We start from the raw sequence: 56412 nt of genomic DNA on the forward strand, positions 1-56412 counted from the left end.
GTTTGCGCCCTCGCGCGGGCTGGATCATGTGGTGGTGCAGGGTGCTGCGGTGGAGGGTCAGTCCTTGAACGTCTCGCTCTTGACGTCCACGAACTCGCCGTTCTTGACGACGTAGACGGTGAGCTGCTTGTTCGTGGTGTCGCCGAACTCGTCGAAGGCGACCGCGCCGGTCACACCCTCGAAGGAGACCTTGCCCATCGCCTCGGTGACCTTGGCGCGGGCGTCCTCCGGGACCTTGTTGCCGTTCGCCGCGACGACCGCCTTGACCGCCTGGATGATGGACCAGGCAGCGTCGTAGGAGTAGCCGCCGTAGGCCGCGTACGGGTCCTTGTAGCCCTCGGCCTTGTAGTCCGCGATGAACTTCTTGGCGGTCTCCAGCTTCTCCACCGGGTATCCGATGGAGGTGGCGAGGTCACCCTCGTTGGCCACACCGGAGGCCTTGATGAACTGCGGGTCCAGGAGACCGTCGCCACCCATCACGGGGACCTTGGCGCCGGCCTTCTTGATCTGGTCGGCGAGCAGACCGCCCTCGGGGTACTGGCCGCCGAAGTAGACCGAGTCCGCGCCGGAGGACTTGACCTTGTCAGCGGTGCTGGAGAAGTCGGTCTCCTTCACCGTGATGTGGTCGCTCTCGACGACCTTGCCGCCGAGACGCTCGAACTCCGCGGAGAAGATCGCGGCCAGACCGGCGCCGTAGGTCTGCTTGTCGTCGACGACGAAGACCTTCTTCTTCTTGGCGTCGTTGTACAGGTACTGGGCGGCGAACTTGCCCTGGATGGCGTCGGTGGTGGCGGTGCGGAAGTAGGTCTTGAACGGACGCTTCTTCTCGCCCTTGCCCCAGTTGTCGCCCTGGGTCAGCGCGGGACCGGTGTTGGCGGGGGAGACCTGGGTGAGGTTCGCCGAGTTGAACACGCCCTGCATGGACTGGGCCACGCCGGAGTTCAGCGGGCCGACGACGCCGAGGACTTCCTTCATGCCGACCAGCTTGGTGGCGTTGGCCTGGCCGGACGACGGCTGGGCCTGGTCGTCGAGCGACTCGATCTTGAACTCGACACCGGGGACCTCGTTGTTCTTGTTGGCGGTCTTGACCGCCAGGTCCACGGAGTTCTTGATGCCCATGCCCAGGGCGGAGAGCGAGCCGGTCAGCGGGGCGTCGACGCCGATGACCACGGTGGTCTTGTCGCCGCTGTCCTTGGAGCCGCCGTTGGCGTCGTCGCGCGAACCGCAGGCGGTGAGGCTGAGTGCTCCCGTGGTGACCACGGCGGTGAGAATGAGCAAGGAACGGTGTCGCACGCTGTGTCCTTTCCTGGCGGCCTCCTCATGGTTGAGGTGCCGTTTCCGTTGCCGGGCGTGCTGAAGGGTGTGGCGATGCCATTCCCGTGGAAGCTCCCGGCGGCGCGGTGACTGGGCGTGACTCTAAGCGCAGCCGGCGGACTCTGGGAGCGGGGTAGGTCAGGATGTGACTGTCTTGTTATGCCACGAGGGAGAGGGCGTGGGCACTGTGTAGGCAGATAGGGCGTTTCCGGCCGTCGGCCGGTTTCTCACATAGTGAGAACTCCCAGTTCTGCTAAGGGGCATCGGTATATCTTGGTACTGACGGGATGGGGCCGTCTCCGCTGCCCGCCGAGGTGTCCAGCGGCCGTCCCGCGCCGCGCGCCGCCCGGTTCCCCAGGCCGGCGATCGCTACTCAGCGTTAACTTCGGGAAAAGTTGTTCGGCGGCCCCGCGAGCACCTGTGGCCTTCCCCCGAGGTTCCGCCTCAGCTCTTCGGTAGATCGTTCCCGCCTGGAGACCGGCGGAGGAGCCGGCCGCCTCCCGGACCCCTCACTGGGTAAGGCGCCAGTTCTCGGAGCTGCCGGTGGCTCCGTTCCGCGCCGTGCATCGCGCGCTGACCTCGCGCCTGAGCCATGTCACGGCCGCGGTCCGGCCATTCCGCTTCTCCTCGGCGCGCGCTTCCGCCAACACTGCGTCGTGGATTACGAGTTGCTCATTGGACAGGCCCTTCTGCTCCCAGTCGAGCCCCGCCCACTTGTTTCCCTTGAGTGCCTCCTCGACCCAGTAGGTGACCAGCCCGGTGCAGATCTCCGCGGGGGTGTCCGGGGTCGGGGCGGTGGGGGAGCCGGAGGTGCCACCGGTTCCGGTGGCGGTCTGGCCCGTGGACGAGCAGGCGACCGCGGCCATGAGGGCGCCGGTCACCAGGAGCGCGCCGACGGCGGTCCGGGCCGGTGAGTGCGCCGAGAACCCCATGGCTCCACGCTACGGACTGACGCGTTCGGGGCAAGGGGACTTAGCCAAAAGGGGTGTTGGCGCCTGTGTGGTCTGGTGCGGTTGGTGGGGGAGCGGTGGAATATGTCCGCGCGTCCCGCGCAATCGTCACCAACCCAGGCCCTGGAGGCAGGCACGATGGCGAGAGCCACCCGAACAGGCAAGGCCAAGGGACACCGTTTCAGCGGTTTCGGCGGATTCGCACGCCGCGTAAGTCCCATGACTCCCGTGACTCCCACGGGTTTCGCGTTTTTCGCGAGGAGGGCCCGCAGTTGGGGCACGGCGGCTCTCGCCGCCTCCCTGCTGACGGCGTTCTCCGCGCCCGTTGCGCGCGCGGAGACCACCCCCGCGCTCGGTATCGCCGATGGCGCGACGCAGCCGGTGTTCTCCCGCGCCGACGCCGTCCACCAGCAGGTGGACATCGAGACGGAGGTGGACAGCGACGGCGACGGGCGCCGCGACACCGTACGCATGCGGATCCTGCGGCCCAGGGAGACGGACCAGGGGCTCAGGGTCGCCACGATCATCGAGGCCAGCCCCTACTGGGCGGGCGGGAACAAGGTCCAGTACCACAACGTCGACGTGGACGCTGACGGACTCCCGGTCGGCGGGCAGCCGGGACCGGGGGAGCGGGTTCCCGGCCTCGCGAGCACTTCCGGGGGCTCCGCCGCCCTCGCCGCGCGCGGATCGTCCGTCGTCTGGTCCGGCTACACCGACAACTACTTCCTGCCGCGCGGCTACGCCGTCGCCCAGGTCGACAGCCTCGGCACCGGTGGCTCCACCGGTTGCCCTGCCTCGGGCGGACGCGAAGAGACCCTAGGCGCCAAGGCCGCCGTCGACTGGCTGAACGGCCGCGCCAAGGGCTGGGACCCGGATGGCAGGCCCGTCGGCGCCGACTGGTCCACGGGGAACGCGGCGATGATGGGCATCTCGTACAACGGCACCCTGCCGACCGCCGTCGCGACCACCGGGGTCGAAGGGCTCAAGGCGATCGTGCCGATCTCCGGGATCTCCTCCTGGTATGACTACTACCGCTCGGGCGGCGGAGTCGTGGCGCCCGGCGGCTATCAGGGTGAGGACGCCGATGTGCTCGCCAAGTACGTCTACACCCGCGCCGACCGCGAGGTCTGCAAGCCTGCGATCGACCGGCTGACCGCCGAACAGGACCGGGTCAGTGGCGACTTCGGCCGCTTCTGGCAGGAGCGGGACTATCTGAAGGACGTACGCAAGATCAAGGCCGGGGTCTTCGTCGTACACGGCGGCAACGACTGGAACGTGAAGACCCAGCACTTCGGGCAGCTCTGGGAGGCCCTCGGGAAGCACCATGTGCCCCGCAAGCTCTGGGTACACCAGGCGGGTCATGTCAACCCGATGCCGCTGCGAATGGAGGAGTGGCTGAACCAACTGCACCAGTGGTTCGACCACTTCCTGTACGGACTCGGCAACGGCGTCCTCAGCGCACCCCGCGTCGATGTCGAGCAGGCGGACTTCAGCTGGAGGCAGCAGGAGGAGTGGCCCGAGCGCTCCACCCGCGACCTCACCCTGCGGCTGAACGCCGACGGACTCTCGACGCTCCCCGGAGGGCCCGTACGGCAGACCATGACCGACGCGGGCCGTACCGTCCCCGCCGAGCAACTGGCCGCCGCCCCCGACACGGCCCGTCCCGACCGGCTCGCGTACACCACCGGCCCGCTGCGGGCCGATCTGCGGCTCAACGGCACCCCGGAGCTGTCGGTACGCGCCTCGCTCACCGGCACGTCCCCGTATCTCACGGCGCTGCTGGTCGACTACGGCACCGACACCCGTGCCGTCGCGGCCACCGTCCCGGACACCTCACGGCAGGTCTGCTACGGCGAAGGCATCCCCGGCGACACCGGCTGCGCATACCGGACCGTCCACCGCACCGAGACCGCTGACTTCAAGATTGTCTCGCGTGGTTGGCTCGACGTCCGCAACCGCTACTCCCGGACCCACCAGAGCAAGGTCGTCGAAGGGCGTGAGTACCGGCTTCAGTGGGCCATGCAGCCGCAGGACTACGTCTTCAAGAAGGGGCATCGGCTGGGAGTGGTGCTGATCTCGACCGACCACCACTACACCCTGCGCTACCCGGCCGGGACGCAACTGTCCGTCCGGGCCGGACTCAGCGGCATCAGCCTCCCAGTGGCCCGCTGACCAGCCCGGTGTCCGGGCGGGCGGGTACGACTCCACTGCCCGCCCGCCTCCCCGGCGCACCGGCCCGGCATCGGTGCCGATCCCGGCGGCCGAGCCGGGCGGCACCGCCGCTGTACGGATCCCGCACCACACCCCTGGTGCGCGGCCGCCCGGGCGGATACCGGCTCGTGTGCCTCGCCGTCGGGCGCGCGCGGCGAACACCGGTCCTCGCTTGTGCGTGCCAGGGCGCGGGACGCGGCCGGGCGGATCAGGCGCCGGCTCCCCGGACGTTCTCCGCGTCCTGGGGGCGGACGTCGCGGAGCAGGCAGGTCAGCCGCGCCGTGCAGACCCGCTTGTCCTGCTCGTCGGTGATCACGATCTCGTAGGTGGCGGTGGAGCGGCCCCGGTGCACCGGGGTGGCCACCCCGGTGACCATCCCGGAGCGCACCCCCCGGTGGTGGGTGCAGTTCAGGTCCACACCGACGGCGATCTTGGAGATGCCGCCGTGCAGCATGGTGCCCACCGAACCGAGGGTCTCGGCCAGCACGGCGGAAGCGCCGCCGTGCAGCAGCCCGTACGGCTGGGTGTTGCCCTCCACCGGCATGGTGCCCACCACGCGCTCCGCCGAGGCCTCGACGATCCGGACGCCCATGCGGTTGCCGAGATGCCCCGCCGAGAAGAGGGCGGGCAGGTCGACGCCGAGCGCCGCGTACTCGTCGATGACTTCCTGCGGGAACTTCACGGTGGTCTGCTCGCCCATGGGCCCGGCTCCGTTCGTCTGCGTACGGCGTCGGTGTCGTCCGACGTCCGTCACTTCGTCCACTCACACGTCTGCCTTCGGCTGTCCCCAGCCGCCTGAGCAAACGCTTAGGTGGTCGGTGATTGTTCCAGACGGACCACCACGGACTTGCTCGCGGGGGTGTTACTGGTGTCGGCGGTGGAGTCCAGCGGCACCAGGACGTTGGTCTCCGGGTAGTACGCGGCGGCGCAGCCCCGCGCGGTGGGGTAGTGCACCACCCGGAATCCGGGCGCCCTGCGCTCGACGCCGTCCTTCCACTCGCTCACCAGATCGGCATACGCACCGTCCTCGAAGCCCAGCGCGCGGGCGTCGTCCGGATGCACGAGCACGACGCGGCGACCGCCCTTGATGCCGCGGTAGCGGTCGTCGAGACCGTAGATCGTGGTGTTGTACTGATCGTGCGAGCGCAGGGTCTGGAGCAGCAGCCGGCCTTCGGGGAGCCTGGGGTACTCGACGGGCACCGCAGTGAAATTGGCCTTGCCCGTGGTGGTGGGGAAGCGGCGCTCGTCCCTTGGCAGGTGCGGCAGTGTGAAACCGCCCGGCCGGGCGATCCGCCGGTTGAAGTCCTCGAAACCCGGGACCACCCGGGCGATCCGGTCGCGGATTGCCGCGTAGTCCTGCTCGAAGCCCTCCCACGGGGTCCGCGATCCCCGACCGAGCACGGCCCGCGCCAGCCGCGCCACGATCGCCGGCTCCGACAGCAGGTGCTCGCTCGCCGGCGGCAGATTGCCCCGGGAGGCGTGCACCATGCCCATGGAGTCCTCGACGGTGACGAACTGCTTCCCGCTCCGCTGCACGTCCTTGTCGGTGCGGCCGAGGGTCGGCAGGATCAGCGCCCGCCTACCGGTGACCACATGCGAGCGGTTGAGCTTCGTCGACACGTGCACCGTCAGCCGGGCGCGCCGCATCGCGGCCTCCGTGACCTCCGTGTCCGGAGTGGCTCCGACGAAGTTGCCGCCCATCGCGAAGAACACCTTCGCCTCTCCGTCGCGCAGGGCCCGGATGGAACGCACCACGTCCATACCGTGGTGGCGCGGCGGTGCGAAGCCGAACTCCTTCTCCAAGGCGTCGAGGAACGCGTTCGACGGCCGCTCGAAGATCCCCATCGTGCGATCGCCCTGCACATTGGAGTGCCCGCGCACCGGGCAGACCCCCGCGCCCGGCCTGCCGACGTTCCCGCGCAGCAGCAGGAAGTTGACCACCTCGCGGATGGTGGCCACGGAGTGCTTGTGCTGGGTCAGCCCCATCGCCCAGCAGACGATCGTCCGCTCGGACTCCAGCACCATGCGCAGCGCTTGCTCGATCCCGGAGCGCTCCAGACCGGTCGCGGCGAGCGTCTCGTCCCAGTCCGCGGCCCGGGCCGCGGCGGCGAACTCCTCGAAACCGTGCGTGTGCTCCCGTACGAAATCCTCGTCGACCGCGCCGTCGGTCTCCAGGATCAGCCGGTTGAGGAGACGGAAGAGCGCCTGGTCCCCGCCGATCCGTATCTGGAGGAACAGATCGTTCAGCGCGGCGCCCTTCAGCAGACCCTTCGCGGTCTGCGGGTTCTTGAACCGCTCCATACCGGCTTCCGGCAGCGGGTTCACCGAGATGATCCGCGCTCCGGACTCCTTGGCCTTCTCCAGCGCGGACAGCATCCGCGGATGGTTCGTGCCAGGGTTCTGGCCCGCGACGATGATCAGATCGGCCTGGTGCAGATCCTCCAGCGAGACGCTTCCCTTACCCACGCCCAGGGTCTCGGTCAGCGCCGAGCCCGACGACTCATGGCACATGTTGGAGCAGTCGGGCAGATTGTTCGTGCCGAACTCGCGGGCGAACAGCTGGAGCAGGAAAGCCGCCTCGTTGCTGGTGCGGCCCGAGGTGTAGAACAGCGCCTCGTCCGGGGACGCGAGGGCCGTCAGCTCCTCGGCGATGATCGCGAACGCCCGCTCCCAGGTCACCGGCTCGTAGTGGTCGGCTCCCTCGGGCAGATACACGGGCTCGGTGATACGGCCCTGCTGACCCAGCCAGTACCCGCTGCGCCGCTCCAGCACGGACACCGGATGCGCGGTGAAGAATCCGGGCGTCACCCGGCGCAGCGTCGCCTCCTCGGCGACCGCCTTCGCGCCGTTCTCGCAGAACTCCGCCACATGCCGCTTGTCGGCTTCGGGCCAGGCGCAGCCGGGGCAGTCGAAGCCGTCCTTCTGGTTCACCTTGAGCAGGGTCCTGGCCGTGCGTGCCATCCCCATCTGCCGCTGCGCCATCCTCAGCGTGTGCCCCACGGCGGGCAGCCCGGCAGCGGCATGCTGGGGCGCTGCCACTTCGGGCGCGTCCTGAACCGGGTCGCCGGAGGGCGGCTTGCTGGCCATCGTGCTCCTCCTCGAGCGCGGAATGAGTCTACTTCGCTATAGATCCTGTCACGCGACGGCGGCTGTGACCCGGTCGGCTTCGGTCGGCCGCAGGCGCGGCCCCGGCCGGTCCCGGCTGGTCTCGGGACGGGCCTGGGCCGGTCTTCGCCGGCACGGCCCGGCCCCGTGGCCCCGCCGACCGTCGCGGGAAGCGTTGTCAGTGCTCCGTGGGAGGATCGTGTTCGTGGCAGAGACAGCATCGAAGAAGACCCCAGACGAAACCCGCCCGCGCCTGCTCCTCATGGACGGGCACTCCCTGGCGTACCGGGCGTTCTTCGCGCTGCCCGCGGAGAACTTCACCACGGCGAGCGGCCAGACGACCAACGCCATCTACGGCTTCGCGTCCATGCTGGCGAACACCCTGCGCGACGAGGCGCCTACGCATTTCGCCGTCGCCTTCGACGTGTCCCGGAAGACCTGGCGCTCCGAGGACTTCCCCGAGTACAAGGCGAACCGCTCCAAGACCCCGGACGAGTTCAAGGGGCAGGTCGAGCTGATCGGCGAACTGCTCGACACCATGAACGCGGTGCGCTTCGCGGTGGACGGCTTCGAAGCCGACGACATCATCGCGACCCTCGCCACCCAGGCGGAGGCCGCGGGCTTCGAGGTGCTGATCGTCACCGGTGACCGGGACTCGTTCCAGTTGGTCACCGACCATGTCACGGTGCTCTACCCGACCAAGGGCGTCTCCGAGCTCACCCGCTTCACCCCGGAGAAGGTCGAGGAGAAGTACGGGCTCTCGCCGCGCCAGTACCCGGACTTCGCCGCTCTGCGCGGCGACCCGTCGGACAACCTGCCGGGCATCCCCGGCGTCGGTGAAAAGACCGCCACGAAGTGGATCAACCAGTTCGGTTCGTTCGCGGAGCTGGTGGAGCGCGCCGACGAGGTCAGGGGCAAGGTGGGCCAGGCACTCCGCGACCATCTGGAAGCCGTCAAGCTCAACCGCCGACTGACCGAGATGGTCCGCGACGTCGAGCTGCCCAGGACCGTCGCCGACCTGGAGCGCGCTCCGTACGACAGGACGGCGCTGAAGGGATTCCTGGAGGTCCTGGAGATCCGCAACCCCAGCCTGCGGGAGCGGCTGCTCGCGGTCGACCCGGGCGCCGAGGAGGAAGAGGCCCCCGCCCCGGCCGCCGGGGTGGAGCTCGACGGCAGCGTGCTGGGCACCGGTGAGCTGGCCCCATGGCTGGAGACCCACGGCGGGCAGCCGCTCGGGGTGGCCACGGTCGCGAGCTGGGCCCTGGGGGTCGGCAGCGTCAGCGAGATCGCCCTGGCCGCCGCGACCGGCAGTGCCGCCTGGTTCGACACCACCAAGCTGGACGAGGCCGACGAGCGCGCCTTCGCCGCCTGGATCGCCGACCCGGCCCGCCCGAAGGTGATGCACAGCGCCAAGGAGGCGCTGCGGGTCTTCCCCGAGCACGGCTGGGACCTCCAGGGCGTGACGATGGACACCGCGCTCGCCGCCTATCTCGTCAAGCCGGGCCGCCGCTCCTTCGCGCTGGACACCCTGTCCGTGGAGTATTTGCACCGCGAGCTCGCCCCGGCCGCCGCGGACGGCCAGCTCGCCTTCGGCACCGACGAGCAGGCCGAGGCGGACGCCCTGATGGCGCAGGCCCGGGCCGTCCTCGACCTCGGCGAGGCATTCGGCGAGAAGCTGGCCGAGGTGGGCGCGGCGGACCTGCTCCACGATGTGGAGCTGCCGACGTCCCTGCTGCTGGCCCGGATGGAGCGGCATGGCATCGCCGCCGACCGGGCCCACCTGGAGGCGATGGAGCAGCAGTTCGCAGGAGCCGTGCAGCAGGCCGTCAAGGAGGCCCACGCGGCGGTCGGCCATGAGTTCAACCTCGGCTCCCCCAAGCAGCTCCAGGAAGTGCTGTTCGGTGAGCTGAACCTGCCCAAGACGAAGAAGACCAAGACCGGCTACACCACGGACGCGGACGCGCTGGCCTGGCTGGCCTCCCAGACCGAGCACGAGCTGCCGGTGATCATGCTGCGCCACCGTGAGCAGGCGCGGCTGCGTTCGACCGTCGAGGGCCTGATCAAGACCATCGCCGCGGACGACCGGATCCACACCACCTTCAGCCAGACCGTGGCTGCCACCGGACGGCTCTCGTCAACCGACCCCAACCTCCAGAACGTGCCGGTGCGCACCGACGAGGGCCGGGCGATCCGGCGCGGATTCGTGGTCGGTGAGGGCTTCGAGGCCCTGATGACCGCCGACTACAGCCAGATCGAGCTGCGCGTGATGGCCCATCTGTCGGAGGACGAGGACCTGATCGAGGCGTTCACCTCGGGCGAGGACCTGCACACCACGGTCGCCTCCCAGGTGTTCGGGGTCGAGCGGTCGGCTGTCGACGCCGAGATGCGCCGCAAGATCAAGGCGATGTCCTACGGACTGGCGTACGGTCTCTCGGCGTTCGGCCTGTCCCAGCAGCTGAACATCGAGGCGGCCGAAGCGCGGGTGCTGATGGACACGTACTTCGAGCGCTTCGGCGGGGTCCGCGACTATCTGCGCCGGGTCGTGGACGAGGCCCGGGCCACCGGCTACACGGCCACGATGCTGGGCCGCCGCCGCTATCTGCCCGACCTCAACAGCGACAACCGCCAGCGCCGCGAAGCCGCCGAGCGGATGGCGCTGAACGCGCCGATCCAGGGCACAGCGGCGGACATCGTCAAGCTGGCCATGGTGCGCGTCGACACGGCCCTGCGAGCGGCGGGCCTCGACTCGCGCATGCTGCTCCAGGTCCACGATGAAATCGTCCTGGAACTCGCCCCTGGCGAGCGTGAGCGGGTCGAGGAGATCGTGCGCCACGAGATGTCGACCGCGGTCGAACTGAGGGCACCGCTGGACGTCTCGGTGGGCGTCGGCCCGGACTGGGAGTCGGCGGCGCACTGAGGCCCACGAGGCCGGGCGGGCTGGTGGCCTGCCCGGCCCGGGTCCTCCCCGCTCTCGACGTGCCGCTCAGCTCACGCTCGCGCCGTCCGCGGGAACGTTCTCGCGGGGGTCGGCCGCGGCTGTCCGGCGTGGGCGGAGCCGTACCGCCAGGGCGTAGAGCACGACCCCCGCCACCAGCCCCGTGCCCGCCCCGAAGCAGGCGGTCGGGATGATGTCCATAGGTGTGTCGATCCGGCCCCAGTACCAGTAGAAGCGCAGACAGCGGTGCGCCATCCCGGCCAGCACGCACACCGCGATCAGCACCCCGGCGGTCAACCGTTCCCCGCCGCTGAGCAGCGGCAGCCCCGCCGGCACCGGAAGCTGTCCGGGCACCCCGCGCAGCGCCGAGACGGTGAACCAGGCGACGACGACCAGCGCCACCGCCGAACTGCCGTACTGCGTGTACGTATAGAGGGGGAATCCGGCGACCGGCTCGCTCAGTGCCGGTACCGCCCGCACCCCCCAGCGGTCGAAGTGGGTGAAGGAGTCCCACACCACATGGGTGGCCGCGCCGAGCACGGCCGAGACATAGAAGAGGGACATCCTCGCTGCGGGCGACCGCCGCGCCCGGGCGGGCCCGCACAGCAGCGCATTCACCTGTCCCTGCCGGCCGCGCGGCAGCAACGCCACCAGGGGATCGCGGACCAGCAGCCACAGCCCCACCAGCGCCGCGGTGATCACCACATCGACCGTCAGCACGCCCTTGACGCTGTGTGTCACGTCCCCGAAGAACATCGCGTCGGGGTGCAGACTCGCCGCGAAATACGTCATGTCGGGCGCGAACGAACCCGCGATCAGCGCCGATGCGGTCAATGGGCCACGCGTCGAGCCGTCTCTCCTGATGCCCGGCAGCACCGCCGCCGCATGGCTGAGTGTGAACGGCATTGAAGTACCCCAGTCAGGCAGGTCGCGGGCCACGTGACCCGGAAGTGTCACCCGGTAAATATCACCAGTATGCGTGACCCTGATCGTCCGACCTGCGGACGGGCGCATCCCGCATGCCGAGTTCTTCCTCATCTCCGCCTGATCTCTTCAGGTTTCCTCACCCCGGATGACCGAGGGGTGAACAACCCGCGAGAGCGGCCGGGTATCCGGTGTCTGGGGGTTCCGCATTGCCGTAGGGTCTTGGCGTGGCGCGCGGGGAGCGCGGAAGTCCGCCGAGGGGGAGGAAACACACGTATGGCAGCGCAATTCGGCCGTCGGCTGCGCAGGGGAGCGACCAGCACGGCCGTGGCGGCGGCCGCGGTCGCCGCACTCTCCGCGTCGCAGGCGCCGGGTGTCACGTCGGCCGCGGCGGGCACTGACGGCAACTCGGCGGGGACCAACGACACCCCGCCCGCGAGCACGGCCACGGGCGACTCCCCTTACTACACGGACCTGCCACCGCTCAACACCCCGAACAAGCCAGGCGTGACTCCGCAGACCCCGGTGGTGACCGGCCCGGCCGAAGCCGGTATTCCGGCCACCGTGCTCGACGCCTACAAGCGGGCCGAAGCCTCCCTGAAGTCCGCCGACCCTGCCTGCCGTCTGCCCTGGCAGTTGCTCGCCGCGATCGGCAAGGTGGAGTCCGGACACGCGAGCGGCGGCCGGGTGGGCGCCGACGGCACGACGACCTCGCCGATACTCGGTCCGGTGCTCAACGGGGTGGGCTTCGCCAACATCTCCGACACCGACGACGGCGCGTACGACGGTGACCGCACCCACGACCGGGCGGTCGGACCGATGCAGTTCATCCCGTCCACCTGGGCCGGCTGGGGCCAGGACGGCAACGGGGACGGCGCCAAGGACCCGAACAACATCTACGACGCCGCACTCGCCGCGGGGAAGTACCTGTGCGCCGACGGCCGGGACCTGTCGCAGTCGGCCGGTCTGGAACGGGCGATCCTCAGTTACAACCACTCGCGGGAGTACCTGCGCACGGTTCTCTCCTGGTTCGACTTCTACAACCGCGGCACCCACGAGGTCCCGGACGGCACGGGCGTGCTGCCGGTCGACCGCAGCGACGACACCGATGTCACTCCGGGCCCCGCCCGGCCCGCCCCCGTGGCCCCGGCGCCCGCGAAGCCCGCGCCCGTCAAGCCCGCCGCCCCCAAGCCGCCGGCCGCGCCCGCCACCCCGGCCGAGCCCACCACCCCGACCGCACCCAGCACCCCGTCGAAGCCCGAACCCGGCGACGACACGACTGCTCCGACGCCCACCGAGACCGTCGCCCGTATCGAGGACGCGGTCAGCGGTACGCTCGCGGCCACGGCGGGCGAGGAGTTCGGCGAGCGCGTCAAGGCGCGTGCGAAGAACCGTGCCGGAGCCGCGGTCGGCAAGGCCGAGATCGCCTTCGAGATCGTCGGTGACACCGACGCCCGCTTCACCAAGGGACGTACGAAGGTCCTGGTCGCCACCGGGGACGACGGCATCGCCATCGCGCCCGCCCTGACCGCCGGCGAGAAGACCGGGGAATTCACCGTCCGCGCTACCGTCAACGGCCGCGATCTGCCTGGCGTCGACTACCTCGCGTCCGTCACCGGTCGTCGGGCCGACGCGCTCGAGCGCACCGGTGACAAGGCGCTGACGGCCGCGGCCGGAGCGGAGTTCGCCGAGGAGATCGAGGTCAAGGCCACGCTGAAGGGAGCGGCCGCTGACCGTGTGGCCGTGACCGCCACCATGATCACTGACGCTGACGACCCCACCGAGAACACCGACGGCCCTTACTTCAAGGACGCCGACGGCAAGCCCGTTCGCGGCCTCACCGAGCTGAAGACCGACGAGAACGGCCTGCTCGTCCTTCCGAAGATCTACGCGGACGACGCCGAGGGCACGTTCCTGCTGCGCCTCACGACCGAGGGCGGGGGGTCGCTCACCCTCGAACTGAAGGTCACGTCCGCGCCGGTTGTCGGCGCGGAACCGGTTGACGGCACCGAGCCGGTTGTCGGCGCCACCGAACCGGCCGTGGCAGCCGAACGCCGGGACTGACCCCCCGCTCGGTACAGCCGCACCCGCCCACCGCCCCTTCACCGCACCCCGGCGAAGGGGCGGTGCCGTTGTCGTGCGGTGCGAGCTGTTCTCTTCTCACGGCCGCGTTGCTACGGTGCCCGGACTTCGGCGTTTCTGACGCAACATCAGATCAGACCGGGAGGACGGCCATGCGCGCCCTCGTCGCCGCCGCCATCGGCCTGGCCGCGGTGCTGCTCGTCATGCTGCTCATCGCGGTCCTCGACGTACCGCCGGGGGAGACGTCCCCCAGGCCGCTCCTGACCACCGTCCCCGGCCCCAAGCAGTAGACGGAAGGAGCCGCCGCCATGCGCCGCCGCGCCAGCCTGGTCCTGCTCGCCCTCGCCGTGTTCTTCGGTGCCCTGGCGCCCGTGCTGCGCTGGTACGCCTTCCCGAGACTGGTGAAGATCCCGCCCTCGCAGTACCAGGAGATGGTGCTGGAGGCGAAGCCCGCGACGCTGCTGAGATACGACACCATGGAGGCCGAGCAGGTCGACAAGGTCACCATCGTGCAGACCCTCAAGGGCAACGTCGAGGAGTCCGAGAAGATCGAGCGGGACGCCGGACGCGATGTCGTCGTCTGGGACGCCCTGTCCTATGTCCAGGGCCCCGACGGTTCGATGGTCTCCCAGATCCCCGAGCGCTATATCTTCGACGCCCACACCCAGGCTCCTGTGCACGCCACCGGGGAGTCGGTCGACGGCGACGCGGTGCGCCGCGAGGGCATCGAGTTCAAATGGCCCTTCCTCACCGAGAAACGGGACTACGAGTACTTCGACGCCCAGACCCGCACCTCGGCGCCCATCCACTACAAGGGCACCCGCGACTTCCGCGGCCTGGAGGTCTACTACTTCGAGCAGACCATCCCCTGGACCAAGGTCCCGTACCCCAAGAAGATGCCGCTCCCGGGCATCGACGCCACCACGCTGGAGAAGCAGACCGGCACCACCCGCTGGTACACCACCAAGCGGATGTTCTGGATCGAGCCGCTCACCGGCGCCCCCGTCAACGGCGAGGAGATACACACCGAGGAACTGCGCGGCGGCTCCCTGCTGGGCGGCCGGGACAGGGTCACCGTGTTCTCGGGCCACGTGAAGATACGCGAGGACTACCTCGATCACACGGTGGACCTGGTCGCGTCCAACCGCACGACCATGCTGCTGCTGGTCTCGTACCTGCCGTGGGCCTTCGCCACCCTGGCGCTCCTGCTGCTCGCACTCTCCCTCTGGCTGGAGTCGCGCTCACGCCGACCGGCCGACCGGCCTCCGCCGCGGCCCGACCGCGAACCCGTCAGCGCTTGACCCCGCGGGTCGCCTCCGCCGTGGACGGGTCCTCGGGCCACGGGTGCCTCGGATACCGGCCGCGCAACTCCGCCCGCACGGCCCGGTAGCCGTCGCGCCAGAACGACGCGAGGTCGGCCGTGACGGCAGCCGGCCGCCCGGCCGGCGACAGCAGGTGCACCAGCACCGGCACCCCCGCGACGACAGGCGTCGCCGACAGCCCGAACAGCTCCTGGAGCTTCACTGCGAGCACCGGCTGCTCACCCGAGTAGTCGACCCGGACCCGCGATCCGCTCGGCACCTCGATCCGCTCGGGCGCGAGCTCATCCAGCCGTGCGGCATCCCCGCCGACCCACGGCAGCAGCCGCCGGAGCGCCTGTCCGGCATCGATACGCCCCAGATCCACGCGCCGACGGGCCCGGGACAGCTCCGGCTCCAGCCACTCACCGGCCCGGTCCAGCAACGCCCCGTCATCGGCCACCGCGGGCCACGGCGCCCCCAGGACCCGGTGCAGGAACGCGAGCCGCTGCCTGAGCGCCGCCGCCTCCCGCGACCAGTCCAGCAGCCCGAGGCCCTCCCGTCGCAGGCCCTCCAGCAGCGCGTCCCGTACGAGAGCCGCCGGGGGTTCCCGCAACGGCCGTACGAGCAGCTCGACCGCGCCCAGCCGCAGCACCTGCCGGGCCACGAGGTCGCCGTCCTCCCAGTGCACCTCCTCGCCGCCGGTGAGCAGATGTGCGGCGGCGGTACGGGCCGTCTCCTCGTCGATGGCCGCGGCCAGCCGTACCCGGGCCGACGCGGCGTGCGCGGGCCGGTCCGCGACGGCCACCGCCAGCCAGGGCGCACCGCGCAGCCCTGAACCGTCCCCGAGCTCCGCGCCCGTCCCGGAGGCCATCAGGAACGCCCGCTCCCCGCGACCCCGCGCCACCCGCTCGGGAAAGGCGAGCGCCGTGACGAACCCGGCGACGGTGTCGTCCGCGACGTGGGCGGCACCTGCGCGGGCCTCGGCGGTGCCCGTCCCCCCGGCCGCCGCCTCGCCCAGCGAACGAGCCAGTCGCCCCGCCTCCGCCCGCCAACGCGCCCCGTACGCGTCACCGCCCCGCCGGGCCGTGCGCCACGCCGCGGCCAGATCGTCCCCGTACTCCCGGGGCGGCTCCTCGCTCAGCAGCGCCACCACCTCGGCCGCCCGCCGCGTACCCACCTCGGCGGCCCCGTCCACCAGCGCGCGGGCCAGCCGTGGATGGACCCCGAGCCGGGCCAGCCGCGCACCCCGGTCCGTGGCCCGCCCCGACGCGTCCACCGCGCCGATCGCGGCGAGCACCGCGCGGGCGGCGGCCATCGCCCCCTCCGGTGGGGCATCCAGCAGCGCGAGCCCGGAAGCCGAAGGGTCACCCCAGCATGCCGTCTGGAGGGCGAACGAGGTCAGATCCGCGAGCTGGATCTCAGGCGCGGGGAACCGGGACAGCCGGACGTCCTCCGCCTCTGACCAGCAGCGGTAGACGGTGCCGGGCGCCTCACGCCCCGCCCGCCCCGCACGCTGACGCGCCGCCGCCTGCGAGGCCCGCACGGTGGTCAGGGAACCGATGCCCCGGGCGTGGTCCATCCGGGGCTCGCGCGCGAGCCCCGAGTCCACCACCACCCGCACCCCCGGCACGGTCAGCGAGGACTCGGCCACCGCCGTGGCCAGCACCACCCGGCGGCCCCGCCCCGCTGAGGGCGACAGCACCGCGTCCTGCACCGCCGACGGAGCCCGCCCGTGCACCTGGAGCACCTCGGCGTCCGCGTCCGACAGCAGCCCGGCGACCCGCGCGAGCTCCCCCGCACCGGGGAGGAAGCAGAGCACGTCACCGGTGTGGCGGGACAGCGCCCCGCGTACCACCGACGCCGCATGCGCCAGCAGCGCCGGATCCACCCGCATCCCGTGCGGCGGGCGCACCGGCCCGGCCGGGGGAGCCCAGACCACCTCCACCGGATGGGCGGACCCCTCGGCCTCCACCACCGGCGCGTCGCCGAGCAGCCGCGCCCAGCCGGCGGCGTCCGTGGTCGCGGAGGCCGCCACCAGACGCAGCTCGGGGCGCAGGGCCGCGCGTACGTCGAGCAGGAAGGCCGCCGCGGTGTCCGCGTCCAGATGCCGCTCATGGCACTCGTCCAGGATCACCGTGCCGACCCCGGACAGCTCCTGGTCCCGCTGGAGCCGCTGGAGCAGCACACCGGTGGTGACCACCTCGACCACGGTCCCCGGCCCGACGACACGTTCGCCGCGCACCGTGAACCCGACCCGCCCGCCGACCCGCTCCCCGAGCAGCCACGCCATGCGTCGCGCCGCGGCCCGCGCCGCGATCCGGCGCGGCTCGGCGACCAGGACCCGGCCGGCCCCGCCCCCGTGCGCCGCGCCGTCCCGGAACACTCCGGCCAGGGCCAGCGGTACGAAGGTCGTCTTACCGGTCCCGGGCGGCGCGCAGAGCACCGCCGCACCGTGCGCTTCCAGCGCGCGCTCGAGCGCGCGCTGGGCGGTCCGTACGGGCAGCCTGGCCAGGGCCTCCTCGGGGCTCACGCCGTCGGCTCTCCGCGCTCGTCCGCGGGCCTTTCACCGCCGTCCCGCTCGCAGACGAAGATCGCCGTACCAGGGATCAGATGCCCGCGCAGCGGAGACCAGCCGCCCCACTCCTGACCGTTCCACTCCGGCCACTCGGGCTCCACCAGGTCCAGCAGCCGGAAGCCCCCGGCGACCAGCGCGCGCACCCAGTCGCCGACCGTGCGGTGGTGCTCCACATAGACGGCGCGGCCCTGCTCGTCCTGCTCGACATAGGGGGTGCGGTCGAAGTACGAGGCGGCCACACTCAGGCCTTCCGGGCCCGGCTCGTCCGGGAAGGCCCAGCGGACCGGATGGGTCACCGAGAAGACCCAGCGCCCGCCGGCCCGCAGCACCCGGCGCACCTCGCGGAACACCTGCACCGGGTCCGCGACGAACGGCACCGCCCCGTACGCCGAGCACACCAGCCCGAAGGAGCCGTCGGCGAAGGGCAGCGCCCCCGCGTCGGCCTCCACCAGCGGGAAGCCGGCGCCGATCCGCAGGGCGTGCTGGAGCTGCCGGTGCGAGAGGTCGAGCGCCACCGGGCGCGCCCCCCGCGCCGCCAGCCAGCGCGAGCACTGGGCCGCGCCCGCGCCGATCTCCAGCACGTCCAGGTCCTTCAGCGACTCCGCCGGGCCGAGCAACCCGGCCTCGGCCTCGTCGAGTCCCTCCGGGCCCCAGACGAACCGGTCGTCGCCCAGGAACGAGCCGTGCTCCATCTGGTACTCGTCCGCGTTGCGGTCCCACCAGCCACGGCTGGCCCGGCTGCTCTCCGCGTCGCCCGCGGTGCGCCGTACGGCCTGCGGCTCGTACTCGTGTTCGTCCTCTTGGATCATCTCGCCCGTCGTTGTACGTTGCTGGAGTCCTGAGTGGCGCGGCGATGGTCGCGGGCGGTCGCGGACGGCAGTCGTGTCGCGCGACGCGCGCGGCGCGGGCCATCGTGGCCTCGGCAAACCTTAGTTGTGCCGGGTATGGGTCGATCCACCCCCGGTGGTGGCCTTCGCGCATTGACCATGCCCTGCCGCGCCCTTATGCTAAAGGTTGCGCTGCGGGCTTGCGCGCCTCAGACCGAGCAGGCCGCGCTCGCATCTGTTGTATGTCCCCTCGGTTGTCGAGGCGCCATTCCTCTCAGGTTGGCGCTTCCTAGGCTGTCCGGCTTCTTCAGCTGCGATACGGGCTCACGGCGTAGCAGTACCTACGACTTCAATGTCCGTACCGGAGCCCTTTCCCACATGACGAGCAGCACCGAGACCACCGCCACCACCCCGCAGGTTGCGGTCAACGACATCGGTAACGAGGAAGCCTTCCTCGCCGCGATCGACGAGACGATCAAGTACTTCAACGACGGCGACATCGTCGACGGCGTCATCGTGAAGGTCGACCGGGACGAGGTCCTGCTCGACATCGGTTACAAGACCGAAGGTGTCATCCCGAGCCGCGAGCTCTCGATCAAGCACGACGTCGACCCGAACGAGGTCGTCAAGGTCGGTGACGAGATCGAGGCCCTGGTTCTCCAGAAGGAGGACAAGGAAGGCCGCCTGATCCTCTCGAAGAAGCGCGCCCAGTACGAGCGCGCCTGGGGCACCATCGAGAAGATCAAGGAAGAGGACGGCATCGTCACCGGTACCGTCATCGAGGTCGTCAAGGGTGGTCTCATCCTCGACATCGGCCTGCGCGGCTTCCTCCCGGCCTCCCTGGTCGAGATGCGCCGTGTCCGCGACCTCCAGCCGTACGTCGGCAAGGAGCTCGAGGCCAAGATCATCGAGCTGGACAAGAACCGCAACAACGTGGTCCTGTCCCGCCGTGCCTGGCTGGAGCAGACCCAGTCCGAGGTCCGCCAGACGTTCCTCACCACCCTCCAGAAGGGTCAGGTCCGCTCCGGCGTCGTCTCCTCGATCGTCAACTTCGGTGCCTTCGTGGACCTGGGTGGCGTCGACGGTCTGGTCCACGTCTCCGAGCTGTCCTGGAAGCACATCGACCACCCGTCCGAGGTTGTCGAGGTCGGCCAGGAAGTCACCGTCGAGGTTCTCGACGTCGACATGGACCGCGAGCGTGTCTCCCTGTCGCTGAAGGCGACGCAGGAGGACCCGTGGCAGCAGTTCGCCCGTACGCACCAGATCGGTCAGGTCGTCCCGGGTAAGGTCACCAAGCTGGTTCCGTTCGGTGCGTTCGTCCGCGTGGACGAGGGCATCGAGGGTCTGGTCCACATCTCCGAGCTGGCCGAGCGCCACGTGGAGATCCCGGAGCAGGTCGTCCAGGTCAACGACGAGATCTTCGTCAAGGTCATCGACATCGACCTCGAGCGTCGCCGGATCTCGCTGTCCCTGAAGCAGGCCAACGAGTCCTTCGGTGCCGACCCGGCGTCGGTCGAGTTCGACCCGACCCTGTACGGCATGGCCGCGTCCTACGACGACCAGGGCAACTACATCTACCCCGAGGGCTTCGACCCCGAGACCAACGACTGGCTCGACGGTTTCGAGAAGCAGCGCGAGGAGTGGGAGCGCCAGTACGCCGAGGCGCAGCAGCGCTTCGAGCAGCACCAGGCGCAGGTCATCAAGTCCCGCGAGGCCGACGAGGCCGCCGCTGCCGAGGGCGGCGCCGCCGCTCCGGCCGCCGCGCCTCAGGGTGGTTCCTACTCCTCGGAGTCGGACGACAACTCCGGCGCCCTGGCGTCGGACGAGGCCCTCGCCGCGCTCCGCGAGAAGCTGGCCGGCGGCCAGAGCTGACAAGGCTCGAAGCCGGACGCTAGCCGCTAGGCGATAGCACCACCGAGGCCCGCCCCCTTTCCGGGGGCGGGCCTTCGGCTGTGTGGTCGCCCCCGGTCGTGTCTGCCGCACAGCGCCGTCCGCCCGAAGGGCGGGGCACGGCAGTCTGGTGCCTGGGGCCTCTTCGCCCGCCGGGGCCCAGCCCCGTCGCCCCGCGGCACGGAGTGGGCCCGCCGCGCGGTCCCGCGCGATCGGTGGCCCTTGCTGCCCCGGGAATGACCGCCCTGTCCGTGATGTTGTAACGGGCAATCGGAAGAGGGGCGTTAACGGTGGTGCTTGATCCGCAGGGTTTGTACGAATGGGACCCCAAGGGGCTCGCGGTGGTCGATATGGCGCTGGCCCAGGAGTCGTCGGGGCTGGTGATGCTGTACCACTTCGACGGCTACATCGACGCGGGGGAGGCCGGCCAGCAGATCGTGGGCTCACTGCTGGGCTCGCTGCCGCACCAGGTGGTGGCCCGCTTCGACCACGACCGGCTCGTGGACTACCGCGCCCGTCGCCCGCTCCTCACCTTCCGGCGCGACCGCTGGGCGGGCTTTGAAGCGCCCGCCCTGGAGGTACGGCTGGTCCAGGACGCCACGGGCGCCCCGTTCCTGCTGCTCTCCGGGCCCGAGCCGGATGTCGAGTGGGAGCGGTTCGCCGCCGCGGTCCGGCAGATCGTGGAGCGCCTCGGAGTGCGGCTCTCGGTGAACTTCCACGGCATCCCCATGGGCGTGCCTCACACCCGCCCCGTCGGCCTCACCCCGCACGGCAACCGCGTCGACCTGACCCCCGGTCACCGCAGCCCCTTTGACGAGGCACAGGTACCGGGCAGCGCGGAGGCGCTGGTCGAGTACCGGTTGATGGAGTGGGGCCACGACGTCCTCGGCATCGCCGCCCACGTACCGCACTACCTCGCCCGTTCCGCCTACCCCGACGCGGCGCTCACGGCTGTCGAGGCCATCACCGCCGCGACGGGACTGGTGCTGCCGAGTGTCGCGCATACGCTGCGCGCGGAGGCGCAGCGCACCCAGACCGCGATCGAGCGGCAGATCGGGGAAGGCGACGAGGAACTGGTGACCCTGGTGCGCGGGCTTGAGCACCAGTACGACGCGATCGCCGGAGCCGAGACGCGCGGCAGTCTGGTCGCCGAACCGGTGGACCTCCCGTCAGCGGACGAGATCGGCCGCGAGTTCGAGCGGTTCCTGGCCGAGCGGGAGGGCGACGCGTAGCCGCGGGGACCGGACCCCTAAGCTTCCGCACATGCTGAAGGTGGGCCTGACCGGCGGAATCGGCGCCGGCAAGAGTGAAGTGTCGCGGCTGCTGGTGTCGTACGGGGCGATCCTCATCGACGCCGACAGGATCGCACGAGAGGTCGTGGAGCCCGGTACGCCCGGGCTCGCGGCGATCGTCGAGACCTTCGGCCCGGAGATCCTGGCCGGCGACGGCACACTCGACCGTCCGCGACTCGGGTCGATCGTGTTCGCCGACGCCGACCGGCTGGCCGCGCTGAACGCGATCGTCCACCCCCTGGTCGGAGCCCGGTCGGCCGAACTCGAAGCCGCGGCGGGGCCCGACACCATCGTCGTCCACGACGTGCCCCTGCTCACCGAGAACCGTCTCGCCCCGCTCTACGACATGGTCGTGGTGGTGGAGGCGTCCGAAGGCACCCAGCTCGACCGGCTGGTGCGGCTGCGCGGTATGACCGAGGCCGACGCCCGGGCACGTATGGCCGCACAGGCCGGCCGCGAGGAACGGCGAGCCATCGCCGATCTGGTCATCGACAATGACGGGCCCCTGGAGTCGCTGGAGGCACGCGTCCGGGAGGTCTGGGCAGCCCTCACCGAGCGCGCGGCGGCCGGATAGCGCGGCGGACGGGCGAACACCCGCGGGGGACTCGGAGACACCCGGGAAGCGCGCCCACGGGGATGTTGAATCGACCGAGGCAAGGGGAAGGATGCGAGAGTGCCCGACACGAACCCGGAGACCCATGTCATCGACTTCCGCGCGGCCGAGCAACTGCTGGCGGCCCGGGACCCCCGGGGTGCCGTGAAGCTGCTCGACTCGGTGATCGCGGCCCACCCCGAGAACACGGCCGCGCGGCTGCTGCGTGCCCGTGCCTTCTTCGCCGCCGCGCAACTGCGCCCGGCGGAGCTGGAATTCGAGATCGTTCTGGAGCGGGAGCCGGACAACGCGTTCGCCCACTTCGCGCTTGCCCGCACCTACCAGCGCGCGGGTCGCCCGGAGTCGGCCCGGAAGCACTTCAGACTGGCCGCTGCTCTCGATCCCAAACCGGAGTACCTGGAAGCGGCCCGTTTCGATTCGGACTGACGGTCAGCGCGGGGGCCGGTTGTCTCCCCGGTCCGGTTCGTAGGGCGGGATGTCCGGGCCCGGCTGGTAGTGAGGCCCTTGGTGGAGCCTGTGCACCACCATCATGAGATCCGCCGAAACGATCACGACCAGTACCGAGCAGGCGATCGCCCAGCCTTCCCGGCCGTTCAGGCTGAACAGGGCGGTGCCGGCGACCGCCCACAGCAGGCCCCAGACACTCAGCCAGAATCGCAACCGCAGGGGACTGCGTGCGGTCGCGGGCTCACTCCCGGTGCGCATGACCCATCGCCTCTTCCACTCCAGGGTCTACCCGCAATCCGGCCGGTACCCGCGTTCGAGCGGATATGACCGCCCCGGGTGGTGCGGCCTCACGGACGAGGGCGGGCCGCGGGGCTCAGTGCACGAAGCTGTAGCTCAGCCACGGCGTCGTCCCCTGCGCGATGTTGTCGAACAGTGTGGTCCCGATGTACCCGGACTCGGGGCCCTGGCAGTTGGGCTTCCGGTACAGGAAGATGTCGACCAGCGTCGCGTTCTCCACGCGGTGCGCACCCTTCGGGATGAACGGGAAGCAGCCGGTCACGACAGGGTTGGACACCTTGACGACGCGCTTGTCCTCGGTCTCGTAGATGACGGTGCCGACCGCGGTCCGGCCGAGGCCGGAACAGCCCGCGACGGCGAGGGTCAGAAGCAGTGTCCCGGCCGCGGTGGCGGGACGCCTGAGGTGGGGCATGGCTGGTCCTCGTCTGTCGTCTGGGAGCCCACTCGTGTCGTGTCATTCGTGATCGCTTGTGATCGCCACGTTGCCGGACATCCACCCGACAGGCACGTCAGAGACAGCCGCACAGGGGACCCGGGCGGATTCGGCGGGGATTCGGAGGCTCGCCCCGCGCTCCTGGCGGGAATACCGTTGAAGCGGGGACCGGCGTGGACGGCAGGGGGTGCCGTGATGGTCGAAGAGCTGGTGGTGGCCGGTGTGGCGGCTGGTTCCGCCCTTGTGGTCTATGGCCTGGCGGCGGCCCGGGTGATCAAGCAGTACGAGCGGGGCGTGGTGTTCCGTCTCGGACGGCTGCGCGACCGAGTGCGCGAGCCCGGACTGACGATGATCGTTCCGGTGGTCGACCGCCTGCACAAGGTGAACATGCAGATCGTGACCATGCCCGTGCCCGCCCAGGAGGGCATCACCCGGGACAACGTCACAGTGCGGGTGGACGCCGTCGTGTACTTCAAGGTGGTGGACGCCGCCGACGCCATCGTCAGTGTGGAGGACTACCGCTTCGCCGTCTCGCAGATGGCCCAGACCTCACTGCGCTCGATCATCGGCAAGAGCGAACTGGACGACCTCCTGTCCAACCGGGAGAAGCTCAACCAGGGGCTGGAGCTCATGATCGACAGCCCGGCCCTCGGCTGGGGTGTCAGCGTCGACCGGGTGGAGATCAAGGATGTGTCCCTCCCGGAGACGATGAAGCGCTCGATGGCCCGGCAGGCCGAGGCGGACCGGGAGCGCCGGGCCCGGGTCATCAACGCCGACGCGGAGCTCCAGGCGTCGAAGAAGCTGGCCGAGGCGGCACACCAGATGGCTGACGCGCCATCGGCGCTCCAGTTGCGCCTGCTCCAGACGGTGATGGCCGTCGCCGCCGAGAAGAACTCCACGCTGGTGCTCCCCATCCCGGTGGAACTGCTGCGCTTCCTGGAACGCGGTGCGCACCACACGGAGCCGGTTGCTCCTGTGGAGTCCGCGGGCGCGCGGGAGGAGGCGGCGCCGGGTGACACCGCCGGTCCGCCGGCACCGGCCGCTCTCGGAGGGCTGGATGAGTCCGGCGGGATCGCGGGCCTCGGCTTGGACCTGCCGCTGCCCGAGGCGGTCGGGGCACCGAGGGCCGAGGAGGAGGCACCGGAGGAGGGCCGCCGAACGGCGTGACGGCGGGCGGGTGGCCGGTATCAGCGCAGGCCGAGCCCCTTTCAAGGCGCACTGTCAGACCCCACCCGTATGGTCGTGGCTCAAAGGACCAGACGGCTTCGAAGGACCCGAGCCCGCCCGAAGGGAACGAAGGACTCTGAGCCCGGCCACCGGAGGGGAGGTGCCTCGCGCATGCCGCGTCCGTCGCGAACGCATACGCCGCGCGAGCGGTCGGCGCTGCACACCAGCGCCGCGGTCTTCGTCCCCGCGGTGCTGCCGCGTGAAGGGCGCGTCGCCTTCTGGAGCCCGGAAGGGGAGCCGCCGTCCCTCGAGGACTGCGCGGCGGGGGAGCACACCGAGCTGACGGTGGCCCGGCGGCACGGCGGTGGGGTACGCCGCCGGGTCGTCCCTGCCGTGCTGCTGCCCATCGCCGACGCCCTGCCGCTGCTCGCCCGCGCCCGGCACGACACCACGGCGCACCCCGCCACCGTCTGCTGGGGTGCCGCCGCCCTGCACGCGCTTCGGCTCGTCGCATGCGGCCGGCTGCTGCCCGGACTGACCACGGAGGACCAGGACGCCTGGCGGGCCGGTCCGCTCGACGCCGACGACATCGCCCATCTCCGCGCCATCGCCGCCGCGATGCCCTACGAAGCCCACGCCACCCCGGTCCCCGGGCTGCGCCCGATGCGGCTGCCCGAGCCCGAGGCACTGGTCCGGTCGTTCCTGGACGCGGTCGCGGACACGCTTCCCCGCACCCCGGCGGCCGAGCACGCCGTGGGACGGCCGTTCGCCGCGGTGGCTCCGCAGCGGCTGCCGGACGCCCGCGCCTGGGCCGCCGAGGCCGCCGCGGGCATGGACGCCGGCGTCCGGATCTCACTGCGGCTCGATCTGTCGGCGTACGAGCTGTTCGACCGCGCCGACGTCCCCGAGACCGCGGAGGACGGCCCCGACGAGGACGAGCCGTACGGGGGCGGGTCGGCGCGGCAAGCCGCCGCCGCCCTCGTCCAGGTGCACAGCCTCGCCGATCCGACCCTGGTCCTCGACGCCGCGCGGCTCTGGGCGGGCGACGGCGACGACCACTTCGGGCCGCGGGCGCGGATCGACGCGGTGCTGGCGCTGCGCCGCGCCGCCAGGGTGTGGCACCCGCTCGCGCGCCTACTGGAGCGCGAGGTCCCCGATGTCCTCCCGCTGAGTGAGGACGAGCTGTACGAGCTGCTGGGCGTGGCCGCGGAGCGGCTCGGAGCGGCGGGCGTGGCCGTGCACTGGCCCAGGGAACTCGCCAGGACCCTCAGCGCCACGGCGGTGGTCCGGTCACCGGCACCGGGCTCGGCCACCGACGGCACGCCGTTCTTCGACAGTGAGAGCCTCCTCGCGTTCCACTGGCGGCTGGCCCTGGGCGGGGACACGCTGACCGCGGGGGAGATGGACGCGCTCGCCGAATCCCACCGGCCGATCGTGCGGCTGCGCGACCAGTGGGTGGTGGTCGACCCCGATCTCGTACGCAAGGCACGCAAGCGGGAGCTGGGCCTGCTGGGACCGGTGGACGCACTCGCGGTGGCCCTCACCGGCAGCGCCGAGGTGGACGGGGAGACCGTCGACGCCGTGCCCGAAGGCACGCTCGCCGCGCTCCGCGACCGGCTGGTCGAAGGCCCGGCCGCGCTCGCCCAACCGCCCGGGCTCGACGCGACGCTGCGCGACTACCAGCTCCGCGGGCTCAGCTGGCTGGACCTGATGACCTCACTCGGGCTCGGCGGCTGCCTCGCCGACGACATGGGACTCGGCAAGACGGTCACGGTCATCGCACTCCATCTGCACCGCGCCGCCCAGGCCTGCGCCCGGCGCCAGGCCGCACCCCCCGCCCAGTCCGGTGTCCTGCCCGGCGCCCGCACGGCACCGACCCTGGTCGTCTGCCCGGCGTCCCTCCTCGGCAACTGGCAGCGGGAGATCACCCGGTTCGCCCCCGGCGTGCCGGTGATCCGCTTCCACGGCGCCGAGCGCAGTCTGGAGCCCGTCCGGACCGGCCGCACCGAGGCAGACCGCCCCGCCTTCGTCCTGACCACCTACGGCACGATGCGTTCCAGCGCCGCCGCGCTCGCCGCCGAGACCTGGGGCATGGTCGTCGCCGACGAGGCACAGCACGTCAAGAACCCGTTCTCGGCCACCGCCAAGGCCCTGCGCACCATCCCCGCCCCGGCCAGGATCGCCCTCACCGGCACCCCCGTCGAGAACAACCTGTCCGAGCTCTGGGCACTCCTCGACTGGACCACACCCGGGCTGCTCGGACCGCTGAAGGCCTTCCGCGCCCGCCACGCCCGCGCCGTCGAGAACCAGCAGAACGCCGAGTTCGCCGGGAACGACGAGGCCGTCGAGCGACTCGCCCGCCTCGTCCGGCCCTTCCTGCTGCGCCGCAGGAAATCCGACCCCGGAATCGTGCCGGAGCTGCCGCCCAAGACCGAGTCCGACCATCCCGTGCCGCTCACCCGGGAGCAGGCGTCGCTCTACGAGGCCGTCGTGCGCGAGACCATGGCCCGGATCGAGAGTGCCGAGGGCATGGCACGCCGCGGACTGATCATGAAGCTGCTCACCTCGCTGAAGCAGATCTGCAACCACCCGGCGCAGTATCTGAAGGAGGACGGCGCCCGGCTCGCCGCCCGCTCCGGGAAACTCACCCTGCTCGACGAACTGCTCGACACGATCCTGGCCGAGGACGGTTCGGCGCTGGTCTTCACCCAGTACGTGTCGATGGCCCGGTTGATCTCCGGACACCTCGAAGCAAGGGGGATCACCTCCCAGCTGCTCCACGGCGCCACCCCGGTGCCCGAGCGGGAGCGGATGGTGGACCGCTTCCAGTCGGGCGAGATCCCCGTGTTCCTCCTCTCCCTGAAGGCCGCGGGCACCGGGCTCAATCTGACCAGGGCCGGTCATGTCATCCACTACGACCGCTGGTGGAACCCCGCGGTGGAGGACCAGGCCACCGACCGTGCCTACCGCATCGGCCAGACCCAGCCCGTACAGGTCCACCGGCTGATCGCCGAGGGCACCGTGGAGGACCGCATCGCCGAGCTGCTGCTCTCCAAGCGGGCACTGGCGGACGCGGTGCTCGGTTCCGGTGAGGCGGCGCTGACCGAGCTCACCGACCGGGAACTGGCCGATCTCGTCTCGCTGCGGAGGCCGTCATGAGCGCCCACCACCGGTCCGCCCGCAGGGACTCCCCACGGAGGCCGGACGACCGCCGGCGTACGTTCCCGCGGCTCGCCCCGCGCTCCGGGGACGAGACCTCCGCCGCCTCCTGGTGGGGCAATGCATGGGTGGACGCGCTGGAGGACAACGCGCTCGACTCGGCGCGCCTCGCTCGCGGCCGGTCGTACGCGGGTCGGGGCCACGTCGACGCGATCACCGTGACACCGGGCAGGGTCACCGCCTACGTCCATGGCTCCCGCCCGCGCCCGTACCGCACGGACATCAGGCTGCGCACCCTCGGCGACGAGGACTGGGAGCGGCTCCTGGACACCGCGGCGTCCCGGCCCGACCACATCGCCGCGCTGCTCGACAAGGACGTGCCGCACGCGCTCGCGGACGCCGCCGAGCTGCTGCCCGTACCGGGCGATCTGATCCCCGACTGCTCCTGCCCCGATGACGGGCTGCCCTGCAAGCACGCCGCCGCGCTCTGCTACCAGACGGCCAGGATCCTGGACGAGGACCCGTTCGTGCTGTTCCTGATGCGCGGACGCGGCGAACAAGAGGTGCTGGCCGAGCTCACCCGGCGCAACGCGGCACGTTCGGCGGCGGAGCGTGCCGCCGCCCAGCGCATCGCGGTGGAGCACGCCATCCACCGGCAGGGCGCCGGGACGGGACGCGACGGCGCCGCGCCGCCACCGCCGATGGCGTCCGTCCCGGCCGCGGCTGCGCTCGCGGACCGTGGCCGCCCGTCGCTGCCGGACCCGCTGCCCCTCCCCCCGCAGCCCGGGCGACCGCCCGTTTATCCGGAGGCGGCCGGTGGCCCCGACCCACTCGCCCTCGACCTGCTCGCCACCGAGGCGGCGGGCCGTGCCCACACCACCCTACGGACGGGGCGGGACCCGCTCGCCGGACTCACCTCCTGGCAGGACGCGGTCCGGCTGGCCGCCGCCCACCCCGGCTCCGGGCTCACCGCGTCCACCCGCGCGCTCTACACCGCACTGGCCCGCGCCGCCGACCGCACCCCGACGGAGCTGGCCCGTGCCGTAGCGGCCTGGCGCCAGGGCGGTCTCGCGGGTCTCGCCGCCCTGGAGGAGGAGTGGGACCCTCCGGCCGGTCCATTCGACCGGGCCCGGCCCGCACTGGTCGCCGCCGGTTTCCCCGACGGCCCGGCCTTCCGGCCGCGGCGCAACCGGCTCTCCACCGCCACGCTCCAACTGCGCCTGGGCCGGGACGGCTTGTGGTACGGCTATGAGGCGGAACCCGGCTCCGACGACTGGTGGCCGCGCGGTATGCCCGACACGGATCCAGTCGGGGCGCTCACCGCGCTGACAGGACGCTAAAGTTCAGTCAGATTATCGCATCGAGTGAGGGCGTTGTTGCATTCAGTTCGATAATCTGCCCACTCGATGGGGTGAAAGCACGGTCGGCCATAACCCGAATGGCTCCATCGCGTTATTTCCGGTGCGGGCAGTAACCCGTGGTCATTATCCGGAAGGCAGGAACAATGAGGCAGATTTGCCGAACAGGCCTCGTCGCAGCGATGGTCACGGGCGGCGCGATGGCGGCCGTCGGGGCCGCGCACGCCGACTCGGGCGCCCAGGGAGGCGCGGCCGGATCGCCGGGCCTGATCTCCGGGAACACCGTGCAGATCCCGGTGCACGTCCCGGTGAACGTGTGCGGTAACACCGTCAACGTGATCGGCGCGCTCAACCCGGCCGTCGGCAACCGCTGTGCGAATGGGAGCGATTCCGCTCTGACCGCCCGCGACGTGCGGTCCGCCGCTGACGACGACCGTGACAACGGTGCCGACCGCGACGCCCGTGCCGGCGCCCGTACCGGTGTCGAACGGGACAACGGCGTCCTCGGCGGGGCCCTCGCCACTGCCGACGCCCAGGGTTCCCCGGGACTGCTCTCCGGCAACGGGATTCAGCTTCCCGTCGATGTGCCGGTGAATGTCTCCGGTAATTCCGTCAATGTCGTGGGTATCGGCAATGCCTCCGTCGGCAATGTGTCGTCGAACGGTCCGGTCGCCCCGGAGCCGGTATCCCGGCCGCCGATGGAAGAAGTCGCCGCCGCTCACCACGAACCCCACTCGGAGTCCGCCCAGCTTGCCCAGACGGGCGCTGCGGCCGGTGCCGCCTTCACCGTCCCGGCAGGCGCCGCGATGATCCTGGGCGGAGCCGTGCTCTACCGCCGCTTCCGCGCCGCGGCGTAGTACGACCAGCACAAGGGGACCGGGGGCGTTCGCATTCACACGGCGGGCGTCACCCCGCTCCCGCTCCCGTGCCCGCCCCGTCCCGCTCAGGTCCGCGCCACCGGATCAGCGTGGCCTCGATGGCCTGAGCCACCTGTCTGCGCGCCTCTTGGCGAGGCACACCCCGCATGAGCAGACTGTCGTACGGCGTGTCCAGATGCCGTACGGACGCACGCACCGCCGCCGTGACCGCGCCCTCGTCCAGTGCGCGGCCGGCCGCGGTGCGACCGACCCGCCCGCTTCCGCGCTCCGAAGTGTGCGCCGCGACATCGGCCGCCCGGTCCAGCGGGCAGTACGGGAACAGCCGCAGGATCTCCGCCGTCAGCGTCGCCGTGAAGCGCACGTCCCGCGCCGCACGCAGAGCCGCGTCCCGCTCCCGGCGCCTGGCCCGCACATCCGCGTCGGCCAGACAGGCCGCCTCGGCCCGGGCCAGCGCCGCCTCCTCCACCAGCAGGCCCTGCCGCTCGTACCGTGTGCGCTGCCTGTTGTGCCGTACGACGACGGCCCACAGTGCACTCGCCTCGCGGGCGCGGCGGGTGAGCGCCGCGTTCCCTCGCGGCAGGAACACCAGATGCCCCAGGTCGGCGCAGTCCAGACAGCGCGGGGAGCCGAACTCCAGGACCAGCCGTTCCAGCGGCCCGCGATGGCAGTCGGCGCAGCGGCGCTGCCTCAACGGCTCCACGACCACCAGTGGTTCCACCGGACTCCGCCCCCTCCCCCGCAGCGGTTGCGTGGTGTTCCCCGTTGCCTCCCGTTCCCCGGCAGCACCGCGAATAAGCACTCGCTGAGTCCACTCGGGGGCTGCTAACTTCCCGGACGTGGCGAAACTCAATCAGATCATCGCAGTGGAGAAGGGCGTCAAGTCCAAGGCGCACCAGGACCTCACGGCGGCCCATCACGGCCTCCAGAAGCCCGCACTTCTGGCCGGAATCTCCCGGACGTACCAGCCGAAGGACGAGGAGGGCGAACAGCTTCCGCCCGAGTCCACGCTGGTGCAGATCAAGGCCGAGGACGTACTGCGCGACACTGCCAGGACGCTGACCCGGCTGTTCGACGTGACCGCCACCAAGGACTGGGCCAACTGCACGGCCCGCGCCGACATCACCGTCGACGGCCGGGTGCTCGTCGCCGCCGCACCGGTCGCCTATCTCCTGTTCCTGGAGAAGCAGCTGACGGACATCAACACCTTCGTCCGCAAGCTCCCGGTGCTCGACGCGGCCGAGTCCTGGTCCCAGGACCCCTCCACGGACTCCTGGAAGACCGAGCCGGTCAAGACGGTCCGCACCAGGAAGGTGCCCCGCAACCATGTGAAGGCGGAGGCCACCGAGAAGCACCCGGCGCAGGTCGAGGTGTACTACGAGGACATCCCCGTCGGCTACTGGACGACGGTCAAGTTCTCCGGAGCGCTGCCGGCCCGACGGGTCAACGAACTGCTGGACCGGGTGGAGAAGCTCCAGCAGGCTGTGAAGTTCGCCCGCGAGGAGGCCAACGGCGCGGAGGTCACCGACCAGCGGGTCGGGGACGCCGTCTTCGGCTATCTCTTCGGTCAGTAGCCTTCTGAGGCTACGATCACCCAGACTCCCCGTCCGCATGTCCGCGGATGGGGTGCGCGAGGAGCGCAAAGCTGAAACTGAAGCTTGTCGTGACGAAGCGGTTCCAGTGGAGGTTCGAGTCCTCCCCCCGGCACTACCGTGCGCGCCGGGGTAGCCCAACTCGGCAGAGGCAGACCGCGATCAATCTCAGACTCTCGCTCCAGACTCAGCATTCGCCGCTCATCGTCGGATCGACCGGGCCCGGGCCCTGGTGCGTCGAAATGCCAGTTCGAATCTGGTCCGCCGAGCTCGATCGGCGGTGGTCCAAAGGCAGGACGCGACGCAATGAGACTGACCCGGACCCTCAAGCGTGCCGGCGTGTGACGTGAGCGGCATCGACAGGGCCCGGAGGCAGGCTACGCCTCCGGGCCCGCTCCCGTTTCGCCCCCTTCCGCGGCACCCTCACTGGCGGTAGCCGCTGAGGAAGCGGCCGATGCGGCTGATCGCCGCGTCCAGGTCGTCGGCATGCGGCAGCGTCAGGATCCGGAAGTGGTCCGGGCGCGGCCAGTTGAAGCCCGAACCCTGAACGACCTGGATCTTCTCGCGCAGCAGCAGGTCGAGTACGAACTTCTCGTCGTCGTGGATGGGGTACACCGCGGGGTCCAGTCGCGGGAAGGCGTACAGCGCGCCCCTCGGCTTCACACAGGAGATCCCGGGAATCTCGTTCAGGCGCTCCCAGGCGCGGTCGCGCTGTTCGCGCAGCCGCCCACCCGGGGCGGTGAGCTCCTGAATGGAGTGGCGCCCGCCGAGCGCCGCTTGGATGGCGTACTGGGCGGGCGCGTTGGGGCACAGCCGCATGGAGGCGAGCATGGTGAGCCCCTCCAGATAGCTGCGAGCGTGCTGCTTGGGTCCGGTGACGACCAGCCAGCCGGAACGGAAGCCGGCCACGCGGTAGGTCTTGGAGAGCCCGCTGAAGGTGAGCACGACCAGGTCCGGAGCGAGGGCCGCGGCGCTGTGGTGGACGGCGTCGTCGTACACGATCTGGTCGTAGATCTCGTCGGCGAACACCATCAGCTGGTGGCGGCGCGCCAGATCGAGGATTCCCTCGATGATCTCGGGCGGATACACGGCGCCGGTGGGGTTGTTGGGGTTGATGATCACCACGGCCTTGGTGCGGTCGGTGATCTTCGAGGCCATGTCGTCGAGGTCCGGGTACCAGTCCGCCGACTCGTCGCAGAGGTAGTGGACGGGGCGTCCCGCGGCGAAAGTGGTGACGGCGGTCCACAGCGGGTAGTCGGGGGCGGGGATGAGGACCTCGTCGCCGTCCTCCACCAGCGCCTGGACGGCCATGGAGACCAGCTCGGACACACCGTTGCCGAGGAAGACGTCATCGACCCCGACCTCGCTGAGCCCGAGCGTCTGGTAGCGCTGGGCGACCGCGCGGCGGGCGGAGAGGATGCCGCGGGAGTCGGTGTATCCGTGGGCCTGCGGCAGCATCCGGATCACGTCCTGGAGGATCTCCTCCGGTGCCTCGAAGCCGAAGAGCGCGGGGTTGCCCGTGTTGAGGCGCAGGACGCTGTGGCCCGCCTCCTCCAGTGCGTTGGCGTGCTCGATCACCGGACCGCGGATCTCGTAGCAGACCTCGCTCAGCTTGCTCGACTGCCGGAACTCCATTGTGCTGACCTCCCCGGAAACGGTATTGCTTGGTTTTACCAAGTGATCGCTTGGAAAGTCCAACGGTATGTCTAGACTGCCTCGCATGCCGACTCGTCCGACACCCCCGCCGCGTACCGCGACAGCGCCGCCTGCCGCGTCCTCGCCGCGCGTCCCGCGCCGTCGAAGCTATGACCAGTTCTGCGCCGCCGCCCGCGCGCTCGACGCGGTGGGCGACCGCTGGACCCTGCTGATCGTGCGGGAGTTGCTGGCGGGGCCGCGCCGCTACACCGATCTGCATGTGGACCTGCCGGGCGTGAGCACGGACGTGCTGGCGTCCCGGCTCAAGGACATGGAACGCGTGGGGCTGACCGTGCGCCGCCGCCTTCCGGCGCCTGTCTCGGCGTATGTCTACGAACTGACCCCTCGTGGACATGGGCTGCTGCCCGTGCTCACCGCCCTGGCCGGGTGGGGAGCTCCCGAGCTGACCGACCCCCGGCCCACGGACGCGGTGCGGGCCCACTGGCTCGCCCTGCCGCTGCGGCGGAGTCTTGAACGGGAAGACTGGCGGGGGGTCGTGGAAGTCCGGTTGGACGAAGGTGAGTTCCACGTCCGGGTCGGTGCGGACGCGGGGGAGCCCGTGTACGGGGAGGGGGCGGCGCCGGAAGGCACAGCCGCGGCGCGCCTGGAACTCGACGTCGGGACCTGCCTGGAGATCTGCCGGGGACTGCTGAGCGTGGCGGACGCGGTGCGGGACGGGCGTGTCAACGTGAAGCGGTCCACGGCCTGATGCCGTACGCCCTGCCATACGGCATCAGGCCGCCGGGGCCGCGCCGCTCGCCCGGTCACCGCCCCGGCATCATGGAGCCGTGCGACTGGAACCGATCTCCTGGGAACGTCTCATTGAAGCCGTCGCCGACCGGATCACGCGGACCACGGCCGCGGACGGCGGCCCTTGGCTCCGGGTGGCCGTGGACGGCGCGCCCGCCACCGGCACGGGCACCGCCGCCTCCGGGCTCGCGGAAGCACTGAGACTGCGCGGGCGTTCGGTCCAGGTGGTCGCGGCCACCGGTTTCCTGCGGCCGGCGTCGCTGCGTTACGAGCACGGCCGCGAGGACCCCGACTCGTACTACGCGGGCTGGTTCGACACCGGGGCGCTCTGGCGCGAGGTCTTCGGACCACTGGAGCCGGGCGGCTCGGGACGGGTGCTGCCCGACCTCCGGGACCCGGACACCGACCGTGCCACCCGCAGCGCTCCACGCGAACTCCCTCCCGGAGGAGTGCTGGTGCTGCACGGACCGCTGCTGCTCGGGCACTGGTTCCCGTTCGATCTCACCGTCCATCTGCGGCTCTCGCCGGGTGCGCTGCGCCGCCGAACGGACGAGGCCGAGCACTGGACGCTGCCTGCTTTCGGGCGTTACGAGCACGAAGTGGCCCCGGCCGACTCCGCCGAGGTCGTCGTCCGCGCCGACGACCCGAGGCATCCGGCCTGGAACGATCCCTGGGGATCCGGTGAAGCACCCTGAGCGTCCCGCTCCGCCAGATGCAGACCGAACCCCCGCCTTTCGTGGTCGGCGATCGACCGGTGAACGCTCCGCTGATACCCGAAGTGGCCGCAACACCAAGCGCTCCTCCGCTTGTTCTTCGCCCAATGGCAGCCGCGGGACGCAGCCGCGCTGGTCGAGGCGCTCCGGGATCCCGCCCTGCGCCGCTGGATCAGCTCGCCACCGGACAGCCAGGAGGACGCTGCCGGCCTCGCCATCCGAATACCCCTGTGCGGGCCGTCTGCGCGTACGGCGCGCGCCCGTGACGACCGGCGCCCGACGAAGGCCGCGGACGCTGCCGCGGTCGGTTCCTCATCCCGTGGGTGGTCGCCCCCCGTCCAATGTGACCGCGAGGGCTCCCGCGCGGCATCCCTCCCTCGCGGCGACCGCCGGGTCCGCGCCGGACAGGAGAGCGGCGAGGAAGGCGCCGTTGAAGGCATCGCCCGCTCCCGTCGAGTCGACCGCCTTGGCCGGGACCGGAGGTACCCGTGCCGTCACCGTGCCCGATTCCGCCACCAGCGCGCCTTCGGCGCCGAGTGTGACGACGGCGAGCGGGATGCGGCGGCTCAGTAAGGCCGCGGCGTCGGCGGCGTCGGCGACGCCGGTCAGCAGCCGTGCCTCGTCGGCGTTGGGCAGCAGCACATCGGCGTCCGATGCCGCCTGGAGGAACTGCTCCGCGCCCAGTGCCCCGATGAAGCCCGCCGACGCGGGGTCCACGCTCACGGGGATGCCCCGGGCGTGTGCGTCGGCGATGGCCGCGGCGGCGAGTTCACGGCTCGGGTCGGCGAAGAGGAGATAGCCGGACAGATGAAGGCGGGAGACGCCGTCGAGCAAGCCGGGCGACCAGTCGGCCGGTGAGATCCGCAGGGCCGCCCCGCTGTCGGTGAGAAAGGTGCGTTCGGCGTGGGCGTCCACCAGCGCGACGACGGTTGCGGTCTGTACGTCGGGGTCGGACACCAGGAGCGGACGCACCCCGGCCCCACGCAGCAGCGCCGCGTGCCAGTCGGCGCTCTCCCCGCCGACCCTGCCGAGCAGCCGGACGTCGGCGCAGCCCGCGTACGCGGCCCAGCAGGCCGCGTTGGCCCCAGCGCCGCCCGGGAGGGTGCGTACCTCCGCGGCGGTGTCGGTGCCATGGGCGAGCCTCGTACCGTGCCGCGCCACGACATCGGTCGCCACATCACCGACCACCAGCAGGGCGCCGCCTCCGGTGCCGACGCTGGTTGCGGCAGGGTCGGCGGGGGCGGTCACAGTGCCGCCGCGATCCGCGCGGCGAGTCGCACGTTTCCGCGCACTGCCGCGAGGTTCGCCTCCAGCGAGGCGCCCGCCGTGGCGCGCGTCAGATGCTCCAGTAGGAAGGGGGTCACCCCCTGGCCGGTGATACCGCGCTCCCGGCAGGCCTCCAGCGCTTCCGACAGCACCCGGTCGTGCAGTCCGGGGTCGAGCTGCTGGTCCTCCGGGACCGGCTGGGCCACGACCAGTGCCGTATCGGGGCCGCCGAGCGCGTCCTGGGCGCGGATCACCCGGGCGACCTCTTCGGGCGTACGCACCGTCCAGTCGACCGGCTCGCCCGAGGAGGACAGGTAGAAACCGGGGAAGTCGCCGGTGCCGTAGCCCAGGACACCGACGCCCAGGGTCTCCAGGCGTTGCAGGGTCGCGGGGACGTCCAGGATCGACTTCACCCCGGCGCAGACGACGGCGATCCGGGTCCGCGCCAGCAGCCGCAGATCGGCCGACTCGTCCTGGGAGTCGACCCACTCCCGGTGGACTCCGCCGAGTCCGCCCGTCGCGAAGACCCTGATCCCGGCACGGGCGGCGAGAAACGCCGTGGCGGACACGGTCGTCGCCCCGCTCGCCCCGGTGGCGAGGGCGGGCGCGAGGTCGCGATGGCCGAGCTTGCGCACGTCGGGGTCCTGGGCGATCCGCTCCAACTGCGCCTTGGCGAGGCCGACATGGGGGTGACCGTCCAGTACGGCGATCGTCGCCGGTACCGCCCCGTGGTCCCTGACGAGGGACTCAAGCTCCTCCGCGACGGCCAGATTGCGCGGGCGGGGCAGGCCGTGCGCGATGATCGTGGACTCGAGGGCGACGACGGGACGGTGGGCGTCGAGCGCCTCCCGTACCTCTGGCGACAGCAGCAGCGTGGTCTCGGACATGATCCATCCCTGGCACCCCACCCCACCGCGCAAACGTTTCCGCGGGCAGGGAATTCCCTCGTCGCGCCATCGGGCCGTGCCTGCCCGCGCGGTGCCCGGACGGCCCCGCTAAGGTGACGCGCCATGACGACCTTTGATGGCACCACCGCCGGCCCGGATTCCCCTTCTTTTGTCGTGCACATTCCGGACATCGAGCTGGAGGTGGAACCGCTCGACCCCGACCAGATCGTCTCCGGCGAGCCCGTGGTGACCGGAAGGGTCCTGTGGGAGTCGGAAGACGGCAAGCAGTTGCGGGGCATCTGGCAGATCACGCCCGGTGTGGTCACGGACACCGAGGCCAATGAGCTGTTCGTCGTCGTGAGCGGTCGTGCCACCGTGGAGGTGGAGGGCGGGGTCACCCTTGAACTCGGCCCCGGCGACGCGTGTGTGCTGCGCGAGGGCGACAGGACGACCTGGACGGTCCACGAAACGCTGCGGAAGGCCTACCACATCAGCCTGTGAGCCGGGCTCAGTCGGCGGCGGTCGCGGAACCCGCCGGGTCCGGGACGACAGCGGGGGTGTCCTTGCGGACGGCTGGGCCGCCCGCCGACGCCGTCGCGTCCTCGCCGCCGCGCGCCCGGCTGAGTGCGCGATACACGGCGAGGGCGGCCAGCGGCAGCAGCAGGCAGGCTCCGACCATGTTCAGCCAGCCGTAGCTCGCGCGTGACACGATCAGGCCGGCCGCTATACCGCCGATGCCCGCCGCCGCGCTCATGGTCAGGTCGGAAAGACCCTGCACGGCTGCCCGGGCCGGTCCTGGCACCGAGTCGGTGAGCAGGGCCGAGCCCGAGACCAGTCCGGCGGACCAGCCGAGACCGAGCAGGAACAGGCCCGCGGCGGTACGGCCATGGCTCGCCCCGGCGGTGCCGGCCAGCAGCGCCGCGCAGGCGAGCAGCCCCACCGCCAGGCCGATCACCGAGAGCCGGCCGAGCCGGTCGGCAAGCCAGCCCATCACCGGTGAGAACGCGTACATGCCTGCGATATGGCCGCTGATCACCAGTCCTATCAGCTCGATTCCCGCCCCGTGATGGCTCAGGGCCACGGGTGTCATCGACATGATCGACACCATCGCGGTATGGGCCACCGCGATGGTGGTGAAAGCCAACTGGGCCGGTGGCGAGGCCCGGACCGCACGCACGCCCGCCCGCAGCGAGCGCCCTTCCTTGGTGTCCTCGCCGGCCGGGGCCAGTGCCCGGGCCGTCAGCAGGGGATCGGGGCGCAGCAGCAGGGCGATGACGACTGCCGAGACCAGGAACACCCCGCCCGCCCACAAGAACGGTCCCGCCGTCTCGGGGATCCCGAGCCGTGCCGCACTGCGTCCCGCGGGTGCGGCGATGTTGGGCCCGAGCACCGCTCCGATCGTGGTGGCCCACACCACGAAGGAGATGGCTCGCGCCCGCCGCTCCGGCTCCGCCAGGTCCGCCGCGGCGAACCGCGACTGGAGGTTGGCCGACGAGGCGGCGCCGAAGCCCGCCAGTCCCAGCAGCAGCAGCGGGTAGTTCCCGAGCACCGCCGCCAGGACCACGACACCCGCCCCGATCGCACCGATCACGTAGGCCAGTACCAGTCCGGGGCGGCGGCCACGCGCGTTCATCAGCGCGGCCAGCGGTACGGACAGCACCGCCGTACCGGCCACCATCGCCGTCGACGCGAGACCCGCGAGCGCCTCGGAACCGCTCACATGCTGTGCCAGCACCGCGGCCAGGGCGACGCCGGTGGCCACGCCGAGGCCGCCGAGTATCTGGCCCGCGATGAGCACCGGGGTGATCCGGCGGCGCAGCGCGGGCAGTTCCGCCGCGTCGACCACGGCCGCGGACTTCGACCCGGCGCTCATCGGGCGACCGCGCCCGGTCCGCAGATCGTGCCGTCGAATCCGACTATCGCAACATCACAGGAAGTAGGGGCCACCGCCGCAGTGTGCCAGGTGCGCCCGCGTCGACGGAATCGCCTTTCAACCGCCGGCCGGGCGGGCGGAGGCAAGTCCAGGGCGCACAACCGGAGCCGCCGGGACCAGGGACGGCTGGTGTCGCCGGGACCTGGGACAACCGGAGCCGCTGGAAATCAGAACAGCGGCTCCGGCAGCACCCCCTCCAGGGCCAGCAGCTTGCGCTTGGTCTCCCTGCCGCCGCCGAAGCCTCCCAGACCCCCGTCGCTCTCCACCACACGATGACAGGGCACCACGAGCGGCAGCGGATTGGACCCCATGGCCGCGCCGACCGCCTGCGCGGCCCCCGGCTGGCCCACCCGTGCGGCCAGCTCGCCATAACCCACGACCGAGCCGTACGGCACCCCGGAAGCCAGCTCGCGCAGAGCCTCGCGGTTGAAGCCTGAGGTCAGCGACCAGTCCAATCGCAGGTCGAAGTCCTGGCGCCGCCCAGCGAAGTACTCCGCGAACTGACGTATGGGCTCGGCGAGCCATGTCGGGGCAGCACCGCGTCCCGCCGCCGCGGCCACCTCCTGCGGCGCGCTACCCAACTCGGCGGCCAGCCGCCCGACTGCCCGGTCCCGCACCGGGGCGTCAGCGTGGAACACGACGCTTACCAGCCCCTCGGCGGTGGCGGCGAGCAGCAGCGGCCCGATGTCGGAACCCACCACGGTCCACTCGAAGCTCTCCATGCCCACCACCGTAGAACCAGCCACTGACACAGCCCGCGGTTCCGCGCTGCCCCGGGTTTGCCTCATGGCCGGATCGCTCTACTCTCGCCCCGTAACGGGCGTTCCTCCACCGGGAGCCCTGCGGCCACGTGTGCCACGAGAGCGGCACACGGGCGGCACACCGGCGGCACATGGAGCGAAGGGCACAGCACGGATGCACGGCACAGTCGATGGTTTCAGCCACGGTCTCCTCACACCCGTGGCCGCCTATCTGATGGCCTGCGCGGGCGGCGTACTGGGACTGCGCTGCACCGCCCGCGCGGTGCGCACCAGCAGATCGTGCGGAGCGAGGGGAGCGTCCCGGAGCCGCTGGCTGATGCTCGGGGCCGCCGCCATCGGCACCGGGATCTGGACCATGCACTTCATCGCGATGACGGGTTTCACCGTCGCGGAGGCCCCGATCGGCTATGACCGGCCGACGACCTGGGCGAGTCTGGGTGTCGCTGTCGCCATGACCGGAATCGGGACCGTCATCGTGGGCCACCGCGGTGCGACGGCCATGGCCCTGGTCACCGCCGGGATGATCACCGGGCTCGGCATCGCGTCCGCGCACTACCTGGGCATGGCGGGGATGCGGCTCCAAGGGCGGCTCGCCTACGACACCGGGACCGTCGCCCTCTCCGTCCTGATCGCCGTCGTCGCGGCCACCGCGGCGCTCTGGGCCGCTGTCTCCGTGCGGGGCCTGCTGCCGAGCCTGGGCGCCGGGCTGGTGATGGGGGTCGCCGTCAGCGGGATGCACTACACCGGCATGGCGGGGGTGCGGGTCCATGTGCACGGACCGGTCACCGCGGACCCGGTCGGCGACCCGGCGTCCGCGCTGATCGCCCCGCTGCTGATCGGGCCCGTGTTCTTCCTCGTACTGGCGGGCGGTCTCGCCCTCTCGTCCGGCAGGCGCCCCGGGGCCGCCGAGGATGCCGGGAATCCCGCTTACCGGCATCAATGTCAGTGGCGGGCCGTACGGTGGTTCCATGCGGCCCGTTACCCAGATCGAACGTTCGATGGCGCCCTTCGAGGTCGTCAGCCCCTACCAGCCCAGCGGCGACCAGCCGACGGCCATCGCCGAGCTGGAGAAGCGCGTCCGAGCAGGTGAGAAGGACGTCGTCCTGCTCGGTGCGACCGGCACGGGCAAGTCCGCCACCACGGCCTGGATGATCGAGAAGCTCCAGCGCCCCACGCTGGTGATGGCACCGAACAAGACGCTGGCCGCCCAGCTGGCCAATGAGTTCCGCGAGCTCCTGCCGAACAACGCGGTGGAGTACTTCGTCTCGTACTACGACTACTACCAGCCAGAGGCCTACGTCCCCCAGTCGGACACGTACATCGAGAAGGACTCCTCGATCAACGAGGAGGTGGAGCGGCTGCGCCACTCCGCGACGAACTCGCTGCTGACCCGCAGGGACGTGGTCGTGGTCGCCTCGGTCTCGTGCATCTACGGCCTCGGTACCCCGCAGGAGTACGTGGACCGCATGGTGCCGCTGAAGGTCGGCGCGGAGATCGACCGCGACCAGCTGCTGCGCCGCTTCGTGGACATCCAGTACACGCGCAACGACCTGGCGTTCACCCGGGGCACCTTCCGGGTCCGCGGCGACACCATCGAGATCTTCCCGGTCTACGAGGAGCTGGCCGTCCGTATCGAGATGTTCGGCGACGAGATCGAGGCGCTGTCCACACTGCATCCGCTCACGGGCGAGGTGATCAGCGACGACCAGGAGCTGTACGTCTTCCCCGCCAGCCACTACGTCGCCGGACCCGAGCGCATGGAGAAGGCGGTCAACGGCATCGAGCGCGAGCTCGAAGAGCGCCTCGCCGAGCTGGACAAGCAGGGCAAGCTGCTGGAGTCGCAGCGGCTGCGGATGCGCACCACCTACGACATCGAGATGCTGCGCCAGATCGGCAGCTGCTCCGGCGTGGAGAACTACTCGATGCACTTCGACGACCGCGCACCCGGCACCCCGCCCAACACACTCCTCGACTACTTCCCCGAGGACTTCCTGCTGGTCATCGACGAGTCACATGTGACGGTCCCGCAGATCGGCGCCATGTACGAGGGCGACGCCTCCCGTAAGCGGACCCTGGTCGACCACGGATTCCGCCTGCCGTCGGCCCTGGACAACCGGCCCCTGAAGTGGGAGGAGTTCCAGAAGCGGATCGGGCAGACGGTCTATCTCTCCGCGACCCCGGGCACCTACGAGCTGTCCCGCTCCGACGGCTTCGTCGAACAGATCATCCGCCCCACCGGACTGGTCGACCCCGAGGTGGTCGTCAAGCCCACCGATGGCCAGATCGACGACCTGGTGCACGAGATCCGCAAGCGCACCGAGAAGGACGAGCGCGTCCTGGTGACCACCCTCACCAAGAAGATGGCCGAGGACCTCACCGACTACTTCCTGGAGCTGGACATCCAGGTGCGCTATCTGCACAGCGACGTCGACACCCTGCGCCGGATCGAGCTGCTGCGCGAGCTGCGGGCCGGTGAGTACGACGTGCTGGTCGGCATCAACCTGCTCCGTGAGGGCCTCGACCTCCCCGAGGTGTCCCTGGTGGCGATCCTCGACGCGGACAAGGAGGGCTTCCTGCGCTCCGGCACCTCCCTCATCCAGACCATCGGCCGCGCGGCGCGCAATGTCTCCGGACAGGTCCATATGTACGCCGACAAGATCACCCCGGCGATGGAGAAGGCCATCGAGGAGACCAATCGCCGCCGGGAGAAGCAGATCGCCTACAACAAGGCGAACGGCATCGATCCCCAGCCTCTGCGCAAGAAGATCAACGACATCGTGGCGACCATCGCCCGCGAGGAGGTCGACACCGAGCAACTCCTCGGCACCGGCTACCGCCAGGGCAAGGACGGCAAGGCGGCGAGGACGCCGGTGCCCTCGCTGGCGGCGCACGCGGCCCCGGCCGGCAAGACGGCGAAGGGCGGCAAGGGGGCCAAGGCCGGGGGCCCCAGGAAGGGCGAGATCACCAGTGACCGCCCGGCCGCCGAACTGGCCGGGATCATCGAGGAGATGACCGACCGCATGCGGGCAGCGGCGGCGGAGCTCCAGTTCGAGGTGGCCGCGCGGCTGCGGGACGAGGTCAGCGAACTCAAGAAGGAGCTGCGGCAGATGAGGGAGGCGGGGCTGGCCTGAGTCGGCCACTGTTGCAAGACCGACACAAAAAGGCCGACTCGCGGGCCGCGAGCCCGCGGGGATGCGTAGTGTTTCCGACGTGGCCGCCCCGGGGAGGGCGGCTGCGGTGGCTATCCCGGTCAGACCGGAGAGAGAGGGGGGACAGCGCGTGAGCGTCAACTTGTCCAAGGGGCAGGGCATCAGCCTTCAGAAGTCCGACGGTGGCACGCTGACCGCGGTGCGGATGGGCCTGGGCTGGCAGGCGGCTCCCCGGCGCGGACTGTTCGGCTCCCGCACCAGGGAGGTCGACCTCGACGCCTCGGCCGTCCTCTTCGCCGACACCAAGCCCGTGGACGTGGTGTTCTTCCGCCACCTCGTCAGCGACGACGGCTCCGTCCGGCACACCGGTGACAATCTGGTCGGCGGCGCCGGACAGGGCGGAGACGACGAGTCCATCCTGGTCGACCTCCAGCGGGTGCCGGTCCATATCGACCAGATCGTCTTCACGGTGAACTCGTTCACCGGCCAGACCTTCGCCGAGGTGCAGAACGCCTTCTGCCGGATCGTGGACGAGACCAACGGCCAGGAGCTGGCGCGCTACACGCTCACCGGTGGCGGTCAGTACACCGCCCAGATCATGGCCAAGGTGCACCGCGTCGGCTCCGGCTGGCAGATGACCGCCGTCGGCGAACCCGCCAACGGGCGCACCTTCCAGGACCTGATGCCGGCGATCGTCCCGCACCTGTAGGCACCGCCGCCCGGACACGGCCATGCCGTGGCTCCCGGAGGGCATCGCCCTCCGGGAGCCACGGCATGGGCAACGCGCACCGCGGATTCACCACCGCGGGTTCACCGACGAGAGCTCAGCACCGAGGGGACAGAGCAGATGACGGCCGAGCTGGTCCGCGGGCAGAACCATCCGCTGCCCCACACCAGACTGGAGATCCGGGTGTCGGCCGGGAAGCCCGTCGTGGCCGGTGCGACCCTGGCCGACGAGCACGGCCGGGTGCCGGGCCCCGAATGGACCGCGCACCCCGCCCAGCCTGCCTGCCCTGGAGTGGAAGTGTCCCGGCAGGCCACTGCGGATCACCGGATCGCTGTCGACCTGGCCGCCGTGCCGTCCGGTGCGCACCGGGTGTCGCTGCTGCTCGCACTGCCGATCGCGCCCGGCGCCCCAGTCGGCTTCGGAGCCGTCGCGGCTCCCTTCCTCGCCGTCACCGGCCAGGACGGCGGCGACATCGTCAGCTTCACCGCCACGGGGCTGGACACCGAGTCCGCCGTCGTCGCCCTGGAGTTCTACCGGCGTCAGGGTGCCTGGAAGGTACGCGCCGTCGGCCAGGGCTACGCGGGCGGCCTCACCGAGCTGCTCGCCGACCAGGGAATCGAACTCCCCGGGCAGCTCGCCGCCGCCATCCAGGAGGCCGTGGCCCCTGGGATGGCCCGCACGGTCGGCACACCCCCGCCCCGTGCCACGGAGGTGCGCAGCAGCGCACCGGCGGCCGCCTCGGGCGCGTCGGGTGACTACACCCTCCCTGACCCTGTCCGCGCCGTACCCGCGCCGGACCAGGTCGCCCCGGAACCCGCGGACACGCACCCCCACAGCACTCAGGGCATCCCCCAGCCGGGAGGGCCGGAGCCGACCGCGACGCCGGGTGGCCCCATCGACTACACGCACCCCCGCAGGCGGTCCGCCGCACCGCCGCCGCCTCCGGCCGCGCCTCCCGCGGAGCCGGGCCTTCCGGCGCCGCCGGTAGCCGGTGACGCCACCGGCTGGACCATGGAAGAGCGGCTCTACAACCAGGTCTGGGGCATGTTCGAAGACCTGGCCCGGGCCACCGCCGCCTACCGGAGCGCGGTCGACTTCGCCGAGACCCGCCGCGATCAGGAGCTCGACCAGGCGCTCTCCGACCCGCGTGTCCGGCTGACCGGCTCCGGGGACGCGGCGCCGGCCGCCCGCGCCCGCTTCGAGGAGCTGACCGGACGTGCCCGCGAGGCCCTCGACCGCGACCTCGGCCAGCTGACCGCCGAGTCCGAGGTCGTCGAGCCCGCCTTGCCGCCCGCCTTCGCCCGCTGGGATCAGCCGGTCTGGCAGGCCTACCGTGTGCCGACGGAGATCCCGATGGCCCTGCGCCTCGGGGATCTTCACCTTCCCGAGCGCCCGGAGCTGCGCATTCCCATGTTGGTACGGCTGCCGCTCGAACGGGGCCTCTGGGTCGACAGCGGTCGCCGGAGCTCCGACGCCGCCTCCCCGATGGACGAGGCACAGATCCGGGGACTCGCCATGGACACGGCCGTCGCCCACACGGCCCGGCTGCTCGCCGTCTATCCGGCCGGTGAGTTCACGGTCCATGTGATCGATCCCGCCGGTTCGGGGGCGCGCTCGCTGGCCCCACTGGTGCACGCGGGGGTGCTGGACGAGCCGCCCGCGTCCGGAGCCCAGGGTGTCTCGGCGGTGCTCGCCAAGCTCACCCAGCGGGTCGATCTCGTCCAGATGGCGGTACGCGCCGGGGCGGCTGACGCGCTGCCCCCCGATCTCGACACCGCCGAGCAGCTGCTGATCGTCAACGACTTCCCGCACGGCTTCGACGACCGCGCCGTCACCCAGTTGCGCTATCTCGCCGACGAGGGCCCCGCGGTGGGCGTGCATCTGCTGATGGTGGCCGACCAGGAGGATGCGAGCGCCTACGGCCCGGTGCTCGACCCCCTGTGGCGCTCACTGCTGAGGATCACCCCGGTCCCGGACTCCCATCTCGCCGACCCCTGGGTCCAGCACTGCTGGACGTATGAGCCGCCGGCGGTCCCACCGGGAAGCCGGGTGCTCCACCAGGTGCTGGCCGAAGTGGCCGAGGCCAGACGAGCCCGGAGGCGCTGACAAGGCCATGAGGCGGCCCGCGCTCTGAACGGCGCGATGGCGGGGCGGATCTCGGCTGCCCCATCCCACCTGCCCACTTGGCGTTTACATTACCTTTCGCTTTACCTTCCTTTGGTCTTTCCTGTACTGTTCTTTGCGCGGAGGGGAGTACTCCCACGTGCGGTGTGCCCGTCAGTACGGACCGACAGACAGAGCCGGTCCCGGGGCGCCGGCCCGTGAGCGACAGCGTGCGCCCGGGTGGAAGAGACCTCCGGCAGCGACGACGCTGATCAGTAGCGGTACGACGCCGGAGGCGCAGTGGACGTTTCGATAGGTATGTGGGCGCTGACCATCCTTGGTCTGTGTGCCCTGATCGCGGTCGACTTCTTCATCGGGCGCAAGCCCCACGATGTGTCGATCAAGGAAGCCGGGATCTGGACCGTGGTCTGGATCGTCCTGGCCGTTCTCTTCGGTCTCGGCCTGCTGCTGGCCGGGGAGAGTCAGGCGTCGGGTGAGTTCTTCGCCGGATTCATCACGGAGAAGTCGCTCAGCGTCGACAACCTGTTCGTGTTCGTCCTGATCATGGCCAAGTTCGCGGTGCCGTCCCACCTCCAGCAGCGCGTGCTGCTCGTCGGTGTGCTGATCGCCCTGGTCCTCAGGGCCATATTCATCGCCGCGGGCGCCGCGATCATCGCCAGCTTCTCGTGGGTGTTCTACATCTTCGGCGCGTTCCTGATCTACACCGCCTGGAAGCTCATCCAGGAGGCGCGCAAGGACGAGGAGGAGGACGAGTTCGAGGAGAACCGCCTGCTCAAGTCCATCGAGAAGAAGTTCGGTGTCGCGGACCGCTACTACGGCACCAAGCTGTTCATCCGTGTCAACGGCAAGCGTGTGCTGACCCCGCTGATGGTGGTCATGCTGGCCATCGGCACCACCGATGTGCTGTTCGCCCTGGACTCCATCCCGGCCATCTTCGGCCTGACCCAGGACCCGTACATCGTCTTCACGGCCAACGCCTTCGCCCTGATGGGTCTGCGCCAGCTGTACTTCCTGATCGGCGGGCTTCTCAAGAAGCTGGTCCACCTGAGCTACGGCCTCTCGGTGATCCTCGGGTTCATCGGTGTGAAGCTCGTACTGCACGCCCTGCACGAGTCGGGGGTGCATGTCCCCGAGATCTCGATCCCGTTCTCGCTGACGTTCATCTGCGCCGTCCTGGTGATCACCACCATCACCAGCCTCATCGCCACCAGCAGGCAGGAGAAGCGCGAGGCCGCCGCCGACGCCGGTGCGAAGCCGGTATCGGACGACGACCAGACCGAGAAGGACAGCGTGGGCGCCTGACCGTCCGCTGACGTACGCTCCGGGGCCCGCACCTCTCTGTGGTGCGGGCCCCGGCTCGTGCGGCTTACGGCGTGGCCGCCCCCGCGCTCAGGCTGTCGCGCCCTCTTCCTCGGCGGCGGCCTCCCCTACGGGGCCCGCGAGGCCCTGCTCCGGCCGCCGGGCGGGCAGGGTCTCAGGCAGCATGGCGAAGCACAGCAGGCTGAGCAGCGCGATCCCGGTCAGATAGGCGGCGACTCCCCAGGGCGGGCCGCTCCCGCCTGACATCGCGGTGGCCGCGATCGGCGTGAGCGCCCCGCCCAGTACCCCCGCGAGGTTGTAACCCACGGCCGCGCCGGTGCACCGCACCCTCGGCTCGTAGAGCTCCGGCAGATACGCCGCGATCACGGCGAAGATGGTGATGAAAGCCAGCAGGGCGACAAGGAAGCCGAGGAACATCGACACGGGCCGCCCCGTTTGCAGCAACGCCACCATCGGAAACATCCAGAGCGCGATGACCGCGCAGCCGATGAGGCACAGCGGCCGCCGCCCGTACCGGTCACCGAGCATCGCCGCGAACGGGGTGGCCGCCCCCTTGATGGCTACCGCCGCCATGATCGACCCCAGCATGGCGGTGCGACTCACACCGAGTCGCTCGGTCCCGTAGGCCAGCGCCCAGGTCGAAACGGTGTAGAAGACCGCGTAACCCACCGCCAGCGCTCCCGCGGTCAGCAGCACCAGCCGCCAGTGCCCGCGCAGCACCTCGGCCAGCGGCAGCCGAGCGGGTTCGGTGATCTTCCTGAACTGCGGGGTCTCCACCAGCGAGCGGCGCAGCAGCAGTCCACCGGCCGCGAGCAGCCCCGCCGCCCAGAACGGCACCCGCCAGCCCCAGCTCTGGAACTGGGCGCCGCTCAGCCCCGCGGAGAGCGCCAGCATCACCCCGTTCGCGAGCAGGAACCCCACGGCGGGCCCGATCTGGGGGAAGCTCGCCCACAGCCCGCGGCGCGCCGCGGGCGCGTGCTCGGCGGTCAGGAGTACGGCACCGCCCCACTCCCCGCCGAGCCCGAGTCCCTGGAGGAAGCGCAGGACCAGGAGCAGTGCGGGAGCGGCTGCGCCGAGGGTGGCGTACGAGGGCACGCAGCCGACCAGCACCGTGGCCGCGCCGGTCAGCAGCAGCGACCCGAACATCACCGGCCGCCGCCCGTATCGATCACCGATATGGCCGAAGAGGACGGAACCGAGCGGGCGGGACAGGAATCCGACGGCGAAGGTGCCGAAAGCGGCCAGGGTCCCGGCGAGCGGGGAGAAGGTGGGAAAGAACAGCGGCCCGAGCACCAGGGCCGCGGCCGTGCCGTAGACGAAGAAGTCGTAGAACTCCACGGCCGTCCCGGCGAGGGAGGCCGCGGCCAGACGGGCCATCGAAGGAGAAGACCCAGGCGAGGGGGGCGAGGGCGGCGAGGGCGGTGAATTGCGGTTCTTGTGCACGCCGCGCCAACTACGCCCGATCGCCCCGGGTTACGGGGAGACGGAACGGGGGGCGCACAAGCGTGTGCGCCCCCCGGATCGTCCTGGCCGGACGGACGTGCTCACCAGCCGCGTTCGCGCCACTCCGGCAGATGCGGACGCTCGGCGCCCAGGGTGGTGTCGCCGCCGTGCCCCGGGTAGACCCAGGTCTCGTCGGGAAGCCGGCCGAAGATCTTGGTCTCCACGTCCTCGATGAGGCTGGCGAACGCCTTGGGGTCGTCGTGGGTGTTCCCCACGCCGCCCGGGAACAGGCAGTCACCGGTGAACACGTGCGGGTGGCCGTGCGGGTCGTCGTAGACCAAGGCGATCGACCCCGGGGTGTGGCCGACGAGGTGGCGGGCGGTCAGCTCGACCCGGCCCACCCTGATGACGTCGCCGTCGTCCACGGGCACGTCCGTGGCCACCGGGATGCCCGCCGCGTCGTCACGGCCCGCGTAGGTCCGGGCCCCGGTCGCGTCGACCACCTCCCTGAGTGCCTGCCAGTGGTCACCGTGCTGATGGGTGGTGACGACGGACGCGATGCCGTCGTCACCGATCAGCGAGAGCAGGGTCTGGGGTTCGTTCGCCGCGTCGATCAGCAGCTGCTCGCCGGTCGCCCGGCAGCGCAGCAGATACGCGTTGTTGTCCATCGGGCCGACCGCCACCTTGGAGATCATCAGCTCGCTGAGCTCATGGACATCCGCCGGGCCGCCGACCTTCACCGCTCCGCTGTAAGTCATGGAGCCAGCGTACTCAGCCGATCACCGCGACGGCAGCATGATCACCACCGCGACCGGAGCGCGCCCGAAGCGCCGCCCGGACCACGGCTGGGCGGGATCAGAGCGGCGGCAGTGCCGGAATCACGCCGCCGGAAGCCTTGAGGGCCGCGCCGTCGCGGCGGCCGGCCAGCCAGCCGAGGAGATCGGCCGCGGGTCCCGTGACGGTGACCGGCGCGCCGTCGGCCCCACCGCCCGTGCCCCAGGTCCGGCCGTCGTCCGCGACGACCGTGGTGGGCGGGACGTCCTTGTGCCCGGCGAAGCGCTGGGTGAGGAACTGGATCTCGCGCTCGGTGAAGCTGCCGGGGAGGTCCTCCAGCTCGTATCCGATGCCGAGGTCGACATGGTGCAGCTCCACCTCGATCAGGCGCCGGAAGGGCACACGGGAGGCCGTGTCCGTGACCCCGTTGCGCAGCTCGACCGTGCGCTCCCAGCCGCCCTCCATCGCGTCCTGGCCCGCGCCCGCGGACCGGAACCGGGCGTCGCTCTCGCGTACGTCATCGAGCTGGGTGCCGAGCGGCCTGGCCGCGTCCCGCTCGATGTCGGCCTCCCGGGCCTCGGCGCTCGCGTACATGGGGCGGCCTTCGAGGACGTTGACGATGGCGTCGGCGTTGCGGGCGATATGGGCCAGGACATGGCCTCGGCTCCAGCCGGGAAGCCGTGACGGCTCGGCTACGGCCGCGTTGTCCAGTCGCGCGGCTGCATTGAGGAGCCGCTCGGTCGCTTCGTGTACAGAGGCCAGGTCGCGCACGGGATCGATCATGGGTCCGACGATAGCCCGGCCACACGTTCGGGTGAAGCTCACAGCACACCACCGAAAATCGAATGCGCGTGCTATAGGCTCGGTCGAGGCATCCTTGGTAGTCAGGCATTCATCCGTCAGGCAGTCATCGACCTCGTGGCCCCCCTAGCCTGGAGCAGTCCGGGACGGGGGTCGTGCCCCCCCGCTCATATCCCCCGACCTCTCTCCAGAAAGGTGCGGACCCGGCGTGGCCGACCGTCTCATCGTCCGTGGCGCTCGCGAGCACAATCTCAAGAACGTCTCGCTCGACCTCCCGCGTGACTCACTCATCGTCTTCACCGGGCTCTCGGGGTCGGGCAAGTCGTCGCTCGCGTTCGACACGATCTTCGCCGAGGGACAGCGCCGCTACGTCGAGTCGCTGTCCTCGTACGCCCGGCAGTTCCTCGGCCAGATGGACAAGCCGGACGTCGACTTCATCGAGGGCCTTTCCCCGGCCGTCTCGATCGACCAGAAGTCCACCTCGCGCAACCCGCGCTCCACCGTGGGCACCATCACCGAGGTCTACGACTACCTCCGGCTGCTCTTCGCCCGGATCGGCAAGCCGCACTGCCCCGAGTGCCGCCGCCCCATCTCGCGCCAGTCGCCGCAGGCCATCGTGGACAGGGTGCTGGAGCTGCCGGAGGGCAGCCGCTTCCAGGTGCTGTCGCCGCTGGTGCGTGAGCGCAAGGGCGAGTTCGTGGACCTCTTCGCCGACCTCCAGACCAAGGGTTACGCCCGGGCGAGGGTGGACGGGCAGACGATCCAGCTCTCGGAGCCGCCCACGCTCAAGAAGCAGGAAAAGCACACCATCGAGGTGGTGGTGGACCGCCTCACCGTCAAGGACAGCGCCAAGCGCCGGCTCACCGACTCCGTCGAGACCGCCCTCGGCCTCTCCGGCGGCATGGTCGTACTGGACTTCGTGGACCTCCCCGAGGACGACCCCGAGCGGGAGCGGATGTACTCGGAGCACCTGTACTGCCCGTACGACGACCTCTCCTTCGAAGAGCTCGAACCGCGTTCGTTCTCCTTCAACTCGCCCTTCGGCGCCTGCCCCGACTGCACCGGCATCGGTACGCGCATGGAGGTCGACCCCGAGCTGATCATCCCGGACGAGGAGCGCTCACTGGACGAGGGCGCCATCCACCCCTGGTCCCACGGCCACACCAAGGAGTACTTCGGGCGCCTGATCGGCGGGCTCGCCGAAGGACTCGGCTTCCGCACCGACATCCCCTGGGCAGGGCTGCCGCAGCGCGCCAGGAAGGCCCTGCTGTACGGGCACAAGACCCAGGTCGAGGTGCGCTACCGCAACCGCTACGGGCGCGAGCGCTCCTACACCACCCCCGCGTTCGAGGGCGCAGTCTCCTTCGTCAAGCGGCGCCACAGCGAGGCCGAGAGCGACTCCAGCCGTGAGCGCTTCGAGGGCTATATGCGCGAGGTGCCCTGCCCGACCTGCGAAGGCACCCGCCTCAAGCCGATCGTGCTCGCGGTCACGGTGATGGAGAAGTCCATCGCCGAGGTCTCCGCCATGTCGATCAGCGAGTGTGCCGACTTCCTCGGCAGGCTCACCCTGAACGCCCGTGACAAGAAGATCGCGGAGCGGGTGCTCAAGGAGGTCAACGAACGGCTGCGCTTCCTGGTCGACGTCGGCCTCGACTACCTCTCGCTGAACCGCGCGGCGGGCACCCTGTCCGGCGGCGAGGCGCAGCGTATCCGGCTCGCCACCCAGATCGGCTCCGGGCTCGTGGGCGTGCTGTACGTGCTGGACGAGCCCTCCATCGGACTGCACCAGCGTGACAACCACCGGCTCATCGAGACCCTCGTCCGCCTCCGGGACATGGGCAACACCCTGATCGTGGTCGAGCACGACGAGGACACCATCAAGGTGGCCGACTGGGTGGTCGACATCGGTCCGGGCGCCGGTGAGCATGGTGGCAAGGTGGTCCACTCCGGACCGCTGAAGCAGCTGCTGACCAACAAGGAGTCGATGACCGGGCAGTATCTGTCCGGCAAGAGGTCCATCGCGACCCCGGACATCCGGCGGCCGGTGGATCCGGCCAGGCATCTCACCGTGCACGGCGCCCGTGAGAACAACCTGCGGGACATCGACGTGTCCTTCCCGCTCGGGGTGCTCACCGCCGTCACCGGTGTCTCCGGATCCGGCAAGTCCACGCTGGTCAACGACATCCTGTACACGCACCTGGCCCGTGAGCTCAACGGCGCCAAGTCGGTGCCCGGGCGGCACACCCGGGTGGACGGCGACGATCTGGTCGACAAGGTCGTGCATGTCGACCAGTCGCCCATCGGGCGTACGCCGCGGTCCAACCCCGCCACGTACACCGGGGTGTTCGACCACGTCCGCAAGCTGTTCGCGGAGACCATGGAGGCGAAGGTGCGCGGTTATCTGCCGGGCCGCTTCTCCTTCAACGTCAAGGGCGGTCGCTGTGAGAACTGCTCCGGTGACGGCACGATCAAGATCGAGATGAACTTCCTCCCGGACGTCTACGTCCCGTGCGAGGTCTGCCACGGCGCCCGCTACAACCGGGAGACCCTGGAGGTCCACTACAAGGGCAAGTCCATCGCCGAGGTGCTGGACATGCCGATCGAGGAGGCGCTGGACTTCTTCGAGGCGGTGCCGACGATCGCCCGCCATCTGAGGACGCTGAACGAGGTGGGCCTCGGATATGTCCGGCTCGGGCAGTCCGCGCCGACGCTGTCGGGTGGCGAGGCGCAGCGGGTGAAGCTCGCGAGCGAGCTCCAGAAGCGATCCACGGGCCGCACCGTCTACGTCCTCGACGAGCCGACCACGGGTCTGCACTTCGAGGACATCTCCAAGCTGATCAAGGTGCTGTCCGGGCTGGTGGACAAGGGCAACACGGTGATCGTCATCGAGCACAACCTGGATGTGATCAAGACCGCGGACTGGGTTGTCGACATGGGTCCCGAGGGCGGCAGCGGCGGAGGTCTCGTGATCGCCGAGGGCACCCCCGAGCAGGTCGCGAGCGTCCCGGCGAGCCACACCGGCAAGTTCCTGCGCGACATCCTGGGCGCGGAGCGGGTCAGCGACGCGGTGCCGCCGCAGTCGCGCAAGTCCGGGGCGGGCCGGAAGGCGGCGGCGAAGAAGGTGGTGGCGGCGAACTCGACCGCCACCAGGAAGGGCGCCACGGCCCAGACGTCCACGGCCAAGAAGGCGGCGGCGAAGAAGGTGGTGGCGAACTCGACCGCCACCAAGAAGGCGGTCACGGCGAAGACGGCCACGGCCACCACACGCGCCACCAGCGCGCGCAAGGCCTGAAACCCGGGTAGCGCGGACAGGGCACGACCGAGGCCCGTGTGAAAGCCCGGTGTCCAGCCACCGCTCGGGGGTGGCAGGACACCGGGCCGGGCGCGCTCGGTTTCGGCCCGGCCGTCAGCCCAGCTCGTGGGCGTACGGCGGCTCGGCTCCGGTACGCGAGCAGGTCAGCGCCGCCGCCCTGGCCGCGAATCCCAGGATCTCGCCCCAGTCGGACTCGTCCAGGAAGTCCAGGGCATCCCGCGAGAGCGCGCCCCGGCGCTCCAGGGCGTGGAGCAGCGCCGCGTTCACCGTGTCACCGGCGCCGATGCTGTCCACCACGGTCACCCGCTCCGCCGGCACGGAGATGGCCCCGCCCTTCCGAGTGAACACCGACAGGCCACGGCCGGCACGGGTCAGCACCACCGCGGCCGGCCCCTGCCCGGACAGCCATCGCCCGGGATCCCCGCCCAGCCAGGCGGCGTCGTCCTCGGACAGCTTCAGCAGCGACACCGAGGGGAGCCAGCCTTCGAACCGTGTCCGGTAGCCCTCGCCGTCCGGGATCAGCCCTGGGCGCACATTCGGATCGAGCAGGGTGAAGCGCCCCCGGGCGGCTTCGCGCCGCAGCAGCTCCGCATAGGCACTCGCCCCCGGCTCCAGCGCCAGGGAGCAGGTCCCGAAGGCCAACGCCCGGACCTCATCGGGGAGTTTGGCCGGCAGCTCGAAGAGCCGGTCCGCGCTGCCGTTCACATAGAAGTCGTAGTGTGCCGAGCCATCCTGCCCGACCGAGGCCACCGCGAGTGTCGTGGGCTCAGGACCGCGCTGCACCAGCGAGGTCCGGACGCCCGCCGCCCGCAGGCCGCCGAGCAGGGCCTCGCCGAAGCCGTCCGTGGACACCCGCGAACAGAAGGTGACCGGCGTGCCAAGCCGGCCCAGCGCCACCGCCGTGTTGTACGGGCCGCCGCCGAGCCGGGGCAGCAGCGCGGGCAACGGCCCGCCGCCGGCTGCCGCCAGCTGCGGAACCAGGTCGATCAGGGACTCACCTGCGACGACGATCACGCCGGGAAACGTAACCCATGGTTCCGGGCGGGGGGCCAGAGCCCCGGAACGAGGCGTCCCCACCCACTCGCGGTGGCCGCGAACTGCACCGGTATCGTCACTTCTGCTCTGTCACCCGAGTGGCGCACCGGCAGCCGCCCCCGCACCCGCTCCTGAGGCCCGCCAGTGCTCTCGCCCCGACCCCGACCCGTGGAGTGCCCATGTCCGGCCAGTCTCCCGCCCGCCGCACCGTGCTGAAGGGCGCCGCGCTCGCCGGAGCCGCAGGGCTGGGAGCCGCCGCCTGCTCCACCGAGTCCAAACTCGGCCACGCCGAGGTGCCCACCCCGACCGCCCCCGTCGACCTCGGCGCTGCCGACGCGGTCCCGGTCGGCGGCGCGAAGCTGTACCGCGAGCAGCGACTGGTCGTCCACTGCCCGGCGAAGGGCCAGTACAGGGCTTTCAGCGCACAGTGCACCCACGCGGGCTGCGTCCTGGACAAGCTGGAGGGCACCGAGGGCAACTGCCCCTGTCACGGCAGCCGCTTCGACGTCACGTCGGGCGAGGCCCTCAAGGGCCCGGCGACCGTGCCCCTGCCGGAGGTCCCGGTCAGCGTGCGGGACGGAAAGCTCGTAGCGGGCCCGCAGGCCTGACCGATCCGGTACCGCGCTCGTCGGGCGGCGCGGGCCGTGGTCCGGCCGTGGTGTGAAGGCGTCACGGGCTCCCGAGGCGAGGCCCGGTTGTCGGCGCCCGCCAGTAGGGTGGGCGGCATGGCAGACCCCTCCAGCTACCGCCCCAAGCCGGGACAGATCCCCGACTCGCCAGGGGTCTACAAGTTCCGTGACGAGCACCGCCGGGTGATCTACGTCGGCAAGGCGAAGAGCCTGCGTCAGCGTCTCGCCAACTACTTCCAGGACTTGGCGGGTCTGCATCCGCGCACCCGCACCATGGTGACCACGGCGGCGTCCGTGGAGTGGACCGTCGTCTCCACGGAGGTGGAAGCGCTCCAGCTGGAGTACTCCTGGATCAAGGAGTTCGACCCCAGGTTCAACGTCAAGTACCGCGACGACAAGAGCTATCCGTATCTCGCGGTGACGATGAACGAGGAGTTCCCCCGGGTCCAGGTCATGCGCGGGGCCAAGCGCAAGGGCGTGCGCTACTTCGGCCCGTACGGTCACGCCTGGGCGATTCGCGAGACCGTCGACCTGATGCTCCGGGTCTTCCCGGTACGCACCTGCTCGGCAGGGGTCTTCAAGAACGCGGCGCGTACGGGCCGCCCCTGCCTCCTGGGCTACATCGGCAAGTGCTCGGCGCCCTGCGTGCGGCGGGTCTCCCCGGAGGAGCACCGCGAACTGGCCGAGGGCTTCTGCGACTTCATGACCGGCCGCACCGGCACCTACATCCGCCGCCTGGAGAAGGACATGATGGCGGCGGCCGAGGACATGGAGTACGAGCGGGCGGCCAGGCTCCGTGACGACATAGAGGCCCTCAAACGGGCCATGGAGAAGAACGCCGTCGTGCTCGCCGACGCGACCGACGCCGATCTGATCGCGGTCGCCGAGGACGAGCTGGAGGCGGCCGTCCAGATCTTCCACGTCCGGGGCGGCCGGGTGCGCGGTCAGCGCGGCTGGGTCACCGACAAGGTGGAGGCCGTGGACACGGCTGGTCTGGTCGAGCACGCCCTGCAGCAGCTCTACGGGGAGGAGCGCGGCGACGCCGTTCCCAAGGAGGTGCTCGTACCCGCTCTGCCGGACGATCTCGACGCGATCACCCAGTGGCTCAGCGGCAGACGCGGATCGAACGTGTCGCTGCGCATCCCGCAGCGCGGTGACAAGAAGGACCTGATGGCCACGGTCGGGCGCAACGCCCAGCAGGCCCTGGTCCTGCACAAGACCAAGCGCGCCAGCGATCTCACCACCCGCTCCCGGGCCCTGGAGGAGATCGCGGCCGCCCTGGACCTGGACTCCGCGCCGCTGCGCATCGAGTGCTTCGACATCTCGCATCTCCAAGGCGAGGACGTGGTCGCGTCCATGGTCGTCTTCGAGGACGGACTGCCCCGCAAGAGCGAGTACCGGCGGTTCCAGATCAAGGGGTTCGAGGGACAGGACGACGTCCGCTCGATGCACGAGGTGATCAGCCGGCGGTTCAAGCGCTATCTGGCCGAGAAGGAGAAGACGGGGGAGTGGGACCTGGCGGCTGTGGGGGGGGGTGGGTGGGGGGCCGCCGGGGGGATTGCCCCCCCCCCCGCCCGCGCGGTCACACCCCCGGCGGCGCAAGTGGTGGTCGCCCCCCCCCCCGGGGGGGGCTGTGGGGCTCCGGCTCAGTCTCCGGCCCTCTCCCACCCCCCCGGGGGCGCGCGGCCGGGCCGCTGCCCGCACTGGCGAAGCGGGCGGTCTTCCTCGCCCTGGCCCTGCACCAC

The 56412-nt window shown here is 70.9% G+C and carries 44 protein-coding genes; 25 read left to right on the plus strand and 19 right to left on the minus strand.

Going from position 1 to position 56412, the window contains the following annotated elements:
• Positions 1-57 precede the first annotated feature (57 nt).
• Together ACFWI9_RS09215 and ACFWI9_RS09220 are read right to left on the minus strand one after the other, a co-directional pair.
• A complete protein-coding gene (locus tag ACFWI9_RS09215; protein ID WP_387160153.1) occupies positions 58-1293 on the minus strand; it encodes an ABC transporter substrate-binding protein in 1236 nt (411 codons plus the stop codon).
• A 530-nt stretch (positions 1294-1823) separates the two neighbouring features.
• Positions 1824-2246 carry a hypothetical protein gene (locus ACFWI9_RS09220; protein ID WP_387160155.1) on the minus strand — a complete coding sequence of 141 codons (423 nt, stop codon included), beginning with the start codon at positions 2244-2246 and terminating at the stop codon, positions 1824-1826.
• A 156-nt stretch (positions 2247-2402) separates the two neighbouring features.
• Between ACFWI9_RS09220 and ACFWI9_RS09225 the strand changes: the two genes are divergently transcribed.
• The gene (locus ACFWI9_RS09225; protein ID WP_387160217.1) at positions 2403-4436 is read left to right on the plus strand and encodes a Xaa-Pro dipeptidyl-peptidase; all 2034 of its coding nucleotides are present in this window, start codon (positions 2403-2405) and stop codon (positions 4434-4436) included.
• Between the two features lie 247 nt (positions 4437-4683).
• On the opposite strand, the gene ACFWI9_RS09230 is transcribed toward ACFWI9_RS09225, so the two are convergent.
• Together ACFWI9_RS09230 and ACFWI9_RS09235 are read right to left on the minus strand one after the other, a co-directional pair.
• Positions 4684-5175 carry a PaaI family thioesterase gene (locus tag ACFWI9_RS09230; protein ID WP_387160156.1) on the minus strand — a complete coding sequence of 164 codons (492 nt, stop codon included), beginning with the start codon at positions 5173-5175 and terminating at the stop codon, positions 4684-4686.
• 107 nt (positions 5176-5282) lie between these two features.
• Entirely contained in the window at positions 5283-7562 is a 2280-nt protein-coding gene (locus ACFWI9_RS09235) for an FdhF/YdeP family oxidoreductase (RefSeq protein ID WP_387160158.1), read from the minus strand.
• A 223-nt stretch (positions 7563-7785) separates the two neighbouring features.
• Between ACFWI9_RS09235 and polA the strand changes: the two genes are divergently transcribed.
• Positions 7786-10497, plus strand: coding sequence for a DNA polymerase I (polA, locus tag ACFWI9_RS09240; protein WP_387160160.1), 2712 nt, complete (start codon positions 7786-7788; stop codon positions 10495-10497).
• Positions 10498-10563: 66 nt separating this feature from the next.
• Here the strand turns inward: polA and ACFWI9_RS09245 are convergent, their stop codons facing one another.
• The gene (locus ACFWI9_RS09245) at positions 10564-11421 is read right to left on the minus strand and encodes a DUF4184 family protein (protein ID WP_387160162.1); all 858 of its coding nucleotides are present in this window, start codon (positions 11419-11421) and stop codon (positions 10564-10566) included.
• 294 nt (positions 11422-11715) lie between these two features.
• Here ACFWI9_RS09245 and ACFWI9_RS09250 point away from each other — a divergent pair, with 294 nt between their 5' ends.
• The 3 genes from ACFWI9_RS09250 (at position 11716) to ACFWI9_RS09260 (ending at position 14822) form a co-directional block, all read left to right on the plus strand.
• Positions 11716-13503, plus strand: a complete 1788-nt coding sequence (locus ACFWI9_RS09250) for a lytic transglycosylase domain-containing protein (protein ID WP_387160164.1) — start codon at positions 11716-11718, stop codon at positions 13501-13503.
• Positions 13504-13673: 170 nt separating this feature from the next.
• Complete coding sequence (locus ACFWI9_RS09255) at positions 13674-13811, plus strand: SPW_0924 family protein (RefSeq protein WP_387160166.1); 138 nt, start codon at positions 13674-13676, stop codon at positions 13809-13811.
• Between the two features lie 18 nt (positions 13812-13829).
• Positions 13830-14822 carry a DUF3068 domain-containing protein gene (locus tag ACFWI9_RS09260; protein ID WP_387160167.1) on the plus strand — a complete coding sequence of 331 codons (993 nt, stop codon included), beginning with the start codon at positions 13830-13832 and terminating at the stop codon, positions 14820-14822.
• Here the strand turns inward: ACFWI9_RS09260 and hrpB are convergent.
• Entirely contained in the window at positions 14812-17352 is a 2541-nt protein-coding gene (gene hrpB, locus ACFWI9_RS09265) for an ATP-dependent helicase HrpB (RefSeq protein ID WP_387160169.1), read from the minus strand. The genes ACFWI9_RS09260 and hrpB overlap by 11 nt on opposite strands.
• A complete protein-coding gene (locus tag ACFWI9_RS09270) occupies positions 17349-18206 on the minus strand; it encodes a class I SAM-dependent methyltransferase (protein ID WP_387160171.1) in 858 nt (285 codons plus the stop codon). The genes hrpB and ACFWI9_RS09270 overlap by 4 nt, the downstream gene beginning before the upstream one ends.
• A 396-nt stretch (positions 18207-18602) precedes the next feature.
• Here ACFWI9_RS09270 and rpsA point away from each other — a divergent pair, with 396 nt between their 5' ends.
• From rpsA to ACFWI9_RS09290, 4 genes are all read left to right on the plus strand, one after another.
• A complete protein-coding gene (gene rpsA / locus ACFWI9_RS09275; RefSeq protein ID WP_338676048.1) occupies positions 18603-20096 on the plus strand; it encodes a 30S ribosomal protein S1 in 1494 nt (497 codons plus the stop codon).
• A gap of 311 nt (positions 20097-20407) precedes the next feature.
• A complete protein-coding gene (locus ACFWI9_RS09280) occupies positions 20408-21346 on the plus strand; it encodes a PAC2 family protein (RefSeq protein WP_387160218.1) in 939 nt (312 codons plus the stop codon).
• Positions 21347-21377: 31 nt separating this feature from the next.
• Complete coding sequence (coaE, locus tag ACFWI9_RS09285; RefSeq protein ID WP_387160173.1) at positions 21378-21980, plus strand: dephospho-CoA kinase; 603 nt, start codon at positions 21378-21380, stop codon at positions 21978-21980.
• 99 nt (positions 21981-22079) lie between these two features.
• Complete coding sequence (locus ACFWI9_RS09290; RefSeq protein ID WP_387160175.1) at positions 22080-22445, plus strand: tetratricopeptide repeat protein; 366 nt, start codon at positions 22080-22082, stop codon at positions 22443-22445.
• Positions 22446-22448: 3 nt separating this feature from the next.
• On the opposite strand, the gene ACFWI9_RS09295 is transcribed toward ACFWI9_RS09290, so the two are convergent.
• Both ACFWI9_RS09295 and ACFWI9_RS09300 read right to left on the minus strand, forming a co-directional pair.
• A complete protein-coding gene (locus tag ACFWI9_RS09295) occupies positions 22449-22724 on the minus strand; it encodes a DUF6343 family protein (RefSeq protein ID WP_387160177.1) in 276 nt (91 codons plus the stop codon).
• A gap of 115 nt (positions 22725-22839) precedes the next feature.
• Positions 22840-23175: a hypothetical protein gene (locus tag ACFWI9_RS09300; RefSeq protein ID WP_387160179.1), complete on the minus strand. Its 336-nt coding sequence runs from the start codon at positions 23173-23175 to the stop codon at positions 22840-22842.
• Positions 23176-23391: 216 nt separating this feature from the next.
• Here ACFWI9_RS09300 and ACFWI9_RS09305 point away from each other — a divergent pair, with 216 nt between their 5' ends.
• From ACFWI9_RS09305 to ACFWI9_RS09320, 4 genes are all read left to right on the plus strand, one after another.
• A complete protein-coding gene (locus ACFWI9_RS09305; protein ID WP_387160220.1) occupies positions 23392-24363 on the plus strand; it encodes a slipin family protein in 972 nt (323 codons plus the stop codon).
• A gap of 171 nt (positions 24364-24534) precedes the next feature.
• Complete coding sequence (locus tag ACFWI9_RS09310; protein ID WP_387160180.1) at positions 24535-27522, plus strand: DEAD/DEAH box helicase; 2988 nt, start codon at positions 24535-24537, stop codon at positions 27520-27522.
• Positions 27519-28862 (plus strand): SWIM zinc finger family protein, encoded by a 1344-nt coding sequence (locus ACFWI9_RS09315; protein ID WP_387160181.1) that lies wholly within the window; start codon positions 27519-27521, stop codon positions 28860-28862. Before ACFWI9_RS09310 ends, ACFWI9_RS09315 begins: the two co-directional genes overlap by 4 nt.
• Before the next feature lie 164 nt (positions 28863-29026).
• Positions 29027-29737 carry a chaplin gene (locus ACFWI9_RS09320; RefSeq protein ID WP_387160182.1) on the plus strand — a complete coding sequence of 237 codons (711 nt, stop codon included), beginning with the start codon at positions 29027-29029 and terminating at the stop codon, positions 29735-29737.
• Positions 29738-29786: 49 nt separating this feature from the next.
• Here ACFWI9_RS09320 and ACFWI9_RS09325 read toward each other — a convergent pair whose 3' ends face one another.
• A complete protein-coding gene (locus tag ACFWI9_RS09325; protein WP_387160183.1) occupies positions 29787-30476 on the minus strand; it encodes a DUF2293 domain-containing protein in 690 nt (229 codons plus the stop codon).
• 118 nt (positions 30477-30594) lie between these two features.
• Here ACFWI9_RS09325 and ACFWI9_RS09330 point away from each other — a divergent pair, with 118 nt between their 5' ends.
• Positions 30595-31329, plus strand: a complete 735-nt coding sequence (locus ACFWI9_RS09330; RefSeq protein ID WP_387160184.1) for a hypothetical protein — start codon at positions 30595-30597, stop codon at positions 31327-31329.
• Positions 31330-31770: 441 nt separating this feature from the next.
• On the opposite strand, the gene ACFWI9_RS09335 is transcribed toward ACFWI9_RS09330, so the two are convergent.
• Complete coding sequence (locus ACFWI9_RS09335; protein ID WP_387160185.1) at positions 31771-32982, minus strand: pyridoxal phosphate-dependent aminotransferase; 1212 nt, start codon at positions 32980-32982, stop codon at positions 31771-31773.
• An 85-nt stretch (positions 32983-33067) separates the two neighbouring features.
• On the opposite strand from ACFWI9_RS09335, the gene ACFWI9_RS09340 reads away from it, so the two are divergent.
• Positions 33068-33751: a winged helix-turn-helix transcriptional regulator gene (locus tag ACFWI9_RS09340; RefSeq protein WP_387160186.1), complete on the plus strand. Its 684-nt coding sequence runs from the start codon at positions 33068-33070 to the stop codon at positions 33749-33751.
• Between the two features lie 79 nt (positions 33752-33830).
• A complete protein-coding gene (locus tag ACFWI9_RS09345) occupies positions 33831-34487 on the plus strand; it encodes a uridine kinase (protein WP_387160188.1) in 657 nt (218 codons plus the stop codon).
• 330 nt (positions 34488-34817) lie between these two features.
• Here ACFWI9_RS09345 and ACFWI9_RS09350 read toward each other — a convergent pair whose 3' ends face one another.
• Both ACFWI9_RS09350 and ACFWI9_RS09355 read right to left on the minus strand, forming a co-directional pair.
• Entirely contained in the window at positions 34818-35753 is a 936-nt protein-coding gene (locus ACFWI9_RS09350) for a carbohydrate kinase family protein (protein WP_387160190.1), read from the minus strand.
• Positions 35750-36658, minus strand: a complete 909-nt coding sequence (locus tag ACFWI9_RS09355; protein WP_387160192.1) for a pseudouridine-5'-phosphate glycosidase — start codon at positions 36656-36658, stop codon at positions 35750-35752. Before ACFWI9_RS09355 ends, ACFWI9_RS09350 begins: the two co-directional genes overlap by 4 nt.
• A 123-nt stretch (positions 36659-36781) precedes the next feature.
• Between ACFWI9_RS09355 and ACFWI9_RS09360 the strand changes: the two genes are divergently transcribed.
• The gene (locus ACFWI9_RS09360; protein ID WP_387160194.1) at positions 36782-37159 is read left to right on the plus strand and encodes a cupin domain-containing protein; all 378 of its coding nucleotides are present in this window, start codon (positions 36782-36784) and stop codon (positions 37157-37159) included.
• A 7-nt stretch (positions 37160-37166) separates the two neighbouring features.
• On the opposite strand, the gene ACFWI9_RS09365 is transcribed toward ACFWI9_RS09360, so the two are convergent.
• A complete protein-coding gene (locus ACFWI9_RS09365; RefSeq protein WP_387160195.1) occupies positions 37167-38531 on the minus strand; it encodes an MFS transporter in 1365 nt (454 codons plus the stop codon).
• Positions 38532-38758: 227 nt separating this feature from the next.
• Positions 38759-39313: a methylated-DNA--[protein]-cysteine S-methyltransferase gene (locus tag ACFWI9_RS09370; RefSeq protein WP_387160197.1), complete on the minus strand. Its 555-nt coding sequence runs from the start codon at positions 39311-39313 to the stop codon at positions 38759-38761.
• Positions 39314-39506: 193 nt separating this feature from the next.
• Between ACFWI9_RS09370 and ACFWI9_RS09375 the strand changes: the two genes are divergently transcribed.
• The 5 genes from ACFWI9_RS09375 to ACFWI9_RS09395 all read left to right on the plus strand — a co-directional run bounded on the left by ACFWI9_RS09375 (position 39507) and on the right by ACFWI9_RS09395 (position 46654).
• Positions 39507-40442, plus strand: a complete 936-nt coding sequence (locus tag ACFWI9_RS09375) for an MHYT domain-containing protein (protein ID WP_387160198.1) — start codon at positions 39507-39509, stop codon at positions 40440-40442.
• Complete coding sequence (gene uvrB, locus ACFWI9_RS09380) at positions 40351-42483, plus strand: excinuclease ABC subunit UvrB (RefSeq protein ID WP_387160222.1); 2133 nt, start codon at positions 40351-40353, stop codon at positions 42481-42483. The genes ACFWI9_RS09375 and uvrB overlap by 92 nt, the downstream gene beginning before the upstream one ends.
• A 148-nt stretch (positions 42484-42631) precedes the next feature.
• Positions 42632-43210: a TerD family protein gene (locus ACFWI9_RS09385; RefSeq protein WP_387160199.1), complete on the plus strand. Its 579-nt coding sequence runs from the start codon at positions 42632-42634 to the stop codon at positions 43208-43210.
• A 138-nt stretch (positions 43211-43348) separates the two neighbouring features.
• Positions 43349-45334, plus strand: a complete 1986-nt coding sequence (locus ACFWI9_RS09390; RefSeq protein WP_387160201.1) for a TerD family protein — start codon at positions 43349-43351, stop codon at positions 45332-45334.
• Between the two features lie 297 nt (positions 45335-45631).
• Positions 45632-46654, plus strand: coding sequence for a TerC/Alx family metal homeostasis membrane protein (locus ACFWI9_RS09395; protein ID WP_387160203.1), 1023 nt, complete (start codon positions 45632-45634; stop codon positions 46652-46654).
• An 87-nt stretch (positions 46655-46741) separates the two neighbouring features.
• On the opposite strand, the gene ACFWI9_RS09400 is transcribed toward ACFWI9_RS09395, so the two are convergent.
• The 3 genes from ACFWI9_RS09400 to ACFWI9_RS09410 form a co-directional block, all read right to left on the minus strand.
• Entirely contained in the window at positions 46742-48049 is a 1308-nt protein-coding gene (locus ACFWI9_RS09400) for an MFS transporter (protein WP_387160205.1), read from the minus strand.
• 167 nt (positions 48050-48216) lie between these two features.
• Positions 48217-48873, minus strand: a complete 657-nt coding sequence (locus ACFWI9_RS09405) for an MBL fold metallo-hydrolase (RefSeq protein ID WP_387160207.1) — start codon at positions 48871-48873, stop codon at positions 48217-48219.
• A 97-nt stretch (positions 48874-48970) separates the two neighbouring features.
• Complete coding sequence (locus ACFWI9_RS09410) at positions 48971-49672, minus strand: maleylpyruvate isomerase family mycothiol-dependent enzyme (RefSeq protein ID WP_387160209.1); 702 nt, start codon at positions 49670-49672, stop codon at positions 48971-48973.
• 226 nt (positions 49673-49898) lie between these two features.
• Between ACFWI9_RS09410 and uvrA the strand changes: the two genes are divergently transcribed.
• Entirely contained in the window at positions 49899-52982 is a 3084-nt protein-coding gene (gene uvrA / locus ACFWI9_RS09415; RefSeq protein ID WP_387160211.1) for an excinuclease ABC subunit UvrA, read from the plus strand.
• Positions 52983-53096: 114 nt separating this feature from the next.
• Here uvrA and ACFWI9_RS09420 read toward each other — a convergent pair whose 3' ends face one another.
• On the minus strand, positions 53097-54017 hold the full coding sequence (locus ACFWI9_RS09420; protein WP_387160212.1) for a carbohydrate kinase: 921 nt from the start codon (positions 54015-54017) through the stop codon (positions 53097-53099).
• Between the two features lie 200 nt (positions 54018-54217).
• On the opposite strand from ACFWI9_RS09420, the gene ACFWI9_RS09425 reads away from it, so the two are divergent.
• Both ACFWI9_RS09425 and uvrC read left to right on the plus strand, forming a co-directional pair.
• Positions 54218-54646 carry a Rieske (2Fe-2S) protein gene (locus ACFWI9_RS09425; protein ID WP_387160214.1) on the plus strand — a complete coding sequence of 143 codons (429 nt, stop codon included), beginning with the start codon at positions 54218-54220 and terminating at the stop codon, positions 54644-54646.
• 117 nt (positions 54647-54763) lie between these two features.
• On the plus strand, positions 54764-56412 hold a 1649-nt coding region (uvrC, locus tag ACFWI9_RS09430; RefSeq protein ID WP_387160216.1), incomplete at its 3' end, for an excinuclease ABC subunit UvrC.

Origin of the sequence: Streptomyces sp. NPDC127084 (assembly GCF_042724175.1) — a bacterium.
Taxonomy (GTDB): Bacteria; Actinomycetota; Actinomycetes; order Streptomycetales; family Streptomycetaceae; genus Streptomyces.

Excerpts from the sequence above, each read along its gene's own strand:
- ACFWI9_RS09400 (WP_387160205.1), bottom strand. The coding sequence starts at position 48,049 with ATGGCCCGTCTGGCCGCGGCCTCCCTCGCCGGGACGGCCGTGGAGTTC.
- rpsA (WP_338676048.1), top strand. The coding sequence starts at position 18,603 with ATGACGAGCAGCACCGAGACCACCGCCACCACCCCGCAGGTTGCGGTC.
- ACFWI9_RS09315 (WP_387160181.1), top strand. The coding sequence starts at position 27,519 with ATGAGCGCCCACCACCGGTCCGCCCGCAGGGACTCCCCACGGAGGCCG.
- ACFWI9_RS09255 (WP_387160166.1), top strand. The coding sequence starts at position 13,674 with ATGCGCGCCCTCGTCGCCGCCGCCATCGGCCTGGCCGCGGTGCTGCTC.
- ACFWI9_RS09320 (WP_387160182.1), top strand. The coding sequence starts at position 29,027 with ATGAGGCAGATTTGCCGAACAGGCCTCGTCGCAGCGATGGTCACGGGC.
- ACFWI9_RS09410 (WP_387160209.1), bottom strand. The coding sequence starts at position 49,672 with ATGATCGATCCCGTGCGCGACCTGGCCTCTGTACACGAAGCGACCGAG.
- ACFWI9_RS09305 (WP_387160220.1), top strand. The coding sequence starts at position 23,392 with ATGGTCGAAGAGCTGGTGGTGGCCGGTGTGGCGGCTGGTTCCGCCCTT.
- ACFWI9_RS09405 (WP_387160207.1), bottom strand. The coding sequence starts at position 48,873 with ATGACTTACAGCGGAGCGGTGAAGGTCGGCGGCCCGGCGGATGTCCAT.
- ACFWI9_RS09300 (WP_387160179.1), bottom strand. The coding sequence starts at position 23,175 with ATGCCCCACCTCAGGCGTCCCGCCACCGCGGCCGGGACACTGCTTCTG.
- ACFWI9_RS09365 (WP_387160195.1), bottom strand. The coding sequence starts at position 38,531 with ATGAGCGCCGGGTCGAAGTCCGCGGCCGTGGTCGACGCGGCGGAACTG.
- ACFWI9_RS09375 (WP_387160198.1), top strand. The coding sequence starts at position 39,507 with ATGCACGGCACAGTCGATGGTTTCAGCCACGGTCTCCTCACACCCGTG.
- ACFWI9_RS09220 (WP_387160155.1), bottom strand. The coding sequence starts at position 2,246 with ATGGGGTTCTCGGCGCACTCACCGGCCCGGACCGCCGTCGGCGCGCTC.
- ACFWI9_RS09295 (WP_387160177.1), bottom strand. The coding sequence starts at position 22,724 with ATGCGCACCGGGAGTGAGCCCGCGACCGCACGCAGTCCCCTGCGGTTG.
- ACFWI9_RS09370 (WP_387160197.1), bottom strand. The coding sequence starts at position 39,313 with ATGGAGAGCTTCGAGTGGACCGTGGTGGGTTCCGACATCGGGCCGCTG.
- coaE (WP_387160173.1), top strand. The coding sequence starts at position 21,378 with ATGCTGAAGGTGGGCCTGACCGGCGGAATCGGCGCCGGCAAGAGTGAA.
- ACFWI9_RS09245 (WP_387160162.1), bottom strand. The coding sequence starts at position 11,421 with ATGCCGTTCACACTCAGCCATGCGGCGGCGGTGCTGCCGGGCATCAGG.
- ACFWI9_RS09230 (WP_387160156.1), bottom strand. The coding sequence starts at position 5,175 with ATGGGCGAGCAGACCACCGTGAAGTTCCCGCAGGAAGTCATCGACGAG.
- ACFWI9_RS09335 (WP_387160185.1), bottom strand. The coding sequence starts at position 32,982 with ATGGAGTTCCGGCAGTCGAGCAAGCTGAGCGAGGTCTGCTACGAGATC.
- uvrB (WP_387160222.1), top strand. The coding sequence starts at position 40,351 with ATGGCGCCCTTCGAGGTCGTCAGCCCCTACCAGCCCAGCGGCGACCAG.
- ACFWI9_RS09270 (WP_387160171.1), bottom strand. The coding sequence starts at position 18,206 with ATGATCCAAGAGGACGAACACGAGTACGAGCCGCAGGCCGTACGGCGC.
- ACFWI9_RS09340 (WP_387160186.1), top strand. The coding sequence starts at position 33,068 with ATGCCGACTCGTCCGACACCCCCGCCGCGTACCGCGACAGCGCCGCCT.
- ACFWI9_RS09310 (WP_387160180.1), top strand. The coding sequence starts at position 24,535 with ATGCCGCGTCCGTCGCGAACGCATACGCCGCGCGAGCGGTCGGCGCTG.
- ACFWI9_RS09355 (WP_387160192.1), bottom strand. The coding sequence starts at position 36,658 with ATGTCCGAGACCACGCTGCTGCTGTCGCCAGAGGTACGGGAGGCGCTC.
- ACFWI9_RS09425 (WP_387160214.1), top strand. The coding sequence starts at position 54,218 with ATGTCCGGCCAGTCTCCCGCCCGCCGCACCGTGCTGAAGGGCGCCGCG.
- ACFWI9_RS09390 (WP_387160201.1), top strand. The coding sequence starts at position 43,349 with ATGACGGCCGAGCTGGTCCGCGGGCAGAACCATCCGCTGCCCCACACC.
- ACFWI9_RS09235 (WP_387160158.1), bottom strand. The coding sequence starts at position 7,562 with ATGGCCAGCAAGCCGCCCTCCGGCGACCCGGTTCAGGACGCGCCCGAA.
- ACFWI9_RS09360 (WP_387160194.1), top strand. The coding sequence starts at position 36,782 with ATGACGACCTTTGATGGCACCACCGCCGGCCCGGATTCCCCTTCTTTT.
- ACFWI9_RS09260 (WP_387160167.1), top strand. The coding sequence starts at position 13,830 with ATGCGCCGCCGCGCCAGCCTGGTCCTGCTCGCCCTCGCCGTGTTCTTC.
- ACFWI9_RS09250 (WP_387160164.1), top strand. The coding sequence starts at position 11,716 with ATGGCAGCGCAATTCGGCCGTCGGCTGCGCAGGGGAGCGACCAGCACG.
- ACFWI9_RS09225 (WP_387160217.1), top strand. The coding sequence starts at position 2,403 with ATGGCGAGAGCCACCCGAACAGGCAAGGCCAAGGGACACCGTTTCAGC.